Below are 56,405 nucleotides of genomic sequence, written 5' to 3'. Positions count from 1 at the left end.
CTCCACCAACATTTGCGCGGTGAGTTGACCATTGGCCTGACCGACAACCTGGTCACCCTGCCCCACATGCGCATTACTCACGCCCTGGCGCAGTTGAAGGAGCGTGGTCCGGACGTGCAGATCCAGATCCGCATGATCGCGCCCAATGAAGTTGAACAAGGCGTGCTCGACGGTCGCTTGCATGTCGGCGTGGTGCCGCAAGCCAGTGCGCTATCGGGCCTGGAATATCAGCCGCTCTACAGCGAACGCTCGCTGCTGTATTGCGCGGTCGGCCATCCGCTGTTTTATGTCGACGACAAACAACTGGACGATGAACGCCTCAATAGCCAGGACGCCATCGCCCCGACCTTCCGCTTGCCCGCCGAGATCCAGGCCCACTATCAAGCGCTCAACTGCACCGCCAGTGCGTCGGATCGCGAAGGCATGGCATTTCTGATTCTGACCGGGCGCTACATCGGATACCTGCCGGATCATTACGCCAGCCTCTGGGTGCAGCAGGGCCGATTGCGTGCACTGAAACCCAAGGCGCGTTTTTATGACCTGAGCCTGGCATCGGTCACCCGCAAGGGCCGTCGTCCCCACTTGGTGCTGGAGAGTTTTCTGGAGAGCCTGGCGGCGACACGTTGAACAAGAAAATCCCTGTGGAATTGCAGTGGCCAAGGTTTTATCGCAACAGGACTTGTCTGCGGCCTGTGGGTGCGCTATCAACGCATCTGGTTGCACCCATTTACCTGTTCGGAAGTGCCTATGACCTTTGAAGTCCCAGCCCACGGCGGCAAACCCGCCAGCCGCATTCGTCAGAAGAACGAAGAGACCATCATCAAAGCCGCCGAAGACGAGTTCGCCCGTCACGGATTCAAAGGCACCAGCATGAACACCATCGCGCAGAATGCCGGGTTGCCCAAAGCGAATCTGCATTACTACTTCACCAACAAACTCGGTTTGTACGTGGCGGTGCTGAGTAACATCCTTGAATTGTGGGACAGCACCTTCAATACCCTGACCGTCGAGGACGATCCGGCAGAAGCATTGACCCGATACATCCGCGCAAAAATGGAATTCTCCCGGCGCCAGCCACAAGCCTCGCGGGTCTTCGCCATGGAGGTCATCAGCGGCGGTGAATGCCTGAGCGCGCATTTCAACCAGGACTATCGCATCTGGTTTCAGGGCCGGGCCGCGGTGTTTCAGGCGTGGATCGACGCGGGCAAAATGGACCCGATCGACCCGGTGCACCTGATCTTCCTGCTGTGGGGCAGCACCCAGCATTACGCCGATTTTGCCACGCAGATATGCCGTGTCACCGGGCGCACCAAGTTGACCAAGCAAGACATGGAAGACGCCGGCAACAATCTGATCCGCATCATTCTCAAAGGCTGCGGCCTGACGCCTGCTATCTAAGACACTTATGCCTTTTACCCTCAGCGGCTTTTGCGAATACCGCGAAGAGATTCGCAAAAGCCGCTTCATCGCCCTCGCCGGACCAATCACTAGCGCAGCTGATGCCCAAGCGTTCATCGAGCAGCACAGTGATTTGAACGCCTCGCACAATTGCTGGGCCTGGAAACTCGGCGATCAATACCGCAGCAATGACGATGGCGAACCCGGCGGCACCGCTGGCCGGCCGATTCTGGCAGCGATCGAAGCGCAGGATTGCGATCAGGTCGCGGTGCTGGTGATCCGCTGGTATGGCGGCATTCAACTGGGCACCGGCGGCCTCGCCCGGGCCTATGGCGGCGGTGCCAACAAATGCCTGCAAGTGGCGCCGAAGATCGAGCTGATCAGCCGGGTGCCGGTCAGTTGTGCCTGTGCGTTTGGCGAGTTGGCGCTGGTGAAGCTTCGGTTAGCGGAACTGGGCGGTTTGGTCGTAGAAGAAACCTTCACGGCCAATGGCGTGGAACTGCAATTGGCGATCGGCGAGGGGCAAATAGAGACCTTGCAGATGCAGCTGGCGGATTTGAGTCGCGGGCGCATTTTGTTGCAGCGATAAAAGAAAGATCAAAAGATCGAAGCCTTCGACAGCTCCTACTCCGACCGTGTACTTGCGTAAGGAATGCAATCCTGTGAGAGCCGCCGAAGGCTGCGATCTTTTGGGGCGCCCCGATTCGCCCTGCATTCGATACTTGCCCACATCTGCTGTGCACCCGGCTGTGGATAACCTGAGCACATTCCGCTGTAACCCTTCTGTCATGCGGCTTTGCGGGCTTTGCTCATTTTTCATCCAAATCCCCAGCAACAACATTTATTCCACGTAAAAACAAACAGTTAGAGCGGTTTATCGCCATTAGAAGAAAGCCCCCCAGTGCTTATGCCCCTCCAGTCGGCTTGCGCACAAATACTGTGGAACAACCTGTGGATAACCCGTTCATGGCTGGCGCAGCCCCATGTCCGACATAGCTTGCAGGGTATTGCTCGTTTTTTGATCAATTCACCGCGCGCAAAACCGGAGCCTGATCAAAGAACGTGCCCTCAAGTGGTGCCTGATTCGGAATTGGAATATGACGAGGCACTGTCCACAACCCCTATGCCAGCAAGGCTTTGCCGATTTCCTGACTCAATGGCCAGGAAATTGCTTTATCCCCAGGCATAACCTCTGTCGACCTGAGCCAGTCATGTCCAACCCCGTGCCGATCCCCGATCAAATACCCCGCCTGCAATTGCGCAGAATCAGCAAACGTTATCCCGGTTGCCTGGCCAACGACGCCATCGACTTGAGCATTGCGCCCGGTGAAATCCACGCCCTGCTCGGCGAAAACGGTGCGGGCAAAAGTACCCTGATGAAGATCATCTACGGCGTCACTCACGCCGACTCAGGGGAAATGATCTGGCAGGGCCAGCGCGTAACCATGCGCAACCCGGCCCAGGCTCGCGGCCTCGGGATTGGCATGGTGTTCCAGCATTTCTCGCTGTTCGAAACCCTGAGCGTGGCGCAGAACATCGCGCTGGCAATGGGCGCTGCGGCAGGAGCACCGAAGCAGCTTGAGCCGAAGATTCGCGAAGTGTCACAACGCTACGGCATGGCGCTGGAACCGGAGCGACTTGTCCACAGCCTGTCCATCGGCGAGCGTCAGCGGGTGGAAATCATTCGCTGCCTGATGCAAGACATCCGCCTGTTGATTCTCGATGAACCGACGTCGGTACTGACTCCGCAAGAGGCCGACGAATTGTTCGTCACTTTGCGCCGACTGGCCGCCGAGGGCTGCAGCATTCTGTTTATCAGCCACAAGCTCGGCGAAGTACGCGCGTTGTGCCACAGCGCCACGGTGTTACGCGGCGGTCGGGTAGCCGGGCATTGCGTGCCGGCGGAGTGCTCGGATCGGCAACTGGCGCAATTGATGGTCGGTGAAGCCGCCGAGCTGATCACCGACTATCCAAAGGTCACTGGCGCTGATGCGTTTTTGAACGTGACGGGATTGTCCTGGCACAACCCAGACCCGTTCGGCTGCTCTCTGAAGAATATTGATTTCGACGTGCGCAGCGGCGAAATCGTGGGAGTCGCCGGAGTGGCCGGCAACGGTCAGGATGAGTTGCTGGCCTTGCTCAGTGGCGAAGAACGGTTACCCCGCGATGACAGCGCAACGATCAGTTTCGGCGGGCAACCGGTGGCCCATTTGCGGCCGGATGCTCGACGCAAACTTGGCCTGGCATTCGTCCCCGCCGAGCGTCTGGGCCATGGCGCGGTGCCGGAGCTGAGCCTGGCAGATAACGCCCTGCTCACCGCGTTTCAACAGGGGCTGGTCAGCAACGGGCTGATCCAGCGCAGCAAGGTCGAAGCGCTGGCCGAAGACATCATTCGCCGCTTCGGGGTCAAGACACCCGATGCCCAGGCGCCTGCTCGCAGTCTGTCCGGCGGCAACTTGCAAAAGTTCATCCTCGGTCGGGAGATCCTTCAGCAGCCTAAATTACTGGTGGCCGCGCACCCGACCTGGGGGGTGGACGTCGGTGCGGCCGCGACCATTCACCGGGCGTTGATTGCCTTGCGCGATGCTGGCGCGGCGATCTTGGTGATCTCCGAAGACCTCGACGAACTGTTCCAGATCAGCGACCGCCTCGGCGCCCTGTGCGGCGGTCGGCTGTCGCCATTGCAGGCCACCGTCGACACCCATCTGAGCGACGTCGGCGGCTGGATGGCCGGCCAGTTCGACGCGCCTCAATCACCTGCCCCCGTAGCGCTTTAACGGAGTTTCACATGCTGCTTTCTCTCGAACCGCGTGGCCAGCAATCACGCCTGATGTTGTGGTGCTCGCCCTTGCTGGCGGCCGTGTTGACGCTGGGCTGCGGCTCATTGCTATTTATCGCGCTGGGCCACGATCCAGTGCTGACCTTGCACACGTTGCTGATTGCACCGATCAGCGACCTGTACGGCGTCTCCGAACTGCTGGTCAAAGCGCTGCCGATTCTGCTCTGCGCATTGGGCTTGGCGGTGGCGTATCAAGCGCGGATCTGGAACATCGGCGCCGAAGGTCAGTTGCTGCTCGGCGCCCTCGCCGGCAGTGCGTTGGCGGTGAACATCGTTGGCTTGCAAAGTCGCTGGGCGCTGGTGCTAATCCTGGTGGTCGGCACCTTGGCCGGCGCCGCGTGGGCCGGGTTGACAGCATGGTTGCGCACACGCTTCAACGCCAATGAAATCCTCACCAGCATCATGCTCAATTACATCGCCCTGAACTTGCTGCTGTTCTGCGTCCACGGGCCGCTGAAGGACCCGGCCGGGTTCAACTTTCCAGAGTCGGCAATGTTCGGCGATGCCAGTCGACTGCCGCTGTTGATGGAGGACGGTCGGGTTCACGCCGGGGTCTATTTCGCCCTGCTCGCGCTGGTGGCGGTGTGGGTGTTACTGCAGAAAAGCTTTGTCGGTTTCCAGATCAAAGTGCTCGGGCTGGACAAGCGCGCCGCAGGTTTCGTCGGCTTTCGCGAGAAGCGGCTGATCTGGCTGGCGCTGTTGATCAGCGGTGGTTTGGCGGGGTTGGCCGGCGTGTGCGAAGTCACCGGGCCGATCGGCCAGCTGGTGCCGCAGGTCTCGCCGGGTTACGGCTATGCGGCGATCACCGTAGCGTTTCTCGGGCGACTGAATCCCATCGGTATTCTGTTTTCCAGCCTGTTGATGGCGCTGCTGTACATCGGTGGCGAGAGCGCGCAGATGAGCATGAACCTACCGCAAGCGATCACTCAATTGTTCCAGGGGATAATGCTGTTTTTCCTGCTGGCCAGTGACGTACTGATTCTCTACCGACCGCGTTTGAACCTGCGCTGGGCGCGCCGTGCACCAACCACCGCCGTACAAGCAGGAGCCTTGTGATGGATATCGATCTGCTGAGCAATATTTTCTACGCCATGGTCCGTTGCGGTACGCCGTTGTTGCTGGTGGCGCTGGGCGAGCTGATTTGCGAGAAGAGTGGCGTCCTCAATCTGGGGCAGGAAGGCATGATGCTGTTCGGGGCGGTGATCGGTTTCATCGTCGCGCTGAACAGCGGCAACCTCTGGCTTGGCGTGTTGCTGGCGATGCTCGCCGGGATGCTGTTGTCGTCGCTGTTTGCCTTGGTAGCACTGGTGTTCAACGCCAATCAGGTGGCGACCGGGTTGGCGTTGACGATCTTCGGCGTAGGCCTGTCGACCTTTGTCGGCGCAGCGTGGGTTGGCAAACCGTTGGCAGGTTTTGAGCCAGTGGCGATTCCGTTGTTGAGTGAAATCCCGCTGATCGGGCGGATGCTGTTTGCTCAGGACTTGCTGGTGTATCTGTCGTTCGCGCTGTTCACGTTAGTGGCCTGGGTGATTCTGAAAAGTCGCGTCGGGTTGATTATTCAGGCGGTTGGCGAAAACCCGGATGCGGCCAGTGCCATGGGCTTGCCGGTGTTGCGCGTGCGTACGCTGGCGGTGCTGTTTGGCGGGGCGATGGCGGGGTTGGCCGGGGCTTATTTGTCCTTGGCCTACACGCCGATGTGGGCGGAAAACATGAGCGCCGGTCGTGGCTGGATTGCCTTGGCGCTGGTGGTGTTTGCCAGTTGGCGAGTGTGGCGATTGCTGCTCGGGGCGTATCTGTTCGGGCTCGCCAGCATCCTGCATTTGGTGGCGCAGGGGTTGGGGCTGGCGATGCCGTCGAGCCTGCTGGCGATGCTGCCGTATGTCGCGACCATTGTGGTGTTGGTGCTGCTGTCCCGGGATGCCGTGCGCACACGGTTGTATGCGCCGGTTTCGTTGGGACAGCCGTGGCAGGCCGGGCATTAGCGGAGACTTCAAGGGCCTCATCGCGGGCAAGCCCGCTCCCACAGGTTTCTGTATCGATCAAAAAATCTGTGTTCACCCAAGATCACTGTGGGAGCGGGCTTGCCCGCGATGGCGCCCTAACAGGCAACACCTGAGCAGCGCCCCACGCCAATTCAAAGACCAAGAAAACAACCAGCAATGAACTCGCGCCGTGGAGCAAGGCATACAGCTGCCAAGCCGAAAACAGAAACCTCCCCACCGCGTCATACCGCCCAAACACCTGCTGCGGATCACGAATCCGCAGCACCGCCCACACGCACACAATCGAGCCCAACAAATTCGCCATCAGCATGTGCATCGGCTCGAACGGCGGTAGCTCGCCAGGCAAATTGAAAGTCTGGCTCACGCTCAACAACACGCCATGCAACGCCGCAAAACTCCACGGTGTTACAAAAGCAGCGGTCACGATCAGGTCGTACCACGCACTGCCACGCACCACTTGACGATATTGCGTTGAAGTCCACATTGGCATTGCTCCATAAATTCAGGGAGCAACAAGGCTAAAGCCTGGAGTATGCTCCAGGGTCAAGCCATCTCGAGACATCAAGATGCGCATCGGTGAATTAGCCCAGGCCAGCGCCGTCAGTCGCGACACGTTGCGCTTTTACGAGCAACGCGGATTGATCGCCGCGCAACGCGGCGCCAATGGTTATCGCGACTATCCGGCGGAGATGGTGCAACTGGTGCTGTACATCAAGACGGCTCAGCGACTGGGCTTTACCCTCGGCGAGATCGGCAGCAGCGTCGCCGCGCTGTGGCAGGCACCCGACCCAGCCAATGCCGTGACCCAACTGCTGCAAGACAAACTGAACCTGATCGAAACCCGCATCGCCGAACTCGATGTCTTGCGTCAGGAACTGCAACATCGGCTCGGTCAACAGTGTCCTTTGAGTCAGCACCCTTTAAATCCGTGATTCTCATCCATCAAGGAAGCCATTCATGTCTACGGCAAAAACCGCACTCATCATCGGTGCCTCCCGAGGCTTGGGCCTCGGTCTGGTGAAAACCCTGCTGGCCGACGGCTGGCAAGTCACCGCCACCGTGCGCAACCCGCAGAGCGCCGAAGCCTTGCAAGCGTTGGGCAAGGTGCGGATCGAAAAACTCGACATGGACGATCAGCAAGCGGTCATCGCCCTGAGCCAACAACTCAAAGGTGAAGTGTTCGACCTGTTGTTCGTGAATGCCGGGGTCAAGGGCCCGGAGGTCCAGACGCCGGGCGGAGCGACGTTGGCCGAGGTCGGTCAATTGTTCTTCACCAACGCCGTGGCGCCGATCAATCTGGCCCAGCGTTTTGTCGGGCAGATTCGTGAAGACAGCGGCGTATTGGCGTTCATGAGTTCGGTGCTGGGCAGCGTGACCATGCCCGACGCGCCAGAGCTGGCGCTGTACAAAGCCAGCAAAGCGGCGCTGAACTCCATGACCAACAGCTTCGTCACGCAATTGGGCGAACAGAAACTCACCGTGCTGTCGCTGCATCCGGGTTGGGTGAAGACTGATATGGGCGGTGAAGGCGCGGACATTGATGTGCAAACCAGTACGCGCGGGCTGATCGATCAGGTGAATGCGTATGCCGGCAAGGGCGGGCATCATTTTGTGAACTACAGGGGTGAGACCATTCCCTGGTAACCCCACTGTTCCCTGTGGGAGCTGGCTTGCCTGCGATTGCATCACCTCGGTCTAGCTGAAAGACCGAGGTGCCTGCATCGCGGGCAAGCCCGGCTCCCACAGGGTTTGGCATCGTCTGGACGAGTGAGGCTTGCCCGCGAAGCTTTTTTGTTCGAAACTCCGCACCTCGCCCTCGCGGCGACCCTGGATCAGCAGACAGGGCAACACTGAGCTGGCAACCCTGAACCCAACTTTCAGAGGAGCCGGCCACCATGCCTGCGACCCGTACCTGGTTAAAAAATCCCCTCGCCATTTTCACGGCCAACGCGCTCGATGCCCGTGGCGGTCTGGTGCTGCAAGACGGTTTGATCGTCGAAGTGCTCGCCGCCGGTCAGCAACCCTCCGCGCCTTGTGACCACGTTTTCGATGCACGCGAACACGTGATCCTGCCGGGGCTGATCAACACCCATCACCACTTCTATCAAACCCTGACCCGTGCCTGGGCGCCGGTGGTTAATCAGCCGTTGTTCCCGTGGTTGAAAACCCTCTATCCGGTCTGGGCTCGTCTCACCCCTGAAAAACTTGCCCTCGCCACCAAAGTCGCGTTGGCCGAGTTGCTACTGTCCGGTTGCACCACCGCGGCCGATCACCATTACCTGTTTCCGGAAGGCCTGGAAAACGCGATCGACGTACAGGTCGAGAGTGTTCGCGAACTGGGCATGCGCGCCATGCTCACTCGCGGTTCCATGAGCCTTGGCGAAAAGGACGGTGGCCTGCCACCGCAGCAAACCGTCCAGGAAGGCGAAGTGATTCTCGACGACAGCCAACGTTTGATTGCCGCGTACCACGAGCGCGGCGATGGGGCGCAGATTCAAATCGCCCTGGCACCGTGCTCGCCGTTCTCGGTGACTCCGGAAATCATGTCCGCCAGCGCCGAACTGGCAAACACCCTCGACGTACGCCTGCACACACACCTTGCGGAAACCCTCGACGAAGAAGACTTCTGCCTGCAACGTTTCGGCCTGCGCACCGTGGATTATCTGGACAGCGTCGGCTGGCTCGGGCCACGTACCTGGCTGGCCCACGGCATTCATTTCAACCCCGACGAAATCGCCCGTCTCGGCGCGGCCGGCACGGGTATTTGCCATTGCCCGAGTTCGAACATGCGCCTGGCCTCCGGCATTTGCCCGACGCTGGACCTGACCGCTGCGGGTGCGCTGCTGGGTCTGGGCGTGGACGGTTCGGCGTCCAACGATGCCTCGAACATGATCCTCGAAACCCGTCAGGCGCTGTACATCCAGCGGCTGCGTTATGGCGCGGAAAAGATTACGCCGGAGTTGGTACTGGGCTGGGCGACCAAGGGCTCGGCGAGTTTGCTCGGGCGCACCGATATCGGTGAACTGGCGGTGGGCAAGCAGGCGGATCTGGCGCTGTTCAAATTGGATGAACTGCGCTTCTCCGGCAGCCATGATCCGGTGTCGGCGCTGCTGCTGTGCGGCGCGGATCGGGCGGACCGGGTGATGGTCGGCGGCAAATGGCGGGTGATCGATGGGCAGGTTGAAGGGCTGGATCTGAAAGGGTTGATTGCCGATCATAGCCAGGCGGCTCGGCGGTTGATCAGCGGCGTCTGAGTCGACATAAATCTATTGTGGGAGCGAGCCTGCTCGCGATGACGACGTGTCAGTCAACATTGATGTTGAATGTGAGTCCGCTATCGCGAGCAGGCTCGCTCCCACGGTTTTGTGTAAGGCGTCCGCACCAGTGCATGGCGTGAGTTGGACCCGTTGCACCGGGTTGGCTCTAGTAAGGAATTCAACATCAAAAGATCGCAGCCTGCGGCAGCTCCTACAGGGGTACGCGAAATCATGTAGGAGCTGCCGCAGGCTGCGATCTTTTGATTTTGTTGTCCTGTTGGTCAGCAATTTGCATTGCCCTCCTCCATCTCACAACAAAATGGAGTTCCAGTTCATGCATAAACGTCCGTTGAAGCAGCTGCTTTGCGCTGTCGCCGCAGCTATCGGTCTGAGCGCCAGCCTGACCGCCAGTGCCGCCGACCCGCTGAAAGTCGGCTTCGTCTATATCGGTCCGATCGGTGACCACGGCTGGACGTATCAGCATGAACAGGGACGCAAGGCGCTGGCTGAGAAGCTCGGCGAGCAGATCACCACCAACTACGTGGAGAACGTCGCCGAGGGCGCCGACGCCGAGCGGGTGATCCGCAACATGGCCAAGGACAAGTACGACCTGATCTTCACCACGTCTTTCGGCTACATGAACCCGACCCTGAAAGTCGCCAAGCAGTTTCCCAAGGTGACTTTCGAACACGCCACCGGCTACAAGCAGGACAAGAACCTTGGCACTTACCTGGCGCGCACTTATGAAGGTCGCTACGTCGGCGGTTTCCTTGCAGCGAAGATGACCAAGACCAAAAAAGTCGGCTACGTCGCTTCTTTCCCGATTCCGGAAGTCATCCGCGATATCAACGCCATTCAACTGGCCCTGAACAAGTACAACCCGGGCACCGAGATCAAAGTGGTGTGGGTCAATTCCTGGTTCGACCCGGGCAAGGAAGCTGACGCCGCCAATGCGCTGATCGACCAGGGCGTGGACGTGGTGTTCCAGCACACCGACAGCCCGGCACCGATCCAGGCGGCCGAACGTCGTGGCGTGTACGCCGTCGGTTATGCGTCGGACATGGCGCACTTCGGGCCGAAAGCGGTGCTGACGTCTATCGTCAACGACTGGGGGCCGCACTACATTCAGGCGACCCAAAGCGTGCTCGACCACACGTGGAAATCTCTGGATTACTGGGGCGGTCTGAAGGAAGGTACGGTTGAGCTGCCGATCAGCGACCTGGTGCCGGCTGCGGTGAAAACCGAAGCCGAACAGATCATTGCCGACATCAAGAGCGGTGCCCTGCATCCGTTCACCGGGCCGATCAAGGATCAGGCCGGCGTGGAGAAAATCCCGGCGGGCGCGACAGCAACCAATGCGGAATTGGCGTCGATGAACTTCTACGTCGAAGGCATGAAGGCCGAGATACCGAAGTAATTCCGGCCAAGTGAACACAAAACCCTGTGGGAGCGGGCTTGCTCGCGAAAGCGGTGTGTCATGCAACATTGATGTCGACTGGCATACCGCTTTCGCGAGCAAGCCCGCTCCCACACTGGATCTATGGTGCGTGCTGGATTGTGTTTCAGGTATCGCATTTATCAGGACAGCAACATGAACCAACTCCCAATCATCGACATCAGCCCGCTCTACAGCGCTGATCAAACCGCCTGGCAATCGATCGCCATGCAAATCGACCACGCCTGCCGTGAATGGGGCTTTTTCTATATCAAGGGCCACCCGATTGCCCCGTCGCGTATCGATGCCGTGCTAGACCATGCCCAACGTTTCTTCGCCCTGCCCGCCGCTGAAAAACTCAAGATCGACATCACCCAGACCCGCCACCACCGCGGCTATGGCGCCATCGCCACCGAGCAACTCGACCCGAGCAAGCCCTGCGATCTGAAAGAAACCTTCGACATGGGCCTGCACCTGCCGACCGATCATCCCGAGGTTATTGCGGAAAAACCCTTGCGCGGTCCCAACCGTCATCCGTCGATGCCCGGTTGGGAATCGCTGATGGAGCAACACTACGTCGACATGCAGGCGCTCGCTCAAACCCTGCTGCGGGCCATGACTCTGGCGCTGGACATTGAGCGTGATTTCTTCGATACCCGCTTCAAAGAGCCAGTCAGCGTACTGCGGATGATTCATTACCCGCCGCGCCACACTGCCAGCACCGAAGATCAGCAAGGTGCCGGCGCTCACACCGATTACGGCTGCATCACCCTGCTCTATCAGGATGCCGCTGGCGGTCTGCAAGTGCGCAACGTGCAGGGCGAATGGATCAATGCGCCGCCGATCGAAGGCACGTTCGTGGTCAACCTCGGCGACATGATGGCGCGCTGGAGCAACGACCGTTACCTGTCGACGCCGCATCGGGTGATCAGCCCGCTCGGGGTGGATCGGTACTCAATGCCGTTCTTTGCTGAACCGCACCCCGACACCGCCATTGAATGCCTGCCCGGTTGCCAGGACGAACGGCATCCGGCGAAGTATCCGGCCACCACCTGCGCCGAATTCCTGCTGTCGCGTTTCGCCGATACCTACGCCTATCGACGGGAACGGGAAGCCGTGTAATGAACCGGCTGGTCAGGTTTTGCTCATTGTTTCTGCGGGCATCTGTAGAATGCCCTCATTGCACCTGATGAGAATTCAAAAATGTACGACTGGCTGAACGCCCTGCCCAAGGCAGAATTGCACTTGCACCTGGAAGGTTCGCTGGAACCTGAGCTGCTGTTCGCCCTGGCCGAACGCAACAAGATCGCCCTGCCGTGGAGCGACGTTGAAACCCTGCGCAAGGCTTACGCCTTCAATAACCTGCAAGAGTTTCTCGACCTGTATTACCAGGGCGCCGATGTGTTGCGCACGTCTCAGGATTTCTACGACCTGACCTGGGCCTACCTGTTGCGCTGCAAGGCGCAGAACGTGATTCACACCGAACCGTTCTTCGACCCGCAAACCCACACCGACCGTGGCATCCCGTTCGAAGTGGTGCTCAACGGCATCGCCGCCGCACTGAAGGATGGCGAGCAGCAGCTGGGCATCACCAGCGGTTTGATCCTCAGCTTCCTGCGTCACTTGAGCGAAGACGAAGCGCAGAAAACCCTCGACCAGGCGCTGCCGTTTCGCGATGCGTTTGTCGCCGTGGGCCTGGACAGTTCGGAGATGGGCCACCCGCCGAGCAAGTTCCAGCGGGTGTTTGATCGTGCGCGCAACGAAGGCTTCCTGACCGTCGCGCACGCCGGTGAAGAAGGCCCGCCCGAGTACATCTGGGAAGCCCTCGACCTGCTGAAAATCCAGCGCATCGACCATGGCGTGCGCGCCATCGAAGACGAGCGCTTGATGCAGCGGATCATCGACGAGCAGATCCCGCTGACCGTGTGCCCGTTGTCGAACACCAAACTCTGCGTGTTCGATCACATGTCCCAACACAACATCCTCGACATGCTCGAGCGCGGTGTGAAGGTCACGGTGAACTCCGATGACCCGGCCTACTTTGGCGGGTATGTCACCGAGAACTTCCACGCGCTGTACACCGATCTGGGCATGACCCAGGATCAGGCCAAGCGCCTGGCGCAGAACAGCCTGGATGCGCGGTTGGTGAAACCCGCATAACCCATGTGGGAGCGGGCTTGCTCGCGAAAGCGGTGTGTCAGTCAACGATGATGTCGACTGGCATACCGATTTCGCGAGCAAGCCCGCTCCCACATTTAATCGGTGATTAATTGATAATCACCGGCTCACTCAACTCTTCCAACGTCTTGCCCCGGGTCTCCATCCCGAACATCCACACCACCCCCGCCGCAATCGCAAAACACATCGCCCCCAGCGCAAACACCCCGCCCTGCCCGGTCATCGGGAACACCAGCCCGGTCACCAACGGCCCGAGCAACGACCCCACGCGGCCGATAGCCGAAGCGAACCCCGAACCCGTGGCGCGTGCCGACGTTGGGTACAACTCAGGGGTGTAGGTGTAGAGCACCGCCCACATGCCGAACAGAAAGAACTGCATCAACAGCCCCGAGGTAATCAACAGACTAACGTTGCCGCCGAACACCGCACTCTGGCCATAAAGAAACGCCATGACCCCGCCGCCGAGCAATGTCACCACGCACACCGGTTTACGCCCCCAACGCTCCACCAGCCAGGCAGCCATGAGGAAACCGGGAATTCCGCCGAGGGAAATCAGCACCGTGTAATACACCGACTGGGTCACGGCGAAACCCGACTGTTGCAACAGCGCACTGAGCCAGGACGTCAGGCCATAGAAACCCAGCAAGGCAAAGAACCACACGCTCCAGATCATCATCGTGCGCTGGCGATACTGCGGCGACCAGATCTCCCGTAGCGCAGAGAAGAAAGTACCCGGTTGACTCGCCACCCGTGGCAGACGAATCGGTTCAGGCAAATCCGCACGGCCCAGTGAAGCCCGGACCCGGTCCTCGATGCCGAGCAAGACCTTATCCGCCTCGTCATGATGCCCGGCCTGCTCCAGCCAGCGCGGTGACTCGGGAATGAAAAAACGAATCGCCAGGACGAACACCGCCGGCACCGCCAACACCAGAAAGATGTCGCGCCAGCCAATCACCGGCAGCAGGAAGTACGACAGCACCCCCGCTGCGACGAAACCGAGCGGCCAAAAACCATCCATCAACGCGATGTAACGCCCACGTCGCTTAGCTGGAATCAGCTCCGACAGCATCGACTGCGCAATCGGAAATTCCATGCCCATGCCGATCCCCAGCAAGACTCGGAACAGCGTCAGCGTTTCGACGTTCTGCGCCGTGGAGCACAGGTAGCTGGCGATGCCCCACAGCACAATGCTCCACTGGAACACTGGTTTGCGCCCGAAGCGGTCGGCCAACATACCGGACAGCGATGCCCCCAGAACCATGCCGAAGAAACTCGAACTGGCCAGCAACCCGGCCTGCGCCGTGCTCAGGCCGAACTCGGTTTTGATCGAGCCGAGCAGGAAGGTCATCATCGCCAGGTCCATGGAGTCAAAGAAAAACGCCAGGGCAATGATGATGAAAATGATGCGGTGATAACCGCTGATGGGCAGCCGTTCCAATCGTTCTGCCGCGCTGAAGCTTCGTGTTTCCATGCCACATTCCCCCAATCCTGAAAGTCCCCGGATCGAGTGTGCGCGATAGCGGCTGGGGATTATTGCTGGATGCGACCTGTCCACAGCTCTGAACGACGCCTGAAACAAATCCCGGACGTCGCACCTCAATGGTCTAAAGCGCCATTTCCAGCTCGGTTTCCTTGGCGAAGCGATGGATTTCCCGTTGCCCCGCAGCGGTGATCTGCAACGCTCGCGAATCGTTGGGCAGGCTCAACCAGCCAGACTGCATGAACAACTGCAACAACGCTGCGCCCAGTGAACCGCCCATGTGCGGGCGTCTTTCGCTCCAGTCCGGGCAAGCGCAGGCGACTCTGCTGTTGCGATGGGCCAGCGCCTGGATGAATACACCGCGTGTTGCCAATTGTGTGGCGCCCTTGTGAGTGATCATGACCCGCTGATCGAGTTGCTCGATCCAGCCCGCATCCAGCAGACGCTGGTAGAGGTCGGCGGCCAGGGTGCCGCCCAGATGGTCGTCGCAGAGCCTGGCCCGCAGCAAAGACGAAGGCGCCGCCTGGGGTTTGGCGATAGGGCTGGTGCGTTTGAAAACCTCTGGAATGTCCCGAGGCGCGCTGGCCAGGGTCGCGCTGGCCAAGGCTTCTATCGCGGCGCCGACTTCGGGCGCGGCAAGCCGGAAAAACCGTTTGCGGCCACGGGTTTCGACTTTCAACAGACCTCCGGCGGACAAACGCCCTAAATGCGCACTGGCCGAAGACGGCGACAGGCCGGCCAGCAACGCCAGCTCTTCGGTTTGCCGCGCCGAGCCGTCCATCAAGGCCCACATCATTGCGCTGCGCTTTGGGTCAGCCAGCAATGTGGCGATCTGGCTGATGCAAGGTGCATGTTCCATGTATTCACTCCCTGTTGAATCGTTTCGTCTACTGCTCAGAGACATCTTGACCAGTAATGTGTCGTCGGCCAAGACGCGAAAACCGCCATAAACCGGGCAAAGCCACCCACTCACCCAGGCCATGCTTCGCGGGTACAACGAAGGTCCGGTGATGACCATCGGGTATGACCGAATCGAACCTGAACTCGCCATTGCGAGGTCGACGGTGCGTACATGAGGCGAGCGCTAGTATAAGCGGGTTAACCGCCGGTTCCTGCCCTCGGGGCTCCATTGGTGGTGATAGTTCCTGACAGAAATTTCGCTATTTGCCTGCGACTAATGATCGACATCCGATTTCGCCGGAAATTGACTGCTTATATGAGCGCATCGGCTGGCAAGCATTTCCCGCAAAAGGTTCACCGGCTTACTCAATTGTGCGCGATGCGCGCACAGCAAATTCAGCGGTGCGCGCTCGCAGAGCAGCTCCGGCATCAGCACTTTCAATCGACCGGCCAGCACATCGGCGGCGACATCGAGCCAGGACTTATACGCAATCCCCGCTCCCGCTATGGCCCATAGACGCACAACATCGGCGTCGTCACTAAATCGATCGCCACTGACCGTCAGGCTCACTTCGCGTTTGCCATCGTGGAAACTCCAGTGATCGTGGACCCGGCTGCCGAGCATGAACAACAGGCAATTGTGCTGAGCCAGTTGCTCCAGATGCCGAGGTTCGCCATGCCGGGCCAGGTAACTCGGCGCCGCACAGAGCACGCGACGGTTTTGCGGGGCGATGGGCAACGCCACCAGGCTCGAGTCTTCCGGCTCGCCATAACGCAGGGCAATGTCCACTGGTTGGCGGAACAGGTCGGCAATGCGGTCGCCCAGCAGCAACCGGACCGTGAGTTTCGGATGCTCGCGCTGAAACTCGTCGAGCCATGGCAACAGCAGGTTGCGACCGAAATCCGAAGGCGCCGACAACTGCAAAATCCCGCTGACTTGATCCTGCCCGCTGGCCAGCAAGCGGCGGCCCTCATCGAGATTGCTCAAGGCTGCCCGGGCGTATTCCAGAAAGCCCTCGCCTTCAGCGGTCAGGCGCAGACTGCGGGTAGAACGGGCGAGCAAGCGCGCGCCGAGTTGCTGTTCGATGCGCTTCAACGCCGCACTGGCCACCGCCGCCGACATATCCATCCCTCGCGCCGCCGCAGACAGACTGCCCAGGTCCGCAGCCCGAACGAACAACTGCAAGTCATCGAAACGCAACATCGCCAGCCCCGATTATCAAAAAAATATTGAAAGAGACTGCTCTTTTAGCGGGTTTTATCTTGCCGGGAAATAACCAATCATCTGTCCCATCGAAATCATTCCCTCTGAGGAACCCACCATGAAAGCCATTGCCTACTACGCCTCCCTGCCCATCAGCGACGAAAAATCCCTGCAAGACATCGAGCTGCCAGAACCGGTCGCCGGCCCGCGCGACCTGTTGGTGGAGGTCAAAGCCATCTCGGTTAACCCGGTGGACACCAAGGTTCGCCAGAACGTCCAGCCTGAAGCTGGCGCGGCAAAGGTACTGGGTTGGGACGTGGCCGGTGTGGTCAAGGCCGTCGGCAGCGAAGTGACCTCGTTCAAGGCTGGCGACAAGGTGTACTACGCTGGCTCCATCGCCCGTGCCGGCGGCAATAGCGAGTTGCATGTGGTGGACGAGCGAATCGTCGGTCACATGCCGAAAACCCTCGGTTTCGCCGAAGCCGCCGCCCTGCCGCTGACCGCCATTACCGCGTGGGAACTGTTGTTCGAGCGCCTGCAAGTGCGCGAAGGCAAAACCGATGAGGGCCAGAGTCTGCTGATCGTCGGTGCCGCTGGCGGTGTGGGTTCGATCCTCACGCAATTGGCCAGCCAGCTCACCGGGCTGAAGGTTATCGGCACCGCCTCCCGTGCACAAACCCAGAGCTGGGTGCGTGACCTGGGCGCCGATCAGGTGATCGATCATAGCCAGCCGCTGAGTGAAGAACTCAAACGTGCGGGGTTCGAGCAGGTGACCCATGTCGCCAGCCTGACTCAGACCGATCAACACCTGGATCAATTGGTGGAGGCGTTGGCGCCGCAAGGCAAACTGGCGCTGATCGATGATCCGAAGTCGCTGGACGTGACCAAGCTCAAGCGCAAGAGCCTGTCGCTGCACTGGGAGTTCATGTACACCCGCTCACTGTTCGAAACCGCAGACATGATCGAGCAACACAAACTGCTCAACCGCGTCGCCGGGCTGATCGATGCGGGCACGCTGAAAACCACGGTCGGCGAGCACTTCGGGACCATCAACGCTGCCAACCTGCGGCGTGCCCATGAGCTGTTGGAGAGCGGCAAGTCCAAGGGCAAGATTGTGCTTGAAGGGTTCTGAAGAGTAGGAGCTGCCGGAGGCTGCGATCTTTTGATTTTGCTTTTAAAAACACAAGATCAAAAGATCGCAGCCTTCGGCAGCTCCTACAGGGGCGGGTGATCTTTTGCCGTCAGTCAGAGAATTGACCGTTGTCACAATTGCGATCGTATTCAGGTCTACAATCGAAAGCTCTGCGAACAATCTTTTATGTGATGTCTTTTACGAGACGTCTTTTACAAGAGGAGATCAGCAATGAAGATCCTGATAAAAGAAGTGGCAACATCCCGCTGGCAGGTCCGCCTGGATCAACACGCTGTGACGTTCCGCAGTGAAGCCGAAGCCTTGGCCTTCACTAAAACGCTTGAAGCGCGCTTGCACGCGCCCCATCAGTTTCCCGACCGTCAGCAGCGCGCTGCTGGCTGAGTCCGTCCTCAGACCTGGGCTTGTGTCAGCGCCCGGGCATTTTGCAAACGTCGGGTGAGCGTTGCTGCGCTCACCACCAGAATCCCGCACAGGCTGATGACCATGGCCATCGGCATGGCGCTGCCATCGTGCAAAACACCCACCAATGCTGCGGCCCCGGCGGCGACGCTGAACTGCAGGCAACCGAGCATCGCCGAGGCACTGCCCGCCCGCGCGCCCTGCCCGTTCATGGCGCAGGCCGAGGCGTTGGGCACAATACAACCCAGGCTGGCGATGCAGAGGAAAAGCGGAATCAGCAACGGCCACAACTGCGCGGTGTGCAACGCGCTGACCGCCAACAGAGCCAGACCGCCCGCCAGATAGAGCCAGACGGTACGCGCCAGTAAAAAGGCCGGACCGCGCTTGGCCAGCATCCGGGCATTGACCTGGGCCACCAGAATGAAACCCGCCGCGTTAATGCCGAACAGCCAGCCGAAATGCTCGGCCGGCACGCCATAGAGCTTGATGAAGACGAACGGTGAACCGGCGATGTAGGCAAACATCCCGGCGATGGCGACACCACCGGTCAGGGCATGGCCGAGGAAGATCGGATCCGCCAACAACCGACCGTACTGACGCAGCGCGCCCGACAACGGTTGGCGCGGCACATGGGCCGGCAGACTTTCCGGCAGCCCGAGGGCCACTGCCAACCCTGCCAGCGCACTGAAACCGGTCAGCACCAGAAAGATCGATTGCCAGCCCGTCGTATTGACCAGCAACCCGCCCAGCATCGGCGCAAGAATCGGCGCCAGGCCCATCACCAGCATCAACTGCGAAAAGACCTTCGCCGAACCCACCGCATCGCATTTATCGCTGACCACCGCCCGCGAAATCACCATGCCCGCGCAACCGCCCAGCGCCTGGACGAAACGTGCGCCAATCAGCCACTCCAGAGTCGGCGCATAAGCACAGGCCAATGAAGCGGCGGTGAACAAGCCGAGCCCTGTCAGCAAGGGAATCCGCCGTCCAAAGCGATCCGCCACCGGGCCGTAGGCCAGTTGGCCAATGGACAGGCCGAGAAAATAGGCCGCCAGGGTCAGTTGAACGTGTTTTTCGTCGGTGCCGAAAGCGAGCGCCATCGCCGGGAATGCCGGCAGATAGAAATCGATCGCCAGCGGACCGAAAGCGCTCAAGGCGCCGAGAATCAGGATTGTACGGAGGTTCATCAGGCGTCCAGGTTAGGCATGCAGGTTGGCCATGGATCGGCAGGCCAACAGTCTAGCCGGGCGTGGACGCCTTGAACATTCCGTTAGGTCGCTAACTATTAAAAAACTCAGGCCAATTTGACGCCATAACCCTCTTCGCTGATCGCGGCGATCACCTGATCGGCTGTCAACGCACTTTCAACGCCGACTTCTTTTGCTGCCAGATCAATGCGCACGCTGGCCGCGGGATCCTTGGCTTGCAGCGCCTGAGTGATGGCCTTGACGCAATGACCGCAGGACATGCCTTCAACGTTGAACACTTGCATGGGACGTCTCCTCAAATGGGGCCCTTCAATACGGGTTGAGGGCAGTCTCGAGCTTGCCACCATGGCAAGGTCAAGTTCTGAAGCAAGCTGCCGGGCTGGCAATCGGCGTCGTGCTCGGCCAAGCTGCGTCCATCTATGACTCGACATCAGGAGATTCAGCCATGCGCTGGTCAGCTCTCAGCCTGTTTGGCTTCCTCAGCCTATTTGCCGCGACACCTTCGGTCCAAGCCGCCGGGGAGGACTACGGCGTGCTGATCATTTCCCGCGAGCGCCTGGAGGTTTCGACTTCCTGCGAAATCGGCGTGTACATCCAGGATCAGCTATCGGCGCGACTGTTCCAGGAACAGAGCACCTCATTCAACCTGCCGCCGGGCAATGTGTCCCTGCGCCTCAAACTGCTACCGGGCCAGGCGCCGGGTTGCAACCCGGGCATGCTCGCGCCGGGTTCGCAGAACATCACGCTCAAGGCCGGGGATGTGTTGAAGTTCCGGATTGCGATGACGCAGGAAGGGATGTACCTCAAGCCTGCCGCCCTCGAGTATTGATCACCACCTACCTGTAGGAGCGAGGCTTGCCCGCGAAGAGGCCATAACAGTCAGCATTGATGTTGAATGTTATGGACCCTTCGCGGGCAAGCCTCGCTCCTACGAAGTGCAGAGTCGCGAGACGATTTGCAGAGTGGCGCTTGACCTTGCCCGCATGGCAAGGTTGATCCTGTAGGTAATTTCTACAGGGAGCGTGACCGATGTCCGAATCCACCACCTTCGATCTGCCGATTGCCGGCATGACCTGCGCCAGTTGCGCCGGGCGTGTCGAGCGTGCCTTGAGCAAAGTTCTCGGCGCCACGGCAGTCAGCGTCAACCTGGCCACCGAACAGGCCCGGGTTCAAGCGCCCAGTGACAGCCTGCCGGCCTTGATGGAGGCCGTGCAGCAGGCTGGTTACAGCGTGCCGCAGCAGACCCTGGAATTGAGCATCGACGGCATGACCTGCGCATCCTGCGTTGGCCGCGTCGAACGGGCACTGGCCAAGGTGCCGGGGGTCAAAAGTGTCAGCGTCAACCTAGCCAACGAGCGTGCCCACCTCGAATTGCTCGGCCAGGTCGACCCGCAAGCCCTGATCGGCGCCGTGACCAAGGCCGGTTACTCCGCCAGTGTCTGGGAAGTCGAACACCCGCAAACCGACAATCAACAACAACGACTGCACCGTGAACGCTGGGCTTTGCTGGCGGCTATCGCCCTCGCCTTGCCGCTGGTGCTGCCAATGGTGCTGCAACCTTTCGGCGTGCACTGGATGCTCCCGGCGTGGGTGCAGTTCGCGTTGGCGACGCCGGTGCAATTCATCTTCGGCGCGCGCTTCTATATCGCTGCGTGGAAAGCCGTGCGCGCCGGCGCCGGCAACATGGATTTGCTGGTAGCCCTGGGCACCAGCGCCGGATACGGCTTGAGCATTTATGAGTGGGCCACTGCTGCCGGTCGCATGCCGCATCTGTATTTCGAAGCCTCGGCGGTGGTGATCGCTTTGGTGCTGCTGGGCAAATACCTGGAAAGCCGCGCCAAGCGCCAGACCGCCAGCGCCATCCGCGCCCTTGAAGCCTTGCGTCCGGAGCGAGCCATTCAGGTGATCAATGGCCGCGAACAGGAGGTTGCGATCAGCGCTTTGCGCCTCAACGATCTGGTCATGGTCAAACCCGGCGAACGCTTCCCGGTGGATGGCGAAGTGGTGGAAGGCCAGAGCCACGCCGATGAAGCACTGATCAGTGGCGAAAGCCTGCCAGTACCGAAACAACCGGGTGACAAGGTCACCGGCGGCGCCATCAATGGCGAAGGTCGGCTGCTGGTTCGGACCTTGGCGCTCGGTGCAGAAACCGTGCTGGCGCGGATCATCCGCTTGGTGGAAGACGCACAGGCGGCGAAAGCACCGATCCAGAAACTGGTGGATAAAGTCAGCCAGGTGTTCGTGCCGGCGGTGCTGCTGATCGCGCTGGCGACCCTGATCGGTTGGTGGCTGTACGGCGCGCCACTGGAAACCGCGTTGATCAATGCAGTCGCAGTGTTGGTGATCGCCTGCCCTTGTGCACTCGGGCTGGCCACGCCGACGGCAATCATGGCCGGCACTGGTGTGGCGGCGCGCTACGGGATTCTGATCAAGGACGCCGAAGCCCTGGAGCGCGCTCATGAAGTCAGCGCCGTGGTGTTCGACAAGACCGGCACGCTGACTTCGGGCACGCCGCGTATCGCTCATCTGAGTGCCATCGAAGGTGACGAAGCCGCCTTGCTGCAAATGGCAGGTGCGCTGCAACGCGGCAGTGAACACCCGCTGGCCAAGGCTGTGCTGGATGCCTGCGCCGAACGCGGCTTGACCGTGGCTGATGTCAGCGACAGTCAATCGCTGACCGGGCGCGGCATTGCCGGCAGTCTCAACGGTCGGCGATTGGCTTTGGGCAATCGACGTCTGCTGGAAGAAAGCGGACTGAGCACCGGGCCATTGGCCGACTTCGCAACCGCTTGGGAAACCGAAGGCCGGACCCTGTCCTGGCTGATCGAACAAAGCCCTGAACCGCGAGTGCTCGGCCTGTTCGCCTTCGGTGACACGCTCAAATCCGGCGCCTTGCAAGCGGTGCAACGCTTAAGCGCACGGAACATCAGCAGCCATCTGCTGACCGGCGATAACCGCGGCAGCGCCAAGGTGGTCGCCGAGGCGCTGGGCATCAGCGATGTCCACGCCGAAGTACTGCCGGCGGACAAAGCCGCCACCGTCGCCGCACTGAAAAAAACCGGTGTGGTGGCAATGGTTGGCGACGGCATCAACGACGCACCAGCCCTTGCCGCGGCAGACATCGGCATCGCCATGGGTGGCGGCACCGACGTCGCCATGCACGCTGCCGGGATCACCTTGATGCGCGGCGATCCACGGCTGGTGCCGGCGGCGCTGGAAATCAGCCGCAAGACCTACGCGAAGATTCGCCAAAACCTGTTCTGGGCCTTCGTCTATAACCTGATCGGCCTGCCACTGGCGGCGTTCGGCTTCCTCAACCCGGTGCTGGCCGGCGCGGCCATGGCGCTGTCGAGCGTCAGCGTGGTGAGCAATGCGTTACTGTTGAAAACCTGGAAACCCAAAGACCTGGAGGACAACCGATGAATATTGGCCAAGCGGCCCGCCAGAGCGGTCTGAGCGCGAAGATGATTCGTTATTACGAATCCATCGGCCTGCTCAAGGCGGCCCATCGCACCGACAGTGGCTATCGGGTCTATGGCGACGACGATCTGCATACTCTGGCGTTCATCAAGCGCTCTCGGGATCTGGGCTTTTCACTGGAAGAGGTCGGTAAATTGCTGACCCTCTGGCAAGACCGTCAGCGAGCCAGTGCCGATGTGAAGGCGCTGGCCCGTCAGCACATCGACGAGCTGAACCAGAAAATTCGCGAACTCGGGCAACTGCGCGACACCCTGCAAGACCTGGTAGAACACTGCCACGGCGACCACCGCCCGGACTGCCCGATCCTCAAGGAGCTGGCGTCGGGCTGCTGCGCCGAACCCGCTCACTCCTGAGCGCCACCCCCTTCGCCACCAGCAACGTGGTGAGGGGAATACCGTGGAACAACAACACCACCGAGCCGGGCGTCCACCAGGAATAGAACGGCGCGGCGATCAACATGCCGATGCCGAACCCGGTCATTTGCAGCAGCGTCAGAAAGCTGAAAATCGGCAGGCGCAGGTTGTCCGGTTCACGTTGCAGGCGCGACATCAGGCCGACTTCCGAGAAGCCGTCACCCAAGCCTGCGGGCAACGAAAACAGCAGCAAGCCGTAAAGGGTTTGCTGTTGGAACATCAGGATGAAGCCACAGGACATCAGCAACACGCCGAAGAAAAATCGCCGTTCAAGGTGCGCGTTGTCCGTACCTTTCAGGCGACTGGCGATTCGCGCGCCGATGAATTTCCCGATGGCCCAGACCGCCAGCATCAGGCCCAGGGTGGTGCTGGCCGATTCAGGTGTCAGCAGTTTTGAAATGATCGGGAGGCCGACGTTGTGTGCGGCGCTGCCAAGCGTATCGGCCATCGCGACGGTCAGCATCGCCGTCAGCACCGGAGCGGTGCGCAAGCCCTGACGCAGGGCCGACCATTCGCCTTGTTGGTGAAGGGGTTCATCACTGGGTGCAGGTCTGGGAAACCGCAGCGGCACAATCAACAACGCCGCCAGCAGGTAAGTGACCACGTTCAGGGCAAACACCGTTTCAAAGCCAAACCCCGCCACCAACAACCCCGCCACCAGACTCCCGCCGACCATCGCCGCAGACGACGCCGAGGTTATCCAGGCGTTGGCCTTGAGTAGCTGCGCCTTATCGATCATGTGCGGTAATTGGCTGTTGAGGCCGATGGCGAACATCGAATTGCCAAACCCCAGGCCGAACGCGATCAACGGTAGCAGCAGCGCTTGTTGGGTGACTGGCAACACCAGCAGCAAGCCCAGCAACCCGGCGCGCAGCAGGTCGAAGGCAATCAGCGGCAGGCGCCCAGCCCAGCGGCGATAGAACCGGGTGCCGATCAGGCTGGCAAAGATCCCCCCGGCTACACGGCTGGCGAGGAAGATGCCGACGCTCATGGCGCTGTTGCTGAGTAGATAGACGTAGGTGGCCAGGGCAACCATGTTGAGGAAAGCGCCGAAGTCCGAAATCAGCCGGGCGGCGATGATCAATTGGGCATTGCGGGTGGAGTTCACATTCAGTCCTTGAGTGTGGGGTGTTTCGAGCGGTGCAGTATGTAGGAGGTTTTATGTTGAAGGCGATGGCCCTTTCGCGAGCAGGCTCGCTCCCACAATAAATCGGTGCCGGGCGCAGATTTAGTGTTGGCGCAAAACTATTGTGGGAGCGGGCTTGCTCGCGAATGCAGTGTGTCATTCAACATCAATGTCGACTGATCTACCGCTTTCGCGAGCAAGCCCGCTCCCACATTGGTTCTTCGGTGTTTGGGGGATTCGGGCAGGCAGCTACAAAAAACCCGGCCGAGGCCGGGTTTTGGGTCAACCGATTACTGCATCCACGGCGGAGGCGGTTCTTCGGCCTTGCTCGGTGGCGCGTCGTCCGCAGCGCGGATCGCTTGCTTGCGCTCTTCATCGAGACGGGCCGCCTCGATCTCGCGCATGATCCCGCCGACGTCCGCCAGTTCTTCCGGCTCGTCGAACTCGCCGGTCAACACACTGGCCGGGTGCAAGGTGCCGGCTTCGTACAACGCCCACATTTCCTTGGCGTACTTGGTACGTTTCAACTCCGGTGCAAAGCGACCGAAGTACGACGCCATGTTGCCCACGTCCCGTTCCAGCATGTTGAACGCATGGTTGTTGCCCGCCGCATCCACCGCTTGCGGCAGGTCGATGATGACCGGGCCGGTTGGCGTCAGCAGTACGTTGAACTCGGACAGGTCACCGTGCACCAAACCGGTACACAACATCAGCACGATCTGCGAAATCAGAAACGCGTGATATTCGCGCGCCTGGTCCGGCTCCAGCACCACATCGTTCAGACGCGGCGCGGCATCGCCGTACTCGTCGGCCACCAGTTCCATCAGCAGTACGCCTTCGAGGAAGTCATACGGCTTGGGTACGCGCACACCGGCACCGGCCAGCCGGAACAACGCCGCCACTTCGGCATTCTGCCAGGCATCTTCGGTTTCTTTCTTGCCGAACTTGGATCCCTTGGCCATCGCTCGAGCCTGCCGGCTGTTGCGCACCTTACGGCCTTCCTGATACTCGGCCGCCTGACGAAAACTGCGTTTATTCGCCTCCTTGTAGACCTTGGCGCAACGCAGCTCGTTGCCGCAGCGCACCACATAAACAGCTGCTTCTTTACCACTCATGAGTGGGCGCAGCACCTCGTCGACCAGACCGTCCTCGATCAGGGGTTCAATGCGTTTTGGAGTCTTCATCAGCTTTTATTGTGGGTCCTTTATTACCAAACACGCGAAAGTCATTCGTTATACGGCAATCCTCTCATTCGCGGGAGGGGTTGCCGACCTATGAACGTTCCCATGAACATCAAGAAGCACACAATGTGCCGGATTAATCGGGCACAACTCATTGACCGCTCAGGATCATAGCTGAGCCTGCGCCACTTGTTGACGAAGGGCTACAGGGGCATTTGCGACAGAATCTGACATGTAGCCCTACCCTTTGCCGGATTTTTCTTAACAGGCCTCAATTTCCCTGTCCATCAGCCGAAGGTATTAGAGAGCAAAGGATTTGTCCGACAATCGAAAACATTTACAGCTACCAAATAATCCGCGAGTCATCTGCACTGCGTGGGTCTACAAGAAGAAATGGAGCGCGGATGAACATCAAACAGAAGTTGACCTGGGCGTTTGCAATTATCGCCTGCTTGCCCGTGGTGCTGGTCGCCACCCTCGTGGTGCTGAACTTGCGCAGCGATGCCAAGGATAATTTTGTCGATGGCAGCGGCCGTGAGATTCGTCAGGTCAGCAATGCCATGCAGCTGTTTTTTGACGGCATCAGCCAGAACGTCGATTACCTGGCCACCCAACCGCTGATCAAGAACTCCGACGATAGCCTCAAGACCTACATGAGCGCCAACGCCGAGAGCATTCCCCAAGGTGAGTCGGACAAAAAGGTCTTCGCCCTTCTCCAGGACCTGGGCAACAGCCACCCGGCCTACGCCTATGCCATCCTCGGCACCGCGGCGGGCGGTTACGTGTCCTGGCCAGACGATGCCAAGCTGAACAATTACGACCCGCGCCAACGCCCTTGGTATAAAGCCGCGCAGGCCAAACCGGGTAAGCCGTTTCGCACCGAGGCCTATTACTGGGCCCAGGATGACGCGACTTATGTCAGCACCGTGCGCACCATCGATAACAAACTGGGCACCAACGGCGGCGTGGTCAGTATCGACGTGACGCTCAAGCAGCTCACCGAAATCGTCAAACAGATCAAGCTCGGCGAAACCGGCTACCTGATGCTGGTGGAAAACACCGGCAAAGTGCTGGTCGATCCGAAGCAACCGGAACACAACTTCAAGGCCCTCAACAGTCTCGGCGACGGCTACGCGCAACTGGCCAAGGCCGGCAAAGGGCTGGTGGAAGTCGAGCTCAATGGCGAGCGCTACATGGCCAACGTCTGGCCGTCGGAACAACTGGGCTGGACCTTTATCGGCCTGATCAAGCAGACCGACGTGATGAGCTCGGCCACCCAATTGACTTGGCTGATCGCGATCATCGCGGCGGTACTGGCGGTATTCTTCGCCATCGTCGGAGCCAGTTTCGCCAGCCTGATCGTGCGGCCGATCCGCAGCGTGGCCAGCGGTCTGGAAGGCATCGCCCAAGGTGAAGGCGACCTGACCAAGAACCTGCAAATCCGTGGCAGCGACGAAACGGCTCAATTGGCCAACTGGTTCAACCAGTTTCTGGCGGCGATTCGCAACCTGATTCAGAGCATCGGTGGCGCCGCGACCAAGATCCTCGCCACCTCCCAGAGCTCGACGCAAGTGTCCAGCGACATGGCCGAAGCCGCCGGGCGCCAGCGTGAAGCGGTGGACATGGTGTCCACGGCGTTCCACGAAATGGTCGCCACCGCCAACGAAGTCGCGCGCTCTTGCAGCCAGGCCGCCGAGTCGGCCGACAGCGGTCAGCGCCAGGCGCGCGAAGGTCAGCAGCAGATCGATGCCGCCGTGAGCAGTGTTGATCGTTTGAGCCAGGAAATCGAACAATCGGCGCAATCGATGCAACAGCTTGAGCGCGATAGCAACGACATTCAGTCGATCCTCGGGACCATTCGTTCCATCGCCGAACAGACCAACCTGCTGGCACTGAACGCCGCCATCGAAGCGGCCCGGGCGGGTGAACAGGGTCGTGGTTTTGCGGTGGTGGCGGATGAAGTTCGCGCCCTGGCCAAACGGACGGCCGACTCTACGGCGGAAATCGACGGGTTGCTGGGCAACCTGGCCAAACGCACCAGCCAGGTGACGCAGCAGATGCACGCGAGCCTGGAAGTGTCGCAGCAATCGGTGACCCGTATCGGTGAAGCACGCAGCAGTTTTGGGCAGATTCGTGAATCGGTGGATGTGATTCGCGACATGAACACTCAGATCGCCACGGCGGCAGAGGAACAGCATCAAGTGGCGGAAGACATCAATCGCCACATCAGCCAGATTCATGGCGATGCGCAGTTGGTGGCAGAACTGGCGAACTCGGCGCGCCTGGATTCTCAGAGCCTGGCGGGGTTGTCGAATGAGCTGGATGGGTTGGTTCGGCGGTTCAGAACCTGACCGGATACCGGTGGCCGTTACGCGGCCAATCGCGGGCAAGCCCGCTCCCACAGGGTTTGCGTTGTCCTTGTGGGAGCGGGCTTGCCCGCGATGAGGCCGTCACTGCCTGAACAATTCCCCCGGAGTAAACCCGAACAACCCCTTGAACGCCGCAATAAACGCCGACGTCGAGTCATACCCACAAGACAGCGCGGCATGGGTCACGCTGTTCCCCTCCTCCAGCAAACTCAGCGACGACAGCAGCCGCATGCGCTGACGCCAGCCACGGAAGCTCAACCCGGTCTCACGCTGAAACAAGCGCATCAGGGTTTTCTCCGACGTGCCCAAACGCTCGGCCCATTCCCGCAAGGTCGCATTGCGCTCAGGGCTGTCGATCAGCTCGTTGCACAAGCCCAGCAAACGTTCATGCCGGGGCAGCGGCAGGGAAAACCCCACTTCCGGCAGACTCGCCAACTGATCCAGCAGCACGCCCACCAACCGCGCCTCCTGGCTATCGCCCTGTGGATATTCCACCGGCAACAGGCAAAACCGCTTGATCAGCTCCCGCGCCAAAGGCGTGACTTCCAGCACCCGGCAGCGCCCGTCCGCCCATTGGCAGTCCTCGCGGCGCACGTACAGGCTGCGCATCTCGGCTCGCATCGAGGTCACGACCTGATGCTCGAGATCCGCCGGAATCCAGATGCCCCACTGCGGCGGCGCAAAGAAACTGCCTTCGGCGGTGTGCACACCGAGAACGCCGCTGATGGCGTAGGAAAACTGCACCCAATCGTGACGATGCGGCGGCGTCCACGAACCAGCGTTCAGACTTTCCGCCCGCGCATACAACGGGCGCGGCAACGCCGTTAGCGCCGGAATCGTTCGCTCGAGGGAAAGTTGTCCGTTAGTCGGCATTGATTGGCCTTATGTCGCAAGACGACTGATAAGGCCGACGTTAGGCTAAGTCATCAATTCTTACAAACGTATTCGGTGCCGGTCATGCATGCCTTCAAACACCTCAAACGCGTGGTCACCGACTGGTTCTTGTGCGGCATGCTGATCGCCACGCTGCTGGCGTATTTCTTCCCGACCTTCGGCGCCGCCGGCGGCGGGATGCATGCCGAGTGGGTGATCAACATCGGCGTGTTCCTGGTGTTCTTCCTGCACGGGGTCAACCTCTCCAGCGAGCAGATCCGCCACGGGCTGAAAAACTGGAAACTGCACGTGATGGTTCAAATCTTCACCTTTGCGGTGTTCCCATTGATCTGGCTGCTGAGCGACAAACTGCTGGGTTCGCACATCCCCTCACTGCTGATGCTCGGCTTCCTCTACCTCTGCGCCCTGCCCTCGACTATTTCCTCGTCCGTGGCGCTGACCGGCAGCGCAGGCGGCAACGTACCAGCAGCGATTCTCAACGCGAGCCTGTCCAGCGTGCTGGGGATTTTCCTGACACCGTTGCTGGTGAGTTTCGTGGTCGGTAGCGGCGCGGGCGGAATCGACCTCGGTGCAACCCTGCTCGACTTGTGCGCCATGCTGCTATTGCCGCTGGTGCTCGGGCAATTGCTGCGGCCGTTACTGGGCAAGTTTTTTGCTCGGCACAAGCGCTACACCAACATCGCCGACAAGCTGGTGATCCTGCTGCTGGTGTACTCGGCGTTCTGCAACTCGATGGTGTCGGGGATGTGGCAGCAACAGGGCAACAGCGTGATTCTGACTGCGCTGATGGGCAGTGCAATTTTGCTGGCAATCATCCTGTGGATGACCACCCGCACCGCTCGGGCGCTGAAGTTCAGCCCTGCCGATGAGATTGCCGCAGTGTTCTGCGCCAGCAAGAAATCCCTGGCGGCCGGTGCACCAATGGCGGCGCTGATCTTCGGTGCCAACCCCGGCCTTGGCCTGATTCTGCTGCCGATCATGATCTATCACCCGTTGCAGCTGATCGTCTGCTCGGTGATGGCCGAGGGTTACGCCAACCGCAACCGCGAACTGGCCGCGCAGCAACGCGCGGCAGTGCTCAATCCACAGTAATCCGCAATCAACGCTCGATAATCGCCGTCACGCCCTGACCGCCAGCGGCGCAGATCGAGATCAACCCTCGGCCCTTGCCCGCCGCGTCCAGCAGCTTCGCCAGGTTGGCGACGATGCGCGCACCGGTGGCAGCAAACGGATGCCCGGCGGCCAGTGAGCTGCCCTTGACGTTGAGCCTGCTGCGGTCGATGGAGCCCAGCGGCGCGTCGAGGCCGAGACGGGTTTTGCAGAACTCAGGATCTTCCCAGGCCTTCAATGTGCATAGCACCTGCGCGGCGAACGCTTCGTGGATTTCGTAGTAATCGAAGTCCTGCAAGGTCAGGCCATTGCGCGCCAGTAAACGCGGCACGGCATAAGCCGGCGCCATCAGCAGGCCTTCGGCACCGTTGACGAAATCCACCGCTGCCGCCTCGCCGTCACGCCAATAGGCGAGGATCGGCAAGCCGCGCTCTTTCGCCCACTCCTCACTGCCCAGCAGCACTACCGACGCACCATCGGTGAGTGGCGTGGAATTGCCCGCGGTCAGGGTGCCCTTGGCGCTTTTCTCGAAGGCCGGTTTCAGTGAGGCGAGTTTTTCCAGGCTCAGATCCGGGCGCAGGTTGTTGTCCCGGGTCAGGCCGAGGAACGGCGTCATCAAATCGTTGTGCCAGCCTTCGGCGTAGGACGCGGCCAGCTTCTGATGGCTTTCCTGAGTCAGCTGATCCTGCTCGTCACGCGGGATGCTCCAGGTTTGGGCCATCATTTCACAGTGTTCACCCATCGACCGGCCGGTGCGCGGCTCGCCGATGCTTGGAAAGTCGGGCATCAAATGGCGGGGACGCAGTTGCAGGAAGGTTTTCAGTTTGTCGGCGGTGCTTCGGGCGCGGTTGGCCTGCAAGAGGATCTTGCGCAGACTTTCGTTGACCCCGATCGGCACGTCCGAGGCTGTATCGACGCCACCGGCAATGCCACATTCGATCTGCCCCAGGGCGATTTTGTTCGCCACCAACAACGTCGCCTCCAGCCCCGTGCCGCAGGCTTGCTGGATGTCGTAGGCCGGCGTCGTCGGCGACAACCGCGAGCCCAGCACGCATTCGCGGGTCAGGCCGTAATCGCGCAAATACTTGAGCAGCGCACCTGCCGCCACTTCACCCATGCGCACACCGTGCAGGTTATAGCGCTCGATCAGGCCTTCCAGCGCTGCGGTGAACATCGCCTGGTTACTGGCAGTGGCGTACGGCCCGTTGGACCGGGCAAAGGGGATACGGTTACCACCGATAATCGCGACGCGGCGCAGCTGAGTCATGAAAAAGCTCCTTTTAATCAACTATGAACACCAAACCATTTGCTGAAAGTCCTGCTAAACCCAATCTCAAACTAACCTGCAATGATCAAGCGTAGGCCGTATCTCGTGGATCGAACGACTAATTGCAATTCCTGGTCCACACTTTTAACCCCAGCTGCTGGAGCATGATTCATGTCTGACCGTTATATCGACTTCGCCAATTCGTCCATCGGCCATCGTGTGGTCGGTGCCCTGGGTCTGCCGTCGCCGGTACGACTGGAACGCTGGCAAGCAGGCCGGCTGCGGCCAATCGAGGGGGCGCTGTTGATTGGCGGTGGCCCGTTGGCGGAAAAAGTCAGCACCCTCGCCAATCGCCTGACCGACACGATTTACAGCTACGGCGCCGATCCGACCCTGGCCACCGCGTGGATTCCCGGCCACGGCCAGAAACTCAAAGCCGTGGTGTTCGACGCCAGTGATCTGGTGCAGGTCGATCAGCTGAAACAGCTGCGCGAGTTCTTCCAGCCGCTGATGAAAAACCTCGATCACCATGCGCACCTGGTGATTCTTGGCCGAGCGCCAGAGACCCTGAGCGACCCGTTCGCCGCCAGCACACAGCGTGCGTTGGAAGGTTTCAGCCGTTCGCTGGCCAAGGAACTGCGCAGCGGCGGCACTTTGCAGCTGATCTATGTCGGTGAAGGCGCCGAAGATCAACTGGAAGGCCCATTGCGGTTTTTCCTCTCGCCCAAAAGCGCGTTCATTTCCGGGCAAGTCATTCGCTTGAAGGCGTGTGAGGCGCAGGTGATGGACTGGACTCGCCCCTTGTCGGGGCGTAAGGCATTGGTGACGGGCGCGGCGCGCGGTATCGGCGCTTCGATCGCCGAAACCCTGGCCCGCGACGGCGCCGAGGTAATCCTGCTCGACGTGCCACCTGCCAAAGTCGATCTCGAAGCCCTGGCCGCACGCCTCGGCGGGCGCGGCATCACCCTGGACATCTGCGCCGAAGACGCCGCCGCACAATTGATCGAACACTTACCCGACGGCGTCGACATCGTGGTCCACAACGCGGGCATCACACGGGACAAAACCCTGGCCAACATGACCCCGGAATTCTGGGACGCGGTGCTGGCGGTCAACCTCAATGCGCCGCAAGTGCTAACCAAGGCTTTGCTCGACAGCGGCACTCTGCGCGACAACGGCCGAGTGATCCTGCTGGCGTCCATCAGCGGCATCGCCGGCAATCGCGGGCAAACCAATTACGCGGCAAGCAAGGCCGGGTTGATCGGCCTGGCCCAGGCCTGGGCACCGCTGCTGAGTGAACGCGGCATCAGCATCAATGCCGTGGCGCCAGGGTTCATCGAAACCCAAATGACCGCGCACCTGCCCTTCGGCGTACGCGAAGCCGGGCGACGCTTGAGTTCGTTGGGCCAGGGCGGCCTGCCACAAGACGTCGCCGAAGCCGTGGCCTGGCTAGCACAACCGGGCACCGGAGCATTTACCGGGCAAGCGTTGCGCATTTGTGGGCAAAGCGTTTTGGGAGCCTGACATGACCACCGACTGGCACACACTCAATAGCGAACCGGGCCTGAAAACGCTGTATGTGAAGGCGGCAACGCGCCGCAAAATCACCGGCACCACACTGCCCGACCTGGGTTATCACTGCTGGGTCAATGTCGATCCGAAACACCTGGAGGCTTATCGCAAGGTCTGTGGTTTCGCCGACAACGGGCTGCTACCACCGACGTATCCACACATCCTGGCGTTTGCCTTGCAGATGCAATTGCTCACCGCCAAAGCGTTTCCGTTCCCACTGCTGGGGCTGATTCACTTGAACAATCGCATCCGCATCTTGCGCCCCATGGGCGGCGTGCACCGGGTGCGGGTCAGCGTGAAAGTGCAGAACCTGCAACCTCATGCCAAGGGGGCGACGTTCAATTTGGTGACGACACTCGACGATCAGTTGGGGCCGCTGTGGGAGGCTGAAAGCCAGATGCTTTGTCGCGGCGTCAAACTGGAAGGTGAGCCGGCCGAAGAAGCTTTTGCATCGACATTACTGCTGACCGAAGTCGCCCACTGGAAAGCGCCCGCGGACATTGGCCGGCGGTACGCCAAGGTGTCCGGGGACTACAACCCGATCCACCTGAGTGCGATCAGCGCGAAGCTCTTTGGTTTTCCCAGTGCCATCGCCCATGGACTGTGGAACAAGGCCCGTACGCTGGCAGCCCTGAGCGAACATTTGCCGACGGCAAACGTCGAGATTGCGGTGCAGTTCAGGAAGCCGGTGCGCCTTCCCAGTGAAGTGACGCTGATGTCCAGCGCGGCGGGGTCCAGCGGGGATTTTCAGTTGATGGGGGTGGGGGATTTGGAGCATATGGCTGGGCAGTGGCGGCCTGTTGCCTGATTTTGTGGCGAGGGGGCTTGCCCCCGTTCGGCTGCGCAGCAGTCGCCAAGCGCACTGTCAGACACTCCGCGTGCTCAGCCTTCAGGGCAGCTGCGCAGCCCAACGGGGGCAAGCCCCCTCGCCACAGTTCAGTGCTTACCTTGGGACATGGGCACCATAGATCAGGAACTAACCACCCCTGGAAACAAATTATTCAACGTCTCCAACAACCGCACGTGATAAATCGGCTTGCGAAACAAATCCAGCACCTGCAACCGCAACATATCACTCACATCATCCATATCCGCATGCCCCGACGTCACAATCACCGGCAAATGCTGACGCGCCGTATGCTCACGCAACCGCTTGATCAACGACATGCCACTCTCCTCCGGCATCCGCAAATCAGTAATCACCAACGCAATATCAGGGTGACAAGTCAAATGATGCAGGGCGAGTTTGACCGACGTTGCCGTAAAGCAAGTAAAGCCCTCGCCCTCCAGCAACTCCGCCAGTTCCAGCAACGCATCCTCCTCATCGTCGACCAGAAGAAGCTGTTGGCGAGGGAGCGCTGGAGCGTTCATGGGTAACACCTGCAATGGACTAAGCCTTGACGTTAGAAGCCCTTTGCGGGATTGGCAAATGACTGCCCAATGACAACCTTCAAATCAAAGCGCAGCTGCGATCGTGGTGAACATTGCGGTAACACTCGTCGCGATGGGTCCCGCAAATGCTGCGAGCGCGACAGCCACCATACCCGCAATAATCGCGTACTCGATACCCGACGCACCTTCAGTATCTTTGACCAGACCTCTGTAAAAAACGAATTCGGATTTGATCTTCTGAACAACTTTAATAAAGGACATGACGTGTCTCCTATGACAGCGGATGTTGCACGGCCGCAACATGATTCCCCTATGCCAGCATCAGCATTGTCGGCAAACCCAAGACCAACAACTGTAAGAACCTATTAATACTTAAGTAGTAACCGGTTCGTTGACGTCATGAAACAGCACTTTTGGCTTCAAACCGTTACTTTTGTCAGATATTTCCCGCCCTGTAATGGCGTTTTGCTCTACCTGCGCTACCGTCAAATAGCGAAATAGTTCGATGTTCATAGCTGCCTGATTGCGAAGTCATCTCGTTAGAACTCTTGGGGGGCGTTACGCAGCAGGAAAGGGAGAGCCTTCATGAACAGTCGCGTCACCATGGGCCTGGCCGGGCTGTTTCTGGTAGGCGCCATCATTGCCGGTTACTGGGGGCTGGCGCTGAGTCGCCAACCGGCACCCGAATCCATCGCGCAACCCGGCACATCATCGGCCCCGATACTGGCGTCGGTGGACGACCCGACACGCCAGCCGGTGGTTGTGCTGCTGCGTGACATAGCACCGTTCGAACAAATCACCGCCGCCGACGTGACCGTGGAAAAACTCCGTACCGCCCCGGCCGGCAGCCTGTCCCGTCTCGATCAAGCCATTGGCCGTACACCTTGGCGCATGCTGACTGCCGGCAGTTGGCTCAATGATGAAAGTTTCGAAACCGGCGGTGCACTGGCGCGAATGATCCGCCCCGATGAGCGCGCCTTGGCCGTGGCGGCGGATGACGTGGTCAATGTCGGCGGTCAACTGAGCCCCGGTGACTATGTCGACGTCCTGCTGTTTCTGCGCATGGATACCAACAACCTCCAGCAATCGGCCCAAGTCGTGGTCCCGGCGTTGCGGGTGCTCGGTGTCGGCGACCAGTTGGGGCTGATGAACGATGGCCAGCCTGCCAACCCGGCGCGCAGCACCGAAGAAAGACTCAAGCAGGAACAGCAGCGCGCCAGCGCCCGCACCGTTTTGCTTGCCGTCCCCGAACCCCTCTTGAGCCGCCTGATGCTCGCGGCTCAGGTCGGGGTTTTGCGCCTGGCCGTGCGCAGCGCCGAGGAAAAACGCCTGAACCAATACTGGGCCGGCAACCGCGATTCAAAGGCGAGCCTGGCCAGTGCCAATCGCGAACTGGTGCAGTTCAGTCAACTGGCCCTGGACGGCACACCCAAACCCGCCACCGGCGGCGCAGCACCGCGCAAGACGAGCGTGGAAGTCATCCGCGGCAATGAAGTCACCCAACAAACGCCCTGAATCGAGCGAGGACACTTCTCCATGCGCAGACGTTTCACGCAGTACTTGCTCGACAACGGCTGCTTCGATAAATGCGGTGGGTTATCGCAATGAGCCAGCCCCAGAACCTGAGTCAGACCTTCCTCGCGATCACGCGTAACAGCACCGACTTCGAGTGGCTGCAAGGTGCCCTTGCCCCTTTGGGCCGAGTGATCAGCGCCGGTGGCGGCAACCTCGATGAACTCTTGACGCTGGTGGACGTGACCTTCGCCAGCCTGGTGTTCGTGGGGCTGGACCGTGAGCATGTGGTGGCCCAGAGTGCATTGATCGAGGGTGCCCTGGAAGCCAAACCGATGCTGGCGATCGTTGCCTTGGGCGACGGCATGGACAACCAACTCGTGCTCAATGCCATGCGTGCCGGCGCGCGGGACTTCGTCTCTTATGGCTCACGCTCCAGTGAGGTTGCCGGCCTGGTGCGACGCCTGAGCAAACGCCTGCCGACCGTGGCGCCGAACCTGCAACAGAGTCAACAGGGTGGCCTGACCGTGCTTTACGGTGCGCAGAGCAATGCCGACGGAGCGCTACTCGCCAACCACCTGGCGCACGTAGTGCAAAAGAGCGGTCAGCAGACACTGTTGCTGGATCTGGGCCTGCCGCGTGGCGACAGCCTTGCGTTGCTGGGGCTTGAGAGCTCGTTTCATTTTGGCGATGCGTTGCGACATCTGAGGCGACTCGACGCGACGCTGATCGACAGCGCCTTCACCACCTGTGATGCCGGGCTGCGGATTCTCGCCTACGCCAGCAACGACGAACCGTTGGAGCAGACCAGTGCCGCCGAACTGTACATGCTGCTCAGCGCCTTGCGTCAACATTTCCAGCACATCGTGGTGAACCTCACCGGCCAGTCGGACAGCGAAGCGTTGCGCACCTTCGTCAGCCATTGCGACAAGTTGCTGTGGTACACCGATCAGAATGTGCTCGACTGTCGACGCAACCTTGAAGTGCTCGGCCGCTGGCGCGAAAAAGGCCTCAAGCTCGACCACGCCAGGTTGCTGGTGGACCGCTATCTGCGCAACGTCGCGCCAGACTCCGACACCTTGAGCAAAAGCTTCGGCATGGAGGTGATGGCGGTCCTTGTCTACAGCCCGGAAGTACGGCTCAGCGCCAAGAATCAGGGGGTGAGCCTGTTTGAACTGGCCCCGCGCGAAAACCTGACCCAAAGCCTGCGCGCCCTCGGCGAACGACTGGCTAAACGCTCCGAAGACCTGGACAAACCCAAGGCTGGCTGGTTTGACCGATTGAGGGGCGCGCAATGAGCGGGGAAAAACTCTTCGGCGCTCCCCCGCACGGGCCGGCCGGCAATACCGACCACGAAGGCCTGAAACTGGTGCTGCACCGCTACATCATCGACGCCATCGAAGAGTCCGGAAAAAACCTGCTGGAAGGTTCGCGGCCAATGCTGTCGCAGTTCGTCATCGACAAAGTCGCCGAATACATCGCCCGTTTGCACCTGGCGATTTCCCGTTATGAGATGGAACGGCTGGCTGAAGAAATCGTCGACGAGCTCACCGGTTTCGGCCCGCTGGAGGTGTTGCTGCGCGACTCCTCGGTGACCGAGATTCTGGTCAACGGCCCACACCGGGTGTTCGTCGAACGCGAGGGTGTGTTGCACCTGAGTGACCTGCGATTCATCGACGACCATCACGTCGAGCGGGTGATGCAACGAATTCTCGCGCCTCTGGGGCGACGGCTCGACGAGTCTTCACCGATGGTCGATGCGCGCCTGCCCGACGGCAGCCGGGTCAACGCGATCATCCCACCCATTGCTCTCGATGGCCCGTGCCTGTCGATTCGAAAATTCCGCAAGGACATGCTCAAAAGCTCCGATCTGATGGCGATGCAAACCATCGATCAGGCGATCTTTGAATTTATTCAGGAGGCCGTGGGCAAGCGTTGCAACATCCTTGTCAGCGGCGGTACCGGCACCGGCAAGACCACGCTGCTGAACATTCTCAGCCAGTTGATCGCCCCTCACGAACGCCTGGTCACCATCGAAGACGTCGCCGAATTGCAACTCGGCCACCCTCACGTGGTGCGCCTGGAAACCCGACCGCCGAATGCCGAAGGCCACGGCGAAGTGAAGGCCAGCGATCTGATTCGCAACGCGCTGCGGATGCGCCCGGACCGGATCATCCTCGGCGAGATTCGCGGCGTCGAAGTGGTCGACGTGCTCACCGCAATGAACACCGGGCACGACGGTTCCATGAGCACCGTGCACGCCAACAATGCCCAGGATGCGCTGTTGCGCCTGGAGACCCTGGTGGGCCTGACCGGACGCTCCATCGCTGAACGCACCCTGCGGCAAATGATCTGTGCGGCGCTGGACGTGGTGATCCAACTGACACGCCTGCCCGATGGCCGCCGCTGCGTCAGCGAAGTGGTGGAGGTCGTGGGTATCCGTGATGACATCTACGTGACCAATACGCTGTTCCGTTTCGACCGACGCACCGGTTTCGGTTTTCTGCGCGAGGCGGTCAACCCCGCCGGCGATAAATTGCGTCGTGAATCGGCGCTCTCTCCCTTATCGCACTAAAGGATCACGGCATGCTCAAACCGGCGCTGCTCATCCTGATTTGCCTGACGTTGCTGGGCCTGTCGATCCGTTTGTTCTACAACGGTCTGCGCCAGACCGGTATCGATCGAACCCTGGGTCGCTTGATGCAGGGGCAACCGCAACTGACGGTGGCGAAATCATCCTGGGCTGGCCTGGAACGGGCCTTCCTACGCGCCGGTCTCGGTCGTCCTACCGAGCGCTTGGGGTTGTGGCTGTTGCTCTGGGCCTTGGGCATCTTGCTGGGATTTGCCCTCGCGAGCTGGATCGGTTTGCTGGCGTTGTTGCTGATGCCGCCCCTGGCTCTGCGGCTGTACATCAGTTGGTGCTACCAGCGCCGGCTCAAGCGCATGATCGAACAACTGCCGTCGTTGCTCGATCACACGGTGCGCAGTCTGAAGTCCGGGCGCACCCTGGCCGATGCGGTGCTGGTCGCCATCGACGCCGCCGAAGCCCCACTGAAAAACGCCATGGGCCGGGTTCAGCGCAACGTGCACCTGGGCGTCAGCCTGCCTGACGCCGTCACGGACTTCGCCGAGCTGTACGAGAAAGACGAGTTTCGCTTGTTCGCGCTGGGCCTGAAGGTCAATCACCGCTACGGCGGTAATGCCAGTGAGCTGTTTGAGAACCTGATCAAAATGATCCGCGAACGAGACCAGGCTGCGCGCCAACTGCGCGCCATGACGGGCGAAACCCGCATCACGGCGGTGGTGCTGGCCCTGATGCCCGTGGGGCTTGCCGCCTACTTCTTGCTGTCCAATCCGAAATACCTGCTCGCCATGTGGAACAGCAGCTCGGGGCAAATGATGCTCGCGACCGCGTTCGGCCTGCAGGTCGTGGGTTGCCTGGCGCTCTGGCGCATGTTGCGTAGCGTATGAAAATAGCCCTGCTGATCAGCGCACTGTTGTTTCTGGCGGCCACGCTGTTGCTGCTCAGTGGGCTGTTGGACCAACATCGACGTGCTCGCCAGGTGGCTCAACGACTGGACGGCAAACCACTGAGCGACCATCGCGTCAGTCACTGGTTGCAAGCACTGGGCGACAGCCGCATCGGCCAGCGCTCGGTCAAACTGGACAACGAAACTCAAATGCTGCTCAACCGCCTCGGCTGGCGCAGCGCCCGGCAACGCTCGCTGTTCGCTGCCTGTCAGATCGGCATACCGGTGCTTGCGTTGGTCCTGAGTCTATTGATCCAGAGCGTGTTCTTCCCGCAGGTGACCAACTACTGGATCACCCCGGCCTTCGCCACCGCCCTCGGTTATTTGTTGCCCAAACGCTTGCTGGCCGCTGCCGCACACCGTCGGCAAAGACAACTGGCGATCGAGATTTCGACCCTCATTCCACTGCTGCGCATCCTGTTCGAATCCGGCATGGCGGTGGAGCAGTCGCTGCGAGTGCTGAGCATCGAAGGCAAACAATTACTGCCAGCCCTGACCCATGAACTGCGCCTGATACTGACCCGGGTCGACTCCGGCCTGGAGCTTGGCGAAGAACTGAACAAGGCCACCCAGTTGCTGGCGGTGGACGAGTTCACCGACACCTGCGTGATTCTTCAGCAATTGATCCACCAGGGCGGCGGCGCCATGAAATCACTGCTGGGGCTCAAACTGCTGCTCGATGACCGACGCCTGACACGCTTGCAGGAATACATCTCCAAGATGTCCGCGAAAATGTCCGTCGTGATGATGTTGTTTCTCTTCCCGGCATTGCTGATCGTACTGGCCGGACCCAGCTTCACCGCATTGGCTCGAGCCTTTGGTCGTTGAAAGGCACAGCGGCGATCCCGTAGGAGCGACCTGTGGCGAGGGGGCTTGCCCCCGTTTGAGTGCGTAGCACTCACAAGATCTTTGGAACATCAGAGATTTTGGGGCTGCTTCGCAACCCAACGGGGGCAAGCCCCCTCACCACAGGCCCGCACCTATAGGGGATCAGCTGTGTGGCGCGGGCTTCGGCACGTCGACGTTATCCAGCATTCGGTTCACCGCCAGCTCGGCCAGCATGATGACCTGCTGAATCGCCAGGATCGTATGCCGCTGCGGGGCGTCGACATACGCGGCAATGTCGCTGGTCATGACGCTGGCTGAAGCCAGTGATTCGCAGACATGGGCCAGCAGGCTTTCGTTGTCCATGTCCGGGGCGACCATAAACATCCTGCTTGGCTTGCGGCCTTCGGGTTGTTTGGGCGGTGGCTTGAGGTAGTGGTCTAGCGCCCGTTCGGCGGCTTCGTTGAGTTTTTTCGAATCGAGGGATTCGTAGGGGGAAACGTCGTCGGTTTCAGGGGGATTCGGTGTGGCTTTGAACATGGTGACTCCTCAGATTTGAAATGGAGCCACTTCCAATTGCCGCGACGCAATTTTAGGTGGCAACTGTACGCGGGTTCGCGGACCGAGATCTGAGTAACTCGACATACCCGAAGGTATCCCGCGCACAGTCGCCATAACACGAAACGACAGACACAAAAGTGCTGTTGCTAGGTGGAGCGATTATGCATCAGATCAAAGGGCCGCGACGCCCGGTCGCTGAATTGTCAGCGACGGACAAAGGCTAGAGACGCAGCGTCCGACGGGCAACCTGAAAAACATGTGGGAAGGTTCTGATGTTTTTACCGACCAATAAACATCGTTGTCTGTAAGGCCATCTTCGCGGGCAAGCCTCGCTCCTACAAGAGGGTCGGCGTATGTCTAAGAGAGATTGGTCGGCTGTCAGGCCGCCAGGATCAAAAGATCGCAGCCTTCGGCAGCTCCTACAGGGGAAACGCATATTCCGCGTAGGAGCTGCCGAAGGCTGCGATCTTTTGATCTGACTTGATATCCCACAGCTGAACGGTGTACGTCTGCAATAAGGGGCGTCGACATACGCGGCAATGTCGCCGGTCATGACGCTGGCCGAGGCCAGTGATTCGCAGACATGGGCCAGCAGGCTTTCGTGATCCATATCCGGGGCGACCAGAAACATCTTGCTTGGCTTGCGGCTTTTGGGTTGTTTGAGCGGTGGCTTGAGGTAGTGGTCGAGCGCGCGGTCAGGCAGCGGTGTGGCAGCTGTACGCGGGTTCGCGGACCGATCCCCGAGGCAGCTCGGCATACCCGAAGGTATCCCGCGCACAGTCGCCATGACACGAAACGACAGATACCCAAAAGTGCTGTTGTTTGGTGGAGCGATTATGCCTCAAGAATCGAGCCGCGACGCCCGGACGCCGAATTGTCAGCGACGGACAAAGGCTAGAGACGCAGCGTCCGACGGGCAACCTGAAAAACATGTGGGAAGGTTCTGATGTTTTTACCGACCAATAAACATCGTTGCCTGTAAGGCCATCTTCGCGGGCAAGCCTCGCTCCTACAAGAGGGTCGGCGTATGTCTAAGAGAGATTGGTCGGCTGTCAGGCCGCCAAGATCAAAAGATCGCAGCCTTCGGCAGCTCCTACAGGGGAATGCGGTGAGCCAAACTACAGGCCGAGCGTTAGCTCGCCTGCCGCTTTTGATCTTGATCCACCCGCCCCTTCGGGAGGCTGAGTGGAGGTGTTCATCTGGGGATTGGCGCGCAGCGCCGTTCGACGCAGTCGAACCCATCGCATGTAGGTCGTAGCGAAGCAGACCGTAGGGCGATGCCCCCAGATGGATACCGGAACGAAGGAACGCCGAGCCTCAGCGAGGGGCCGTACGCTTGGGGCGAGACCTTTTGGTTCCTTTTGGGGCGTTTGCCAAAAGGGACTCGCCGTAAGGGCGAAACCATAAGTGGCCGTTACCGCAGAAATGGATATGTACTCAGTCAACAAACTACAGGTCGGCTGTCAGGCCGCCTTCGCGAGCAAGCCCGCTCCCACAGTTGATCGGCGTATGCGCCTAGTGCGCAGTAAGCCGCCGCACACCAGCATTACCAGGCGACAACGCCAACGCCACTTGCGTGCGATTATGCATATGCGTCAACCGCAACACCTGCGACACATAAAGCTTCACCGTGTTCTCGGTAATCCCCAACTCACAGGCAATCTGATAATTGGTCTGCCCCTTGCCCACCAACCGCGCCACCTCCAACTGCCGCGGTGACAGCTGATTGAAAACCGCCGGCATCTCCACCCGCTCCGACTCACTGAATGCACCATCAGCCGAATCCGACAAAGGTGCAGAGGACGGCCCCCGACGAACCTTGTCCAGATCCTGATACAACTCGTCGATCGACTCACAAAGGTACTGCAGCTTCTGACTCAAATGCCCCAACTGCAGGTTTTTCTGCCGCTCCTGCAACACCACTTCCTGGCGCTGCAAGCCTTCGAGCAACTCATCCAGATCAATCGGCTTCTGATAGTAGTCAGCGAACCCGGCGCGCAAGGCCTTGATCACATCCTGCTTGTCTGCGCGGCCGGTGAGCATGATCGCCTCGAACGCCCGGTGCTTGCCGGACAACCGTTGCAACGCCTGGACGAGTTGAATGCCATCCATGTCAGGCATCTGCAAATCACAGAGCACCAGACCGATATCCTCATATTCATTGAAACGCTCGATCGCCTGCTTGCCGGACTGACAAGGAACACAGCGATAACCATTGCGCTCGATGAACTCGCACAGTTCTTCGACAATCAATGGTTCGTCATCGACCACAAGGACTTTTATTGCGGAGATTAGCTTGTTCACGTGTCACTCCATGCCAAGTCTGGCTTGACCGTTCCTGTACCCACTGCCCACAGGTGTACAACAACTGTTTTGAAAGTAGACGCACTTTCCAACTATGTACATAGAACGGGGGCGCCCGGCGACTAATGCATCCAGACCAGCGTGAGCAACATGCCCACCAATACGAACGGCGCAAAGGGCTGTTTTTTTGACGTTCCTGGGCCCAGATAACGAAGACGATCCCTAAGCCCCTGCCCCATATATAGCCAGAGTCTTGGCGCCAGCAGCAGCCAGAACGCACTGGCCAATCCGGCACCGATGAAACCGCCGAGCAGGTGCATACCGTCCGTCGCAAGGCCCAGCGTCGCCATCAGTTTCACGTCGCCCGCCCCCAGGCGTCTCAACGCATAACCAGGCAAGGTGAAGGCCAGAGCCAACAACAAAGCCCAGCCGCCCTGCACCGCCTCGGCCCCCAACCATGTGGTGCCTGTCCATAACAGATACGTCAGCGCCAATACACCCACGCCAAGGGTCAGGGCATTGGCGATGTGCCGCTCTCGGACATCCTGCGCTGCGCAAAGCGTCAGCCAGATAAGTAGGACAAAGTTCTGCATCCGGTAAAAAACGTCCGTTTTGGCTGAATGATTCTATGCTGATACTACGTCGTGATGGTCAGGGTAGACGCACTCATGAAAACAGGCCTCCCCCGCAAACAAAAAGGTGCCGTGGCGATTGAGTTCGCTTTGGTGTTCATCATCTTTTTCGCCGTGTTTTATGGGCTGGTCAGTTACAGCCTGCCGCTGTTACTGATGCAATCGTTCAATCAATCGACGGCCGAAGCGGTGCGCCGCAGTGTGGCGCTGGACCCGAGCACCGCCAATTACGACACCGCCGTCAGAAACATAGCGACCACCGAACTGACCCGGCAACTGGCCTGGATTCCCGCCGCGCTGAACTTCAATGTGGCCACTGACGCCAGTGCCACTTATATCGGTGGCGTGCTGACGGTCACCATCAACTATCCCACCAGTAAACTGAATCAGGTCCTGCCGTTTTTGGTGCTGCCGGGGATCGGCTCGGTGCCCAATCTGCCAGCGACTCTTACCGCCCGATCGAGCCTGCAATTTTGAGTTCCGGGGACAAGCTCTTCGGGCGTCTGCTCAATCGCCAACCGCCACAGCCCTCGAACAGTGCGGACACGCCGAGCGTGCAACGTGTCGGTTTGCAGTTGCATCTGAATGACGAGGGCCGAGTGATTCAGCTGAGCGGCCCGCTGCGGCATCTGCTGGCGCAACAAATCCCCGGCGCACAGGCACCGCACCTGCTCGATTATCTGATGCCCCATAGCGGCTTGTCGGTCGAAGGCGCGCCTGCCGAGTGGCAGGGACAGAGCCTGGACCTGGATTTTTTCAGCCTCGGCGAACACCCCTTGCATCTGCGTGGCTGGGTGCAGCCGTTGGGCGAAAGCTGGCTGTTGCAGTTGATCGACATCGGCGACCTGCTGCTCGAACGTCGACAAGCGCGCAGCCGCGAACAATGCCAATTACTTGCGGCGCAGATCAGCGAACAGTTGCGCCTGTGCAGCCTGACGCGCTTGCCCGAGGTGCTGGCGGAGCAACTGCAAGGTCTGGCCCAGCGCTTTCAGATCCCTTGCATCGCCATGGCCTTGCTCGACGAACAGGCCGAGGGTTGGCTGATCCACCAGCATTACACGGCCTTCGATGCCCCCGGCTTGTGGGAAATCGACCAACGCCTGGGCACCGGTCTCGACAGTTTGAATGGCTCCGCCCCTCAGCAACTGATTCCCAGCGAACACCCGCGCCTGCAAGGCATCTTCGGTAACGCCGAAGGGTTCGCGGTGCCGTACCACAATGCCCTGGGCGTGGTGGCCTGGTTGCTCTGTGGTTTCTACCCGGCGCAACAGCGTGCTCCCGACCTTAGCGAGCGCGACTGGTTGCAACTCACCGCCGCTTTGGCCGGCCCGCTGCTTGAGCGCTTGCGCGAGCATCAGCACCATCTGCAACTGGAGCGGCTGGAGTCTCTGCAAGCCTTGCTCGGCACTGGCTGGTGGGAGGTCTTCAGCGACACCGCCGAGGTGCAATTGGCGCCGTCGCTCGCCGATACGTTGAACCTTGCGAGTACTCGTTTGCCGCTGCACGACTGGCTCGAACAGATCCATCCCGCCGACCGTGAAGAGCTGACGATTCGCCTGCAAACCTTGCAGGACGAAGGCGCGCCGTTGCTGCTGTGCGTGCGCCTGCATCGCCCCGACGCAGCGCAAACGCCAATCTGGTATCGACTACAAGGTCAGGCCTTGGGCATCGGCAGAAACCGGCGGCTGGTGGGTTTCATGCTCGACATCAGCGACATCAAAAATCAAGAGCAGAACGCCGCTGCCGCCCATGCCCGGCTGGACAACCTGATCGCCAGTTCACCGGCGGTGATCTACGTGCAGCGCTATGTCGAAGGTGCGCTGCAACCGACATTTTTCAGCGACAGCTTGTTGCCGCTGCTCGGTTGGTCGCTCGCCGATTGTGCCGCCGGCGCGCTGGTGGAACGGGTTCACCCCGAGGACCGCGACGGCTATTTCGAGCGCACCCGGCAACTGCTGCGCGAAGGTTCAGTGCGTGCCCGTTATCGGCTGCGCGACAGTCGCGGCGATTACCACTGGCTGCTCGACGAAGCCAAACTGCTGCGCGACGATCTCGGGCTGCCAGTGGAAGCCGTGGGGCTGTGGCTGGATGTCACCGAAGCGACCTTGGCTGCCGAGAAAGTAAAACAGAGTGAAGAGCGCTATCGGATCCTGGTGGAAGATTCCCCGGCGATGATCTGCCGCTACCTTCCAGACCTGACGCTGACCTTCGGCAACCGCCCGCTGGCGACCTATCTGGAATGTCAGCCCGAGCAACTGCCGGGGGTCAACCTGGGCAGCTGGATGTCGCCGGAACAGCGTGAAGCGTTCCTCCAGCGCCTCAGTCACCTGAGCCCGGAGTTCCCGGTCAGCACTGCGGAAATCAACCTGCAACTGCCGGGACGGGAACACGCGTGGTGGGTCTGGTCGGATCGCGGGGTGTTCGACGAGCAAGGTCGTTTGCTTGAGATTCAGGCCGTGGGCCGCGACAACACCGAAGTCCGGCGTGCCCAACAGCAGCTCACCCAAAGCGCGAAAATGGCCACCCTCGGCGAAATGGCCACCGGGCTGGCCCATGAAATCAACCAACCGCTGAACGTGATGCGCATGGCCATCGTCAATGTGCTCAAGCGTCTGAGCAATGGCGATGCGCAAATCGATTACCTGACAGACAAACTCAACCGCATCGACGCGCAAGTCCAGCGCGCGGCGCGGGTGGTGGATCACATGCGGGTATTCGGTCGGCGTTCGGAGATCGAGCAGCACCCGTTCAATCCGGCTCAAGCCATCGAGGGCACGCTGTCACTGCTGTCCGAAGGCATGCGCGGCAAAGGCGTCGAGCTGCGGGTCAGCGAGACTGGATTTGAAGTGCAGGTGCGCGGTTACGTCGATCAGCTGGAACAGGTGCTGATCAATCTGATGGTCAACGCGCGGGATGCGCTGCTGAGCAAACGCGAGGCCGACCGGGAGTTCAAACCGTGGATTTCGGTGTACGCCGAACGTGATGAATACTCGGTGCGACTGTGGGTCGAGGACAACGGCGGCGGCATCGATCCACGGCTGCTGGAGCGGATTTTTGAACCGTTCTTCACCACCAAACCGGTGGGTGTCGGCACCGGGCTCGGGTTGTCGGTGAGTTACGGCATCGTCGAAAACATGGGCGGTAAGTTGAGTGTAAGAAATTCGACCGAGGGCGCGCGGTTTTGTATCGAGTTGCCGATTGTCGCAGACGATCAGATCACCAGCGTCGCGCGTCCCGAATGACAGCTGAGGTTGGCACCGACGTCGACCTTGTTCAAATCGATCCCAAGGCTCAACAGCAAGGTGTTGATCAAACTATCGAGCAACGGGCTGAGCACGCTGTTGATCGCGCTGACCAGCAAGGTGGTGACGCTGCTCAGGATCGTCCCCAGACCACTGACAAGACTGCCCGACGGGCCATACATGTCCACGTGAATGTTAAGCGGCGTGTTGAGCAGACTGCTAACGATGCTGCTGGTGGTAAACGAGTAGTAGAACGGTGGCTGGTTGATTTCCGGCAGGCTGGTAGCGGGTGGTGCGGAATAGACGTGGGATATGTTGGCGTTCGCCGCCACGCTGGTGTCGGCAACGATATCGATACCGCCACCGACGCCGGGCACACGCGGATCGCAGGTGATAGGCAAGAACAGAATCCTGCGACAGGTTTTGATCCCGATATCGATCACCTTCAACGGCTGCACCGTGACCGCAGGCGGCGTGGTGTTGCTGCCGAACATGCTGGCCGCATCGATCCGGCCGATTTTCAGGTTCACCAGCGATGTACTGGTGCTGGTGGTCAGGGTTTTGTTGGTATTACTGACGCAGCTGTAGGCCGTGACGTAACTGCTGGCGCTGGCGACCTCCAGCGCCACGTCGAGCCGTATCGGCCCCGGCAACAGCTTGATGTCGGGTGTCTGGCAGGGCACGCCCAAGGCACAGGTCAGTGAATTGAGCACCGCCACCAGGTTGAGATTGAGCAAGGCATTGAGGGTGTTGGTCAGCGGCCCTGCAAGGTCCGCCACTGCATTGACCAGCGCCACAATGGCGTCGAGTGCCGGCAGGTCGATCGACAGCAATGTGCGCACCTGCGCGGTTCTCACGTAGATCCGATTGGGCCCCAGTGGATCCAGCGCCGCGTTTTTCGGGTTGCCGATTGCCGAGAGTTGCGGCGGCTCCAGCACCTGCACCCGGGCCGTGATTTGCGCCAGCCCCGCCAGATTGATCGGCAGCGTCGCCACCAGGCCATTTTTCTTGTTGGCCAGTTGCACGATGCCTTCAATCAGGTTGAACACACTCACGTTCGTCGCCAACGCCGAGATATTGCTGCCGTTCTCGACGTGCAGCATATTGCCCAGCACCACGGTCGTTGAGCCAGCGGCAACCTTGAGTGCTTGCAGACCGACGATGGTCGCCGTCGCACCGAGCGTGCCGCCGGGGTCCAGCACATTGACGGCTGTCTGGATCAGCTGACTGACGGCCACCGAAGTGCCCAATACCTGCTCATACCCGGCGGCGTTGAGGCCGAGGTCGACCTTCAATCGATCGAGGTAACCGAGCAGGCTGATGTTGGTGTTCACCAGACCCTGCCAGCCCGCCACGGAAAGGTTCAGATTGCTGCCCAGCAAACCACCGAACAGTCCATTGAGGGTGGTCGACTTGCTGGTATCGATAGTCAGCACCGTACTGCGAATGGTCAGCGATGCCAGCGGAGGTGGCAACGCCGCGACGGCGGTCGCGGTCAGGTTGAGGGTCGCCCCGGCTGGAGCGCCGCCGAACAGGGCGCCGATGCCGCCGGCAAAACTCTGCGGGACCGAATGGCTGGCGATCACCCGAATGGCTTCGCTGCTGCTCGCATTAACCGTAAAAACCCGAAGATTGTTGGCGTCCAGGGTCAAGGTGCCACAGGCTACCGCCAGACTGCGCGTGGGATCAGGAAGGGTGAAGTTGTTGCGGTTTGCGCTAGAGGTGGCATAGGCGGTAGCGGTGGCCCCCACGGCGCAATCACCGTTGCGCGTGGCGGCCTCCAGCGCGGCCATATCCGCCACCCGCTGCAAACTGCGCTTTTCCAGGTACAGGCGGCCGCTGTCGATCATGACCAGCAGAAACACCAAGGCCATGCCCAAGGCCAGCACCGCCATCAAACCGATCGCTCCCCGTTGCCGGGCCGGGCTACGAAACTGCAAGCGGAGAGACATGGCGCACTCCTTTGCCGGCGCACTGCCGAGGGCTACTTCCATTGGTGTGGAGCAGTGTAGTAGGCGCGTTCACAGGTTGCCGCAGATCAAACTCAAAAGATCGCAGCCTGCGGCAGCTCCTACAGGTGTACATCAATCCCCTGTAGGAGCTGCCGCAGGCTGCGATCTTTTGATCTTCCTGCTACTTATCTCGGTGGATAGTTAGCCAATATCCGCCCGACCGTCTCGCGGATTTTATTGCTACGGTCCTGCGGGTTCGGTGTGCGGCTGAGCGTCTGCTCGTCGCTGCCGCGCCACACCAGTTTGCCGTCCTTGCCATCAAGCAGGTCGACCTGGATGGTCGCTACCTTGTAGCTGACGTTGCGGGTTTCGGTGTACATCGGCCCGCCCCAGTAGCCGTACCATGGGCCACCATAACCGCCGCCATAGTTAGTACTCACCTGTTGCTGGCGATCTTCGACAATCAGATAGGCCTGTACCTTCAGATCCGAGCCAGCACCACCGGCGGCTGGTCGCAAGCCACGCTGATCCAGCTGATCGGCAACGGATTGGCGGATGCGTTGTTCGGTCAGGTCACTTTTGATCCGTGGGTCATCGGGACGGTATTGCACGGCGGGCTCTTTCCAGCTCCAGCTACGGTAGGCGGCAAAGTCGCGGCTGGCATCGAAGTCATGATTGACCTGGTTGGCGGCGCAGGCAGTGAGCAGCGCGGCCATGGCCAGTAAAGCGAGACGGCGGAACATGATTTTTCTCCGATAGAAGACATGCACCTGCGGGATGCTTCCTGTATAGGAAGCTAACTAGGAGGATACGCCGACATGGCCTTTTCGACAGCTTCGCGTATGGCATCGGCACGCTCGCTCTGGCTTCCCTGACTGCTGGTTTCGGCACTGGCGCTCCATACCGGCTGACCGGTGCTCGCGTCGAACAGATCGACTCGCACCACCACCACTTGTACCTGATAAGTGCGGATGACCGGCACCGTGTTGTACATGCCGTAACTGCTGCCGTAGCGGTTGTAACCGCCATAACCACCGCCGTAGTAACCCCCGCCGTAACCATAGTCGTCCTGCACCTGTCGCAAGCGGGTTTCCAGATGCAAATCGGCGCTGACCAACAGGTCCGCCGGGCGGTTGTCGTGCAGCGGGCGCAAGCCGCGTTGATCGAGGGCATTGCTGACCGCTTCGGCCACCTGCGCCGAGTCGGCCCAGGCCGTGCCCGGTGGCAGGCGTCCGTTGAGCCAGGCCCAACTGCGATAGCGGCCGTAATCGCGGGGATCCGCCGGGTAGGCGCTGCGGTCGAAGGTGGTGGCGGCCTGGGGCGGTGCCGGTGGCAGGGGATTGGACGTCGCGACATAAGGGTTGCTGCCCTGACAGGCCGCCAACCCGAGACAGATCACCAGCAACCCTGAACGACTTTTCATTTCGCGCTCCGGTCAGATCGGCCGACAGATCCAGTGCAAATAGCGCCCAAGCCCGGCGAAGCTTGGGTGACGGCGGTGGGCCAGTTCCATTTCCAGCAAGTCCGGTAGCTCGACGCGGGCCTGGAATTCCACCGGCATGTAGTCGTAAAAAACCCGCACCCCACTCTGGGTTTCGACCTGCCACATGCTCTCAAGTTGCGCCGCCAGTTCCCGTGGATCAAGTGGCTGTTGCGGAGTCAGGCTCTGCTTCTCGCCGGCCATGTCATTCTTGCGCATCTTGCGGAAATGGCCCTTGAGCAGGTTGCGGTAGATCAACGCATCGCGGTTGTAGAACGCCAGGGACAACCAGCCGTCCGGCTTCGTCAACTGATGCAGCACCGGCAGAATTGCATGGGGTTCGGCCAGCCATTCCAGCACGGCGTGGCACAGCACCAGATCGTAAGGTTCGGTGAGCTGACCGAGCAGGTCCTGCCACGGTGCCTGGATGAACGTCGCCGTCTGCCCCGCTTCGGCGAAGCGCTGGCGGGCACCTTCAAGCATCGGTTCGGCGGGTTCGGCGAGGGTCACCTGATGACCCCGCTCGGCCAGCCACAACGACATGTGGCCCAGGCCTGCGCCGATGTCCAGGACGCGCAACGGGCGGTCCGGCAGGGTTTCGGCCAGGTCGGCTTGCAGCACGGCGAGCCGGATCGCACCTTTGGCGCCACCGTAGATTTTTTCGGCGAAGCGAGTCGCCAGCTGATCGAAATGACGGTCGCTCATCAGCTGAACCGCCGTTCGCTGTCCGCGAGTTTGCTGCGCACCACTTCATTCATGTCCAACCCCAACTCGCTGCACAGCAGCAGTAGATACAGCACGATGTCGCCGATTTCCTGCCCGGCATGGGCGAGCTTGTCTGCCGGCAATTGACGCGACTGGTCTTCGGTCAGCCACTGGAAAATCTCCACCAGCTCGGACATTTCCACGCTTGCGGCCATGGCCAGGTTTTTCGGGCTGTGAAATTGCCGCCAGTCATTGCGGTCGCGAATGGCGTGCAGGCGTTCGGTCAGTTCAACAAGGTTCATCGGGCTCTCCTGAAGACGTATAGCTTCAGGGGGATGGCGGGTGAAGGCAAGTGGCAGCGTTGTGCCTGCGCACTTGCGCCATACTCAAAAAGATCGCAGCCTTCGGCAGCTCCTACGCAGCACGATCCATAGCCCAACGCTCGGATCCGGCAACCACGCCACCACTCCATCGGGACGTACACATGCAGGTAGAAAGCTTTTTCGAATGGCTCGGCCAGATAATCGGCTCGGCCATCCGGTTCATCATCGATGCCCTCAGTGGTCTGTTCAACCTGTTGAGCAACGCCGGCAGCAATTTTGTCGAAGGGTTGGCCCAGGCGCTGGGCATGGACACTTCGATCGTCAGCATCATCACGCTGATCATCGGGCTGATGCTGCTATGGGCCGCGATCCGCGCCTTCATGAACGCATCGATCATCATGGGGATTATCTGGTTGTTGCTGGGATTGTGGTTGCTGAGCTGGATTGTTCACTAAAGCTGCGCCCAATTAATGTGGGAGCGGGCTTGCTCGCGAAAGCGGTGTGTCAGTCGACTGACATGTTGAATGTAAGAAAGCCTTCGCGAGCAAGCCCGCTCCCACATTAGATCTCTGATGTTTTGTAGATTGCGTTCGCTTAACTGAACACAATCTGCCGCTACAATGCAGGCGCCCCCAAGGAGCCTGCATGCCCAACCTGATTGCCGACTGGCGCGACCGTCCGACCCATCGTCGAGTCTGGGCGCTCGCCGCCCCGATGATTCTCTCGAACATTTCCGTACCGCTGGTGGCGCTGGTCGACAGTACCGTCGTCGGCCACCTGCCCCATGCTCATCAGCTCGGTGCTGTCGCAGTGGGTGCCAGTCTGTATACCTTTCTTGCCTGGGCCATGGGCTTTCTGCGCATGGGCTCCACCGGGTTCGCCGCCCAGGCTGCCGGGCGTGGGGATGGCGCAGCGTTGCGGCAGATTTTGCTCCAGGGTCTGCTGTTGGCCATGGGCCTGGCCATTCTTTTAGGGACGCTGGGCGTGCCGTTGAGCGGGGTCGCGTTGCACTTCATGCAACCGTCGGCGGAGCTGGATCAGCTCACCCGCGAATTCTTCCACACACGGCTGTTCGGCTTGCCGGCGGCGCTGGCCAGTTACGCGCTGGTGGGCTGGTTCCTCGGCACCCAGAACGCTCGAGCTCCGCTGGCGATTCTGCTGAGCACCAACCTGGTCAATATCGCGCTGAACCTGTGGTTCGTGCTCGGCCTGGAGTGGGGTGTGGTCGGCGCGGCCCGGGCCTCGGTGATCGCCGAGTGGACCGGCGCACTGATCGGCCTGTTCATGACCCGCAAAGCCCTGCGCGCCTACCCCGGCCATATCGCCTGGGCCGCGCTGGCGTTGTGGCAGAGTTGGCGCCCATTACTGGCGGTCAATCGCGACATCTTCATCCGCAGCCTGGCGTTGCAGTCGGTGTTTTTCCTGATCACTGTGCAGGGCGCACGGCTCGGCGATGCCACAGTTGCCGCCAATGCGTTGCTGCTTAACGGTCTGCTGCTGACCGCCCACGCGCTGGACGGTTTGGCCCACGCAGTCGAAGCACTGTGCGGACACGCCATCGGTGCTCGCGACCGAGAGGCCCTGCGCCGCTCATTGGTGGTGGCGTGCGGTTGGTCGTTGCTGGCGAGTGTGGGGTTTGCCTTGCTGTTTCTGCTCGCCGGGCACCTGTTCATCGAGATGCAGACCGACATCCAGAGCGTGCGCGACACCGCCTTCCTTTACCTGCCTTACCTCGCGGTGCTGCCGCTGATTGCTGTCTGGAGTTACCTGCTCGACGGCCTGTTCATCGGCGCCACCCGCGCTCGGGAAATGCGCAACGGCATGCTGCTGACGTTGATCCTGCTGCTGCCCTTCGCCTGGGCGCTGCAAGGCTTGGGCAACCATGGATTGTGGATAACCTTCCTGTTGTTCATGTTGCTGCGCAGCCTGACCCTTGGCGCGTTTGCCTGGTACTTGCGCAAGCACGACAGCTGGCTCAATGGATGACGAGGGTCTGCTTCAGGGTTGATCGTTCTGCCACAGGTTGCGCAATCTATCGAGACGCTCCTGCTGGGTGGCTCCCGACAACGGCTGCCCGGCCACTGCGTAGGGATGCTGCAAGCGCAACCATAACCAGCCATCGAGCACCGCACGTTCGCTGAAACCCAGCGCCAGTCCTTCCTGCAAGTAAGCCCACAAGCTGTTGTAGTCGGTGTTGGTGGATCGGCTCCAGCGCCAGGTGTGTTGTTCCAGCAGGCAGGTTTGCAAGGTCTCTCGCTGACGCAGGCTGAGGTTTTCTTCGATGGCCAGCGGCCGGACGGCAAGCCGCGGATTGAACAACTGCTGCCAGCCCTGACAGCCTATGGCCCGGTCGGCCCAGGTGCCGCCGAACCAGCGCAACTGATCGATCGGACCGAGCCAGCGACTCAGCTCCTGCGCATCGCAAGCATCGAAAAAATAACTCGCCGTGTGTGGGTTGTAGTAACTCAACAAGGCCCGGTGATGCAGACCCAAGGTGACCGCGAGCATGCGTCGCAAATGCTCCAGCAGCTGCGATGACGATGCTTCACTGACCAGCAGCAACCCGCTCCAGGTATGTGGCGCACTTTGGCACAGCTCGGCCAATGCCGGGCATTCGCGAAGGTCGACCAACACCGGCCCGCGCTCACGCAAGGGGTGAAATTCGGTGCCTTCGAACAGGCTGAACCATCGGGCATGAACAAACTGTTGCCGCAAACTCGCGCCGGCCTGAGGCACGCCCGGAACATCGAGCAACAGCCATTGCGGGGTCGGATCGACCGCTTGAGCGGCGATCATGCCGCACCGCTCTGGCCGAGCTGCATCGCCGCCCGGCAGGTGCAAAAGGACTGCGCGCAATGACTGAAACTGCCGCCGCCGGGCAGCAGGCACAGGAGGACCAAGGGTTCGCTGGATTGCAGCATGCCCAACAAGCCGTCGAACGCCGGGCCGGCATCGGTCGTCAAGGAGGGTTGCAGGTCGGGTATGACTGGATCTGCGCCGGGTAGAAATCCGCTGATCAAGGGTTGATCCGGATCGCCTTCGATAAAGCTCACCAGCACCTGCGCCCCTTCACTCAACGGCAGGGTGCCCGCGCCTTCCAGCTCGGGAGCCAACGGCAACCAGCAGTGGCTGGGCGCTGCGCCCTCCCCCTGGTAAAGCCAGTCAAACTGCACGGCAACCGATCTGGACAGATCCGGTTGAGACTCATCGACCTCGACCACCCACGCCCGCTGCAGGCTATGCATCCTGGGTTTCACGCCCGAATGAGGTGCCACCAAAGGCATTTCCTGCCCAACGGCGCGCAGTTGATTGCTATAGGGAAGCCCCGGTTCCTGGCCCCCTTGATGCTCGACATGGGTCAGTAGCCAGAGTCGATTCCAGTCCACACACGGATGACCGGACAGCGGCATCAGTTGGCCGCTGCGCAACGTCGCCAGATTCGTCTGGCCTTCGGCGATCTGCCCGCAACCGTGAAGCTTGAACTGATGCACACCTGGCCGTTCGATCTCACCCTTGAAGACGCTCTCTTCGCCACGGATAAACTGCCCCAGGCCATCACCGAAAACCAGACAGTGTCCGCGTGAGCCGTGTTCGAAGTAGTAATGAAGCCGTTCCTGGGCGCACAGACGCTGGAGAAATTGCAGGTCTGATTCCCGGTACTGCGTGCAGAAATCACGGGACGGGTAATCGCCGCTCAGGTCGAAGCGCCGACTCTTGTCGGCAATACCGTGTTCCTTGAGCACCTGAGCGAGAATCTCCGGCACCGAGCGCTGGCTGAATATCCGCTGATTGAAGCGCTGGGCCAGACACGCCAGCCTGGGTCCAAGACGTACACGACATAACCTGGGTTCACCTCCATTGCCGAGCTGAACGAGGCCCAGCAACTGCCCGTGAATACCTTGCCCCAAGGGCCCGAAGTGCAAAAAGGCCGAGCGATACAGCAGGCTTGCGAGGTCCAACGTTGGATCAATGTTCAGCAGATCCACGTCGAACACAAAAGGCTCGCTGATGGCTTCACTACCGGTAAAGGCCAAGACCTCAAAGGGGTCAGGAAGACCCGCTATATCCAGACGAAATGACGGCTCGTTGACTGGATCGAACATCGGCGATTCTCTACAGGAGGGGCGGCCGGGGATTCTCGCTGAGAGACATGGCCGAGTAGAGTGCCGAAGTACAACTTAGGAAATGGCCTACGTGAAAAGAAGACCACATCGCTTGGATAGCCCGGTCCGTGGGTCATTTCGCTTAAAAAGAGAGAAGTGTCGCACCAGGCCATCTGAAATTTCCCCAACGTATGGAGAATTTTCAGACAACCCGATGAGAACGGAGCCTTACCTCAAGAAGACAGGTAAGACGAACGGGTCAGGCCCAAACGCAAGGCATCGAGGAACTGGGTGCGCTCGGCGGCGCTGATGCGGGCACTGGCGCACTTGTCGCGGTAGTGGGTCATCAGCTCTTCCGGCGACAAGTGCACGTAACGCAGCATGTCTTCGATGGTGTCGTGGGTTTCGATACCAGCGTGGTACACGCTGCCGTCGGCGTTCTGGTAGATGTTCACCGAGTCGGTATCACCGAACAGGTTGTGCATGTCGCCGAGAATTTCCTGGTAGGCACCCACCAGGAAGATCCCCAGCAGATAGTCTTCACCTTCGTTCAAACCATGCACCGGCAGGCTGGTTTCGATGCTCTGCTCGTCGACGTACTGCTTGATCTTGCCGTCGGAGTCGCAGGTCAGGTCTTGCAGCACCGCACGGCGCAGCGGCTCTTCGTCGAGACGGTGCAGCGGCAGGATCGGCAGGACCTGGCCGATGGCCCAGGTATCCGGCAGGCTCTGGAATACCGAGAAGTTGCAGATGTACTTGTCGGCCAGCTTGTCGTTGAGTTCGTCGAGCACCTGACGGTGGGAACGCTGACGGGCCTTCAACGAGTTGTGCAAGCGGCGGCAAACGGCGAAGTAGCATTGCTCCGCCAGGGCTTTTTGCGCCAGGGTCAGCTTGCCATCGGCGTATTGAGTGGCCACATCGCTCATATAGTGCGTGGCGCGCCAGTAGGTCTCGGTGACCATTTCGATGTCGGTCGGG

General features: G+C 60.3%; 53 protein-coding genes and 2 pseudogenes (2 of these 55 running past the window's edge). 31 read left to right on the top strand and 24 right to left on the bottom strand.

The genetic code is table 11. From position 1 onward, the window contains the following. From TU81_RS18160 to TU81_RS18135, 6 genes are all read left to right on the top strand, one after another. Nucleotides 1-627: the 3' portion of a LysR family transcriptional regulator gene (locus tag TU81_RS18160; RefSeq protein ID WP_008006295.1), read on the top strand. The gene continues 294 nt to the left of window position 1, outside the view; 627 of the gene's 921 nt are visible here — the last part of the coding sequence; its start codon lies off the left edge, out of view; it ends in the stop codon at nt 625-627. A 120-nt stretch (nt 628-747) separates the two neighbouring features. Continuing rightward, nucleotides 748-1,398: a TetR/AcrR family transcriptional regulator gene (locus TU81_RS18155; protein ID WP_048396213.1), complete on the top strand. Its 651-nt coding sequence runs from the start codon at nt 748-750 to the stop codon at nt 1,396-1,398. 7 nt (nt 1,399-1,405) lie between these two features. Next, the gene (locus TU81_RS18150; protein WP_048396212.1) at nt 1,406-1,987 is read left to right on the top strand and encodes an IMPACT family protein; all 582 of its coding nucleotides are present in this window, start codon (nt 1,406-1,408) and stop codon (nt 1,985-1,987) included. A 622-nt stretch (nt 1,988-2,609) separates the two neighbouring features. Beyond that, on the top strand, nt 2,610-4,175 hold the full coding sequence (locus TU81_RS18145; protein ID WP_038978832.1) for an ABC transporter ATP-binding protein: 1,566 nt from the start codon (nt 2,610-2,612) through the stop codon (nt 4,173-4,175). A gap of 11 nt (nt 4,176-4,186) precedes the next feature. After that, nucleotides 4,187-5,293 carry an ABC transporter permease gene (locus TU81_RS18140; protein ID WP_048396211.1) on the top strand — a complete coding sequence of 369 codons (1,107 nt, stop codon included), beginning with the start codon at nt 4,187-4,189 and terminating at the stop codon, nt 5,291-5,293. Further along, on the top strand, nt 5,293-6,219 hold the full coding sequence (locus tag TU81_RS18135) for an ABC transporter permease (RefSeq protein WP_048396210.1): 927 nt from the start codon (nt 5,293-5,295) through the stop codon (nt 6,217-6,219). Before TU81_RS18140 ends, TU81_RS18135 begins: the two co-directional genes overlap by 1 nt. Before the next feature lie 82 nt (nt 6,220-6,301). On the opposite strand, the gene TU81_RS18130 is transcribed toward TU81_RS18135, so the two are convergent. Continuing rightward, entirely contained in the window at nt 6,302-6,724 is a 423-nt protein-coding gene (locus tag TU81_RS18130; protein WP_048396209.1) for a hypothetical protein, read from the bottom strand. Between the two features lie 82 nt (nt 6,725-6,806). Here TU81_RS18130 and TU81_RS18125 point away from each other — a divergent pair, with 82 nt between their 5' ends. The 6 genes from TU81_RS18125 (at nt 6,807) to TU81_RS18100 (ending at nt 13,092) form a co-directional block, all read left to right on the top strand. Further along, the gene (locus tag TU81_RS18125; RefSeq protein ID WP_048396208.1) at nt 6,807-7,172 is read left to right on the top strand and encodes a MerR family transcriptional regulator; all 366 of its coding nucleotides are present in this window, start codon (nt 6,807-6,809) and stop codon (nt 7,170-7,172) included. 25 nt (nt 7,173-7,197) lie between these two features. Beyond that, complete coding sequence (locus TU81_RS18120) at nt 7,198-7,884, top strand: SDR family oxidoreductase (protein WP_048396207.1); 687 nt, start codon at nt 7,198-7,200, stop codon at nt 7,882-7,884. Nucleotides 7,885-8,135: 251 nt separating this feature from the next. After that, entirely contained in the window at nt 8,136-9,494 is a 1,359-nt protein-coding gene (locus tag TU81_RS18115; protein ID WP_048396206.1) for an 8-oxoguanine deaminase, read from the top strand. Nucleotides 9,495-9,831: 337 nt separating this feature from the next. Further along, nucleotides 9,832-10,914 (top strand): BMP family ABC transporter substrate-binding protein, encoded by a 1,083-nt coding sequence (locus TU81_RS18110; protein ID WP_048396205.1) that lies wholly within the window; start codon nt 9,832-9,834, stop codon nt 10,912-10,914. 174 nt (nt 10,915-11,088) lie between these two features. Then, nucleotides 11,089-12,054, top strand: a complete 966-nt coding sequence (locus TU81_RS18105; protein WP_048396204.1) for a 2-oxoglutarate and iron-dependent oxygenase domain-containing protein — start codon at nt 11,089-11,091, stop codon at nt 12,052-12,054. 81 nt (nt 12,055-12,135) lie between these two features. Continuing rightward, nucleotides 12,136-13,092 (top strand): adenosine deaminase, encoded by a 957-nt coding sequence (locus tag TU81_RS18100; RefSeq protein WP_048396203.1) that lies wholly within the window; start codon nt 12,136-12,138, stop codon nt 13,090-13,092. A 106-nt stretch (nt 13,093-13,198) separates the two neighbouring features. Here TU81_RS18100 and TU81_RS18095 read toward each other — a convergent pair whose 3' ends face one another. From TU81_RS18095 to TU81_RS18085, 3 genes are all read right to left on the bottom strand, one after another. Further along, nucleotides 13,199-14,581 (bottom strand): MFS transporter, encoded by a 1,383-nt coding sequence (locus TU81_RS18095; RefSeq protein ID WP_038978823.1) that lies wholly within the window; start codon nt 14,579-14,581, stop codon nt 13,199-13,201. A 133-nt stretch (nt 14,582-14,714) separates the two neighbouring features. Next, nucleotides 14,715-15,449, bottom strand: coding sequence for an ArsR/SmtB family transcription factor (locus TU81_RS18090; protein ID WP_048396202.1), 735 nt, complete (start codon nt 15,447-15,449; stop codon nt 14,715-14,717). A 315-nt stretch (nt 15,450-15,764) separates the two neighbouring features. Then, nucleotides 15,765-16,694 carry a LysR family transcriptional regulator gene (locus TU81_RS18085; protein ID WP_038978821.1) on the bottom strand — a complete coding sequence of 310 codons (930 nt, stop codon included), beginning with the start codon at nt 16,692-16,694 and terminating at the stop codon, nt 15,765-15,767. A gap of 118 nt (nt 16,695-16,812) precedes the next feature. Between TU81_RS18085 and TU81_RS18080 the strand changes: the two genes are divergently transcribed. Together TU81_RS18080 and TU81_RS30505 are read left to right on the top strand one after the other, a co-directional pair. Beyond that, nucleotides 16,813-17,826, top strand: a complete 1,014-nt coding sequence (locus TU81_RS18080) for a zinc-binding alcohol dehydrogenase family protein (RefSeq protein WP_038978820.1) — start codon at nt 16,813-16,815, stop codon at nt 17,824-17,826. 231 nt (nt 17,827-18,057) lie between these two features. Next, the gene (locus tag TU81_RS30505) at nt 18,058-18,228 is read left to right on the top strand and encodes a hypothetical protein (RefSeq protein WP_167344822.1); all 171 of its coding nucleotides are present in this window, start codon (nt 18,058-18,060) and stop codon (nt 18,226-18,228) included. Between the two features lie 8 nt (nt 18,229-18,236). On the opposite strand, the gene TU81_RS18075 is transcribed toward TU81_RS30505, so the two are convergent. Both TU81_RS18075 and TU81_RS18070 read right to left on the bottom strand, forming a co-directional pair. Next, nucleotides 18,237-19,433: a multidrug effflux MFS transporter gene (locus tag TU81_RS18075; protein ID WP_038978819.1), complete on the bottom strand. Its 1,197-nt coding sequence runs from the start codon at nt 19,431-19,433 to the stop codon at nt 18,237-18,239. Between the two features lie 107 nt (nt 19,434-19,540). Further along, on the bottom strand, nt 19,541-19,738 hold the full coding sequence (locus tag TU81_RS18070) for a heavy-metal-associated domain-containing protein (protein ID WP_008069687.1): 198 nt from the start codon (nt 19,736-19,738) through the stop codon (nt 19,541-19,543). Between the two features lie 161 nt (nt 19,739-19,899). Between TU81_RS18070 and TU81_RS18065 the strand changes: the two genes are divergently transcribed. The 3 genes from TU81_RS18065 (at nt 19,900) to cueR (ending at nt 23,287) form a co-directional block, all read left to right on the top strand. Continuing rightward, nucleotides 19,900-20,283 carry a hypothetical protein gene (locus TU81_RS18065; RefSeq protein WP_048396201.1) on the top strand — a complete coding sequence of 128 codons (384 nt, stop codon included), beginning with the start codon at nt 19,900-19,902 and terminating at the stop codon, nt 20,281-20,283. A gap of 200 nt (nt 20,284-20,483) precedes the next feature. Beyond that, the gene (locus TU81_RS18060; RefSeq protein ID WP_048396200.1) at nt 20,484-22,877 is read left to right on the top strand and encodes a heavy metal translocating P-type ATPase; all 2,394 of its coding nucleotides are present in this window, start codon (nt 20,484-20,486) and stop codon (nt 22,875-22,877) included. After that, complete coding sequence (gene cueR, locus TU81_RS18055; protein ID WP_007907120.1) at nt 22,874-23,287, top strand: Cu(I)-responsive transcriptional regulator; 414 nt, start codon at nt 22,874-22,876, stop codon at nt 23,285-23,287. Before TU81_RS18060 ends, cueR begins: the two co-directional genes overlap by 4 nt. Here cueR and TU81_RS18050 read toward each other — a convergent pair. Continuing rightward, nucleotides 23,241-24,455: an MFS transporter gene (locus tag TU81_RS18050; protein ID WP_048396199.1), complete on the bottom strand. Its 1,215-nt coding sequence runs from the start codon at nt 24,453-24,455 to the stop codon at nt 23,241-23,243. The genes cueR and TU81_RS18050 overlap by 47 nt on opposite strands. A gap of 308 nt (nt 24,456-24,763) precedes the next feature. Continuing rightward, entirely contained in the window at nt 24,764-25,657 is an 894-nt protein-coding gene (locus TU81_RS18045) for a PA4780 family RIO1-like protein kinase (RefSeq protein ID WP_007907116.1), read from the bottom strand. A gap of 401 nt (nt 25,658-26,058) precedes the next feature. Here TU81_RS18045 and TU81_RS31190 point away from each other — a divergent pair. Beyond that, nucleotides 26,059-27,147: pseudogene (locus TU81_RS31190) on the top strand (cache domain-containing protein); the annotation flags it as partial. A gap of 90 nt (nt 27,148-27,237) precedes the next feature. Further along, nucleotides 27,238-28,005 carry a methyl-accepting chemotaxis protein gene (locus tag TU81_RS31185; protein WP_370694472.1) on the top strand — a complete coding sequence of 256 codons (768 nt, stop codon included), beginning with the start codon at nt 27,238-27,240 and terminating at the stop codon, nt 28,003-28,005. Between the two features lie 99 nt (nt 28,006-28,104). On the opposite strand, the gene TU81_RS18035 is transcribed toward TU81_RS31185, so the two are convergent. Further along, nucleotides 28,105-28,896 (bottom strand): AraC family transcriptional regulator, encoded by a 792-nt coding sequence (locus tag TU81_RS18035; RefSeq protein WP_038978814.1) that lies wholly within the window; start codon nt 28,894-28,896, stop codon nt 28,105-28,107. Between the two features lie 84 nt (nt 28,897-28,980). Here TU81_RS18035 and TU81_RS18030 point away from each other — a divergent pair, with 84 nt between their 5' ends. Further along, the gene (locus TU81_RS18030) at nt 28,981-30,009 is read left to right on the top strand and encodes a bile acid:sodium symporter family protein (RefSeq protein WP_038978813.1); all 1,029 of its coding nucleotides are present in this window, start codon (nt 28,981-28,983) and stop codon (nt 30,007-30,009) included. 7 nt (nt 30,010-30,016) lie between these two features. Here the strand turns inward: TU81_RS18030 and TU81_RS18025 are convergent, their stop codons facing one another. Further along, entirely contained in the window at nt 30,017-31,294 is a 1,278-nt protein-coding gene (locus tag TU81_RS18025) for an acetyl-CoA C-acetyltransferase (RefSeq protein WP_038978812.1), read from the bottom strand. Between the two features lie 171 nt (nt 31,295-31,465). On the opposite strand from TU81_RS18025, the gene TU81_RS18020 reads away from it, so the two are divergent. Both TU81_RS18020 and TU81_RS18015 read left to right on the top strand, forming a co-directional pair. Next, a complete protein-coding gene (locus tag TU81_RS18020) occupies nt 31,466-32,818 on the top strand; it encodes a 3-oxoacyl-ACP reductase (protein WP_048396197.1) in 1,353 nt (450 codons plus the stop codon). Between the two features lies 1 nt (nt 32,819). Further along, complete coding sequence (locus tag TU81_RS18015) at nt 32,820-33,674, top strand: MaoC family dehydratase (RefSeq protein WP_048396196.1); 855 nt, start codon at nt 32,820-32,822, stop codon at nt 33,672-33,674. A gap of 161 nt (nt 33,675-33,835) precedes the next feature. Here the strand turns inward: TU81_RS18015 and TU81_RS18010 are convergent, their stop codons facing one another. Together TU81_RS18010 and TU81_RS18005 are read right to left on the bottom strand one after the other, a co-directional pair. Then, nucleotides 33,836-34,237, bottom strand: a complete 402-nt coding sequence (locus TU81_RS18010) for a response regulator (protein WP_048396195.1) — start codon at nt 34,235-34,237, stop codon at nt 33,836-33,838. Nucleotides 34,238-34,321: 84 nt separating this feature from the next. Continuing rightward, nucleotides 34,322-34,519 (bottom strand): Flp family type IVb pilin, encoded by a 198-nt coding sequence (locus tag TU81_RS18005; RefSeq protein ID WP_038978808.1) that lies wholly within the window; start codon nt 34,517-34,519, stop codon nt 34,322-34,324. Between the two features lie 324 nt (nt 34,520-34,843). Here TU81_RS18005 and cpaB point away from each other — a divergent pair, with 324 nt between their 5' ends. The 5 genes from cpaB (at nt 34,844) to TU81_RS17980 (ending at nt 40,128) form a co-directional block, all read left to right on the top strand. Next, nucleotides 34,844-35,773: a Flp pilus assembly protein CpaB gene (cpaB, locus tag TU81_RS18000; RefSeq protein WP_048396194.1), complete on the top strand. Its 930-nt coding sequence runs from the start codon at nt 34,844-34,846 to the stop codon at nt 35,771-35,773. A gap of 89 nt (nt 35,774-35,862) precedes the next feature. Continuing rightward, a complete protein-coding gene (locus tag TU81_RS17995; RefSeq protein ID WP_038978806.1) occupies nt 35,863-37,068 on the top strand; it encodes an AAA family ATPase in 1,206 nt (401 codons plus the stop codon). Further along, nucleotides 37,065-38,345, top strand: a complete 1,281-nt coding sequence (locus tag TU81_RS17990; protein WP_038978805.1) for a CpaF family protein — start codon at nt 37,065-37,067, stop codon at nt 38,343-38,345. Before TU81_RS17995 ends, TU81_RS17990 begins: the two co-directional genes overlap by 4 nt. Before the next feature lie 11 nt (nt 38,346-38,356). Beyond that, nucleotides 38,357-39,241 carry a type II secretion system F family protein gene (locus TU81_RS17985; RefSeq protein WP_048396193.1) on the top strand — a complete coding sequence of 295 codons (885 nt, stop codon included), beginning with the start codon at nt 38,357-38,359 and terminating at the stop codon, nt 39,239-39,241. Then, on the top strand, nt 39,238-40,128 hold the full coding sequence (locus TU81_RS17980) for a type II secretion system F family protein (RefSeq protein ID WP_048396192.1): 891 nt from the start codon (nt 39,238-39,240) through the stop codon (nt 40,126-40,128). The genes TU81_RS17985 and TU81_RS17980 overlap by 4 nt, the downstream gene beginning before the upstream one ends. Nucleotides 40,129-40,290: 162 nt before the next feature. On the opposite strand, the gene TU81_RS17975 is transcribed toward TU81_RS17980, so the two are convergent. From TU81_RS17975 to TU81_RS17965, 4 genes and pseudogenes are all read right to left on the bottom strand, one after another. Next, nucleotides 40,291-40,665, bottom strand: coding sequence for a DUF6124 family protein (locus TU81_RS17975; RefSeq protein WP_038978802.1), 375 nt, complete (start codon nt 40,663-40,665; stop codon nt 40,291-40,293). Nucleotides 40,666-41,203: 538 nt separating this feature from the next. Beyond that, nucleotides 41,204-41,383 (bottom strand): annotated as a pseudogene (locus TU81_RS30825) (DUF6124 family protein); the annotation flags it as partial. Nucleotides 41,384-42,201: 818 nt separating this feature from the next. Then, nucleotides 42,202-42,990: a response regulator transcription factor gene (locus tag TU81_RS17970; RefSeq protein ID WP_048396191.1), complete on the bottom strand. Its 789-nt coding sequence runs from the start codon at nt 42,988-42,990 to the stop codon at nt 42,202-42,204. A 122-nt stretch (nt 42,991-43,112) separates the two neighbouring features. Further along, entirely contained in the window at nt 43,113-43,583 is a 471-nt protein-coding gene (locus tag TU81_RS17965) for a prepilin peptidase (RefSeq protein WP_038978800.1), read from the bottom strand. A gap of 75 nt (nt 43,584-43,658) precedes the next feature. Here TU81_RS17965 and TU81_RS17960 point away from each other — a divergent pair, with 75 nt between their 5' ends. Together TU81_RS17960 and TU81_RS17955 are read left to right on the top strand one after the other, a co-directional pair. Beyond that, nucleotides 43,659-44,099, top strand: coding sequence for a TadE/TadG family type IV pilus assembly protein (locus TU81_RS17960; protein WP_007907464.1), 441 nt, complete (start codon nt 43,659-43,661; stop codon nt 44,097-44,099). Next, nucleotides 44,096-46,864, top strand: a complete 2,769-nt coding sequence (locus TU81_RS17955) for an ATP-binding protein (protein ID WP_048396190.1) — start codon at nt 44,096-44,098, stop codon at nt 46,862-46,864. The genes TU81_RS17960 and TU81_RS17955 overlap by 4 nt, the downstream gene beginning before the upstream one ends. Here TU81_RS17955 and TU81_RS17950 read toward each other — a convergent pair. The 5 genes from TU81_RS17950 to TU81_RS17930 form a co-directional block, all read right to left on the bottom strand. After that, entirely contained in the window at nt 46,834-48,816 is a 1,983-nt protein-coding gene (locus TU81_RS17950) for a pilus assembly protein TadG-related protein (RefSeq protein ID WP_048396189.1), read from the bottom strand. The genes TU81_RS17955 and TU81_RS17950 overlap by 31 nt on opposite strands. A 185-nt stretch (nt 48,817-49,001) precedes the next feature. Further along, nucleotides 49,002-49,559 carry a DUF4136 domain-containing protein gene (locus tag TU81_RS17945; protein ID WP_038978797.1) on the bottom strand — a complete coding sequence of 186 codons (558 nt, stop codon included), beginning with the start codon at nt 49,557-49,559 and terminating at the stop codon, nt 49,002-49,004. 53 nt (nt 49,560-49,612) lie between these two features. Continuing rightward, entirely contained in the window at nt 49,613-50,239 is a 627-nt protein-coding gene (locus TU81_RS17940; protein WP_048396188.1) for a DUF4136 domain-containing protein, read from the bottom strand. Between the two features lie 12 nt (nt 50,240-50,251). Beyond that, nucleotides 50,252-51,001: a methyltransferase domain-containing protein gene (locus TU81_RS17935; RefSeq protein ID WP_030128232.1), complete on the bottom strand. Its 750-nt coding sequence runs from the start codon at nt 50,999-51,001 to the stop codon at nt 50,252-50,254. Beyond that, nucleotides 51,001-51,303, bottom strand: coding sequence for a MazG-like family protein (locus TU81_RS17930; RefSeq protein WP_008011269.1), 303 nt, complete (start codon nt 51,301-51,303; stop codon nt 51,001-51,003). Before TU81_RS17930 ends, TU81_RS17935 begins: the two co-directional genes overlap by 1 nt. 182 nt (nt 51,304-51,485) lie before the next feature. Between TU81_RS17930 and TU81_RS17925 the strand changes: the two genes are divergently transcribed. After that, entirely contained in the window at nt 51,486-51,779 is a 294-nt protein-coding gene (locus TU81_RS17925; protein WP_008011267.1) for a hypothetical protein, read from the top strand. A 190-nt stretch (nt 51,780-51,969) separates the two neighbouring features. Beyond that, nucleotides 51,970-53,310, top strand: a complete 1,341-nt coding sequence (locus tag TU81_RS17920) for an MATE family efflux transporter (RefSeq protein ID WP_038978794.1) — start codon at nt 51,970-51,972, stop codon at nt 53,308-53,310. Nucleotides 53,311-53,322: 12 nt separating this feature from the next. On the opposite strand, the gene TU81_RS17915 is transcribed toward TU81_RS17920, so the two are convergent. From TU81_RS17915 to speA, 3 genes are all read right to left on the bottom strand, one after another. Next, on the bottom strand, nt 53,323-54,120 hold the full coding sequence (locus TU81_RS17915) for a DUF4123 domain-containing protein (RefSeq protein ID WP_038978793.1): 798 nt from the start codon (nt 54,118-54,120) through the stop codon (nt 53,323-53,325). Then, nucleotides 54,117-55,427: a contractile injection system protein, VgrG/Pvc8 family gene (locus TU81_RS17910; protein ID WP_038978792.1), complete on the bottom strand. Its 1,311-nt coding sequence runs from the start codon at nt 55,425-55,427 to the stop codon at nt 54,117-54,119. The genes TU81_RS17915 and TU81_RS17910 overlap by 4 nt, the downstream gene beginning before the upstream one ends. A gap of 233 nt (nt 55,428-55,660) precedes the next feature. Then, nucleotides 55,661-56,405 carry the 3' portion of an arginine decarboxylase gene (gene speA / locus TU81_RS17905; protein WP_008069058.1) on the bottom strand. It continues 1,169 nt past the right edge of the window, so only the last 745 of its 1,914 coding nucleotides appear in the window; its start codon lies beyond the right edge, outside the window — the gene reads right to left on this strand; the stop codon is at nt 55,661-55,663.

The organism is Pseudomonas lini (assembly GCF_001042905.1).
GTDB lineage: Bacteria > Pseudomonadota > Gammaproteobacteria > Pseudomonadales > Pseudomonadaceae > Aquipseudomonas > Aquipseudomonas lini.
The sequence above is the reverse complement of the archived record's forward strand: the minus strand, read 5'-3'. Positions and strand labels throughout refer to the sequence as shown.

Coding starts and splice junctions, on each gene's coding strand:
- TU81_RS18155 (WP_048396213.1), top strand. CDS start 748: ATGACCTTTGAAGTCCCAGCCCACGGCGGCAAACCCGCCAGCCGCATT.
- TU81_RS18150 (WP_048396212.1), top strand. CDS start 1,406: ATGCCTTTTACCCTCAGCGGCTTTTGCGAATACCGCGAAGAGATTCGC.
- TU81_RS18145 (WP_038978832.1), top strand. CDS start 2,610: ATGTCCAACCCCGTGCCGATCCCCGATCAAATACCCCGCCTGCAATTG.
- TU81_RS18140 (WP_048396211.1), top strand. CDS start 4,187: ATGCTGCTTTCTCTCGAACCGCGTGGCCAGCAATCACGCCTGATGTTG.
- TU81_RS18135 (WP_048396210.1), top strand. CDS start 5,293: ATGGATATCGATCTGCTGAGCAATATTTTCTACGCCATGGTCCGTTGC.
- TU81_RS18130 (WP_048396209.1), bottom strand. CDS start 6,724: ATGTGGACTTCAACGCAATATCGTCAAGTGGTGCGTGGCAGTGCGTGG.
- TU81_RS18125 (WP_048396208.1), top strand. CDS start 6,807: ATGCGCATCGGTGAATTAGCCCAGGCCAGCGCCGTCAGTCGCGACACG.
- TU81_RS18120 (WP_048396207.1), top strand. CDS start 7,198: ATGTCTACGGCAAAAACCGCACTCATCATCGGTGCCTCCCGAGGCTTG.
- TU81_RS18115 (WP_048396206.1), top strand. CDS start 8,136: ATGCCTGCGACCCGTACCTGGTTAAAAAATCCCCTCGCCATTTTCACG.
- TU81_RS18110 (WP_048396205.1), top strand. CDS start 9,832: ATGCATAAACGTCCGTTGAAGCAGCTGCTTTGCGCTGTCGCCGCAGCT.
- TU81_RS18105 (WP_048396204.1), top strand. CDS start 11,089: ATGAACCAACTCCCAATCATCGACATCAGCCCGCTCTACAGCGCTGAT.
- TU81_RS18100 (WP_048396203.1), top strand. CDS start 12,136: ATGTACGACTGGCTGAACGCCCTGCCCAAGGCAGAATTGCACTTGCAC.
- TU81_RS18095 (WP_038978823.1), bottom strand. CDS start 14,581: ATGGAAACACGAAGCTTCAGCGCGGCAGAACGATTGGAACGGCTGCCC.
- TU81_RS18090 (WP_048396202.1), bottom strand. CDS start 15,449: ATGGAACATGCACCTTGCATCAGCCAGATCGCCACATTGCTGGCTGAC.
- TU81_RS18085 (WP_038978821.1), bottom strand. CDS start 16,694: ATGTTGCGTTTCGATGACTTGCAGTTGTTCGTTCGGGCTGCGGACCTG.
- TU81_RS18080 (WP_038978820.1), top strand. CDS start 16,813: ATGAAAGCCATTGCCTACTACGCCTCCCTGCCCATCAGCGACGAAAAA.
- TU81_RS30505 (WP_167344822.1), top strand. CDS start 18,058: ATGAAGATCCTGATAAAAGAAGTGGCAACATCCCGCTGGCAGGTCCGC.
- TU81_RS18075 (WP_038978819.1), bottom strand. CDS start 19,433: ATGAACCTCCGTACAATCCTGATTCTCGGCGCCTTGAGCGCTTTCGGT.
- TU81_RS18070 (WP_008069687.1), bottom strand. CDS start 19,738: ATGCAAGTGTTCAACGTTGAAGGCATGTCCTGCGGTCATTGCGTCAAG.
- TU81_RS18065 (WP_048396201.1), top strand. CDS start 19,900: ATGCGCTGGTCAGCTCTCAGCCTGTTTGGCTTCCTCAGCCTATTTGCC.
- TU81_RS18060 (WP_048396200.1), top strand. CDS start 20,484: ATGTCCGAATCCACCACCTTCGATCTGCCGATTGCCGGCATGACCTGC.
- cueR (WP_007907120.1), top strand. CDS start 22,874: ATGAATATTGGCCAAGCGGCCCGCCAGAGCGGTCTGAGCGCGAAGATG.
- TU81_RS18045 (WP_007907116.1), bottom strand. CDS start 25,657: ATGAAGACTCCAAAACGCATTGAACCCCTGATCGAGGACGGTCTGGTC.
- TU81_RS31185 (WP_370694472.1), top strand. CDS start 27,238: ATGGCCGAAGCCGCCGGGCGCCAGCGTGAAGCGGTGGACATGGTGTCC.
- TU81_RS18035 (WP_038978814.1), bottom strand. CDS start 28,896: ATGCCGACTAACGGACAACTTTCCCTCGAGCGAACGATTCCGGCGCTA.
- TU81_RS18030 (WP_038978813.1), top strand. CDS start 28,981: ATGCATGCCTTCAAACACCTCAAACGCGTGGTCACCGACTGGTTCTTG.
- TU81_RS18025 (WP_038978812.1), bottom strand. CDS start 31,294: ATGACTCAGCTGCGCCGCGTCGCGATTATCGGTGGTAACCGTATCCCC.
- TU81_RS18020 (WP_048396197.1), top strand. CDS start 31,466: ATGTCTGACCGTTATATCGACTTCGCCAATTCGTCCATCGGCCATCGT.
- TU81_RS18015 (WP_048396196.1), top strand. CDS start 32,820: ATGACCACCGACTGGCACACACTCAATAGCGAACCGGGCCTGAAAACG.
- TU81_RS18010 (WP_048396195.1), bottom strand. CDS start 34,237: ATGAACGCTCCAGCGCTCCCTCGCCAACAGCTTCTTCTGGTCGACGAT.
- TU81_RS18005 (WP_038978808.1), bottom strand. CDS start 34,519: ATGTCCTTTATTAAAGTTGTTCAGAAGATCAAATCCGAATTCGTTTTT.
- cpaB (WP_048396194.1), top strand. CDS start 34,844: ATGAACAGTCGCGTCACCATGGGCCTGGCCGGGCTGTTTCTGGTAGGC.
- TU81_RS17995 (WP_038978806.1), top strand. CDS start 35,863: ATGAGCCAGCCCCAGAACCTGAGTCAGACCTTCCTCGCGATCACGCGT.
- TU81_RS17990 (WP_038978805.1), top strand. CDS start 37,065: ATGAGCGGGGAAAAACTCTTCGGCGCTCCCCCGCACGGGCCGGCCGGC.
- TU81_RS17985 (WP_048396193.1), top strand. CDS start 38,357: ATGCTCAAACCGGCGCTGCTCATCCTGATTTGCCTGACGTTGCTGGGC.
- TU81_RS17980 (WP_048396192.1), top strand. CDS start 39,238: ATGAAAATAGCCCTGCTGATCAGCGCACTGTTGTTTCTGGCGGCCACG.
- TU81_RS17975 (WP_038978802.1), bottom strand. CDS start 40,665: ATGTTCAAAGCCACACCGAATCCCCCTGAAACCGACGACGTTTCCCCC.
- TU81_RS17965 (WP_038978800.1), bottom strand. CDS start 43,583: ATGCAGAACTTTGTCCTACTTATCTGGCTGACGCTTTGCGCAGCGCAG.
- TU81_RS17960 (WP_007907464.1), top strand. CDS start 43,659: ATGAAAACAGGCCTCCCCCGCAAACAAAAAGGTGCCGTGGCGATTGAG.
- TU81_RS17950 (WP_048396189.1), bottom strand. CDS start 48,816: ATGTCTCTCCGCTTGCAGTTTCGTAGCCCGGCCCGGCAACGGGGAGCG.
- TU81_RS17945 (WP_038978797.1), bottom strand. CDS start 49,559: ATGTTCCGCCGTCTCGCTTTACTGGCCATGGCCGCGCTGCTCACTGCC.
- TU81_RS17940 (WP_048396188.1), bottom strand. CDS start 50,239: ATGAAAAGTCGTTCAGGGTTGCTGGTGATCTGTCTCGGGTTGGCGGCC.
- TU81_RS17935 (WP_030128232.1), bottom strand. CDS start 51,001: ATGAGCGACCGTCATTTCGATCAGCTGGCGACTCGCTTCGCCGAAAAA.
- TU81_RS17930 (WP_008011269.1), bottom strand. CDS start 51,303: ATGAACCTTGTTGAACTGACCGAACGCCTGCACGCCATTCGCGACCGC.
- TU81_RS17925 (WP_008011267.1), top strand. CDS start 51,486: ATGCAGGTAGAAAGCTTTTTCGAATGGCTCGGCCAGATAATCGGCTCG.
- TU81_RS17920 (WP_038978794.1), top strand. CDS start 51,970: ATGCCCAACCTGATTGCCGACTGGCGCGACCGTCCGACCCATCGTCGA.
- TU81_RS17915 (WP_038978793.1), bottom strand. CDS start 54,120: ATGATCGCCGCTCAAGCGGTCGATCCGACCCCGCAATGGCTGTTGCTC.
- TU81_RS17910 (WP_038978792.1), bottom strand. CDS start 55,427: ATGTTCGATCCAGTCAACGAGCCGTCATTTCGTCTGGATATAGCGGGT.